The following is a 41613-nucleotide window of genomic DNA, read 5'->3' as shown; positions in this document are numbered from 1 at the left end:
ACCGGCGAAGCCTTCTTCGCGGGTAACCGCTCCTACACTGGCAGCAAAAGATCAGAACACGTTCAGTGGGTAATCGACGATTACCCGCAGTTCATCGTTGTCGCTGTTGCTGTCGATCGACGCATAACCCTGGCTGCCGCGGTGGGTGGCATAGCGTACCAGCACCGACAGGTCCTTGAGGTCACCTTCCTGGAATACGTATTTCACGTCCAGGTCGCGCTCCCAGTGCATGGCGTTCTTGCCATCTTCACGGTAGTAGTCGTAGTGAGTGGTGTCCTGAGTGGCCTTGGTCAGGTCAGCCTCGCCGCGCGAGTAGGACAGCGAGGTGGACAAACCAGGCACGCCGACACCGGCGAAGTCATAGCCGTACTGCAGTTTCCACGAACGCTCGTTCGGCGCGTTGAAGTCCGAGTACATGCGCGAGTTGTCCAGGTACACGCTGTCGCCCAGGTTGATGTAGTCGAATGGCGTGTTGCCGTTCACTCGCTGGTAGGCAGCGGTGACGCTGTGGAAGCCTGCATTGACGGTAAAGTGCACGCTGTAGGTGTTGTTGTCGATCTTGCCTAGCAGGGCCTGGCCGGTGTCCTGGGTGTGATAGAAGTGCACGCCCGGGTTCAGGCTGACCAGGTCATTGACCACATAGGTGTAGTCGAAGTCCGCGTAGTACTGGTTCCAGATGTCCTTCAGCTCGGCGGCGTACAGGTTGGCGGTGATGTGCTCGGTACCGCTCCACGACGCGCCGGCCCAGTTCAGGTGCTTGCTCTTGTCGTGCTCGTCCAGTGACCCGTAGTAGGTGTCGATGCGGCGATGGCCGCTTTGGTTGTACGGGTGGGTGAAGCTGACCTGGCCGCCTTCGAGCAACAGGCCGTCGATGCTGGTGTTGGTCAGGCTTACACCGCGGAAGGTTTGCGGCAACATGCGCGTTTCGCCGCCGGCGATCACTGGGTTGGTGAGGAACAGGTCACCGGCTTTCAGCTCGGTGTCGAAGGCTTTCAGCTTGACCGCAGCACCGGCAGTGGAGAACGAATGCGGGGCAGCGCCCAGCTCGCCGTCGTCCTTGATGTGTTCGGGCAGGATGCTGGTGCCGGCATGGCCGCCACCGCCGTCGAGCTTCAGGCCCAGCATGGCATGAGCATCCAGGCCGAAGCCGACCACACCCGGGGTGTAGCCCGACTCGAAACGCGCTACCGCGCCCTGGCCCCACTCGCGGGTGTCGCGCACGCCGGCGTTGTGGTTGTCGCGGTTGAAGTAGGCATTACGAAAATGCAGGTTGAAGGACGAACCTTCGATGAAGCCATCAGCCTTGTCTTCATCTGCCTGGGCGGCGAAAGGGATCGTTGCAGTCAACGCAATGAAAAGCGGGGTAAAACGAAACGCGGAAGGCACCGGTACTAGCTCCTTGGATCTGACGGTGGGGCAGTTTTTATATTTGAATGTGCGTCTTTTTTTATAGGGACACGTTACAGCCGGGCTGAGCGTTAAAGCACATAAAAAAAGCCGCTGATCGGCAGCGGCTTTAAAAGGCTAACATATCGGCACCGGGGGTGCCCATGGCGTAGCCAAGGGAAAACGGGAGTAACGACAGCGCGTGATCAGCTGTCGGCACTGGTATCGACGCTGACTTTGGAAGCTGTCTGTTTCGCATCTTTTACGGTATCGGCCTTGTTTGCGGCTACAGCGTCACGGGCTTCTTGATGGACAGCCGCGATCTCTGCATTTCGGGCAACGAATGCCGGGGATTCTTCGGCCATGGCCAGGGGCGACAACAACAGGGAAGACAGGACGAAGACGCTGGCAATACCCATACTGTTGGACATTTGAAACTACCTTCTTGCGGTGCAAGTGCTAATGAGGACAGGGGTAAAGTTAGTCCTTTCAGTGCACTCGAAACAGAGCGAAGTGCGATAAGCACTGTTGCGCAAAAGGTAACGATCATTGGGTGGAACAACGGGGCTTTCGGCGAAAGCCCCGTGCTAGGGCGCCTGCACAGGGCGCCGCCTTGGCAGGCTAGAAACCGATAAAGGCGTAATAAACCGGGGTTTCATGGGTTGTGCGCAAACCCAGTGCCTGCAAGCTTGCCGTCAGCGCTTCATCCTGCACATGCAAGGTCCACTGCGCCCCTTCATTCCCCTGTACCTGCGCCAGCGCCGCAGCAAACGCCCCCATATCCGGCAAGTAGGCGGTAAAACCGTTACCCTTGAGCGCACTGGTCGTCATGCCCAATGCCTGGCACACCGCCACCTTGGCGGCAATGTCATCGCGGTCGGCCTGGCGCGAAGCCTGTACCAGCGCCTGCAGTTCCACATCGACCAGTTGCGTGCCGTGAATCAGCTCCGGCCCCTGTTGCCAGGCCTCCGGCGGGCAGTCCTTGCTGTCTGGCCGCAGGGGAATATGCGGGTTGATTTCTACCGGATAGATGCGACAGACCAGTGGGCGCTGCTCATAGATGGTGCAGAGGTCGTTGGCGTCGAGGTTACGGCAACGTCCGGGGTTGAATGCAGCAAAGGTCACCGAGACGCGTGCCTCGCCCTCGCCGCAATGCACCGGGTGGGAGCGTCGCAGCACATGGTCACGCTGATCCAGCGGCATGCCGGGGCCGTCCACGACGAAGGCCTCGATCAGTACCACCACCTGGCCGGCATCGTCCGCCCAGCGACGCGCTTCGGCCAGCGTCAGTGGCACATGGTGGCCGGTACAGCATTTGCCGCAGCCGGTACAGCCGAAACGTAAGCGGTCGGTCACTTGGCTTCCGGGCTCCACTCGCTGACAAAGGCACGCTGGTGCTGGCGATCGTACAGACACAGCTCGGTGCCGGTGCGCTGCTGCATGTGCTTTTGTGGGTAGACGCCTTCGATCAGCAGGGCACTCATGCCTGCCTGGTCATCGAACTCGGCGGGCTTGCCGCGAGCGTGGGCGTTCTTGAACTGGCTTGCGGTCAGGCAGGCCTTGAGCATCTGCTGGCGCTGCTCGTTCCAGGCCTGACTACTGGAGGCCTGGGCAATACCGCTGAAGAGGGCACAGCTGATCAAGATAGAGCTGAGAAGCTTCATACGCGATTCCGGCAATTTTCTTGCGAGGGGCGCGAATTATGCCCGAGTCACCCCCGGCGGCAAGCCGGGGAGTTTGTCGCTGAATATATCAGTGCTCGGCGAACACCACGGTGCGCGCAGCCACCACCAGACAATCGGTCAGCTCTGGCGAGGAGAACTTGGTAAGGATGGCATTGGCCCCGGCCTGGGTCGCCTTTTCACTGCTCATGGCACTGTCCAGTGAGGTGTGCAGCAGCACGTACAGGTGCTGGAAGTCAGGGGTTTCACGCAGCGTGCGGGTGAAGGCGTAGCCGTCCATTTCGCTCATTTCGATGTCGGAGACGATGATGTTGATCTCCTGCGCGGTGCCTTGCAGCTCCAGCAGCACGTTGATGGCGTCTTTGGCGCTGCGCGCGGTGTGGCATTCGATACCGAGGTTGCGCAGGGTGTGCACCGACTGCTGCAAGGCCACCTGGCTGTCGTCCACCACCAGGATATTGGCGGCGGCCAGCAGGCTGGCATCTTCTTCGTTCAAGCTGCTGTGCACTGGCTCGGCGACGGGCGGGGCGATGGCGTGTATGACTTTTTCGATGTCCAGCACCTGCACCAGGGTGTTGTCGACGCGCGTCACACCGGTGATGAACGAGCGGGTGCCCGAGGCGTAGGGCGGCGGTTTGATGTCGGTGCTCAGGCAATGCACGATGCGGCTGACCGCCTGTACATGCAGGCCTTGGCGCGAGCGGCTGATCTCGGTAACGATCAGGCAGCCACCCTGCGGGTCGACCAGTGGCTGTTCGCCAATGGCGCGGGACAGGTCGATGACCGACAGCGAGTGGCCGCGCAGGGTTGCCACACCTTTTACGTGGGGGTGCGACTCAGGCAGCTTGGTCAGCGGCGGGCAGGGGATGATCTCGCTGACCTTGAGCAGGTTGATTGCCATCAGCTTGCCGCTGCGCAGGGTGAACAGCAGCAGGGATAGCGAATCCGCGCGGGCATTTTGCGTGGCCATGGTGACCTTCGGTGAGGAGCAGGGGATAACCGGTTATCGGCCTGTTTGGGTTGGGCTTTAGGCATTTTGCACAGAACCCAGGAATGCCTGGATCAGCGTTCACGCAGGGCCTCCTTGGCCCGGTTCAGCGGCTTGATCAGGTAATCGAGGATGGTTTTCTCGCCCGTTCGGATATCCACCGTGGCAATCATCCCTGGCACGATCGCAAAACGCTTGCCGGCCTTGTTTTGCAAGCTGTCCTGTTCGGTGCGGATGAACACGCGGTAGTAGTAGATTTCCGGTTTGACCTCGTCCTGCAGGGTATCCGGCGAGATGCCTACCACCTTGCCATCCAGCCCGCCGTATACCGAGTAGTCATAGGCACTGATCTTGACCTTGGCCGCCTGGTCGGGGTGAATGAAGGCGATGTCCCGTGGCGCGATGCGGGTTTCGATCAGCAGGCGTTCGTCCATCGGCACGATCTTCATCACCTGGCCACCGGGCTGCACCACGCCACCCAGGGTGTTGACCTCGATGTCCTTCACGATGCCGCGCACCGGCGAGCGCAGGGTCAGGCGGGTGAGCGAGTCGCTGCGTCCGCGGATCACTTCCGACAGGGCGTCCGCTTCGGCGCTGGCCTTGGCCAGTTCTTCCCGGGCGCGCACCAGATAGTCCGAGCGTGCCTCGTTGGCCTTGAGTTCCAACTCGGAACGCTGGCGGTTCAGGCGGATCACTTCAACCCGGCTGGAGGCACCCATCTTTGCCAGGTTCTCGGTGATCTTCAGCTCGCTGCGCACCAGCTGCAACGAGTCCTGAATACCCGCCAGGGTCTGTTCCAGGCCGCGGCGGCGGGTCTGGTACAACGCGGTTTCGGCATCGATCAGGTCAGGAGAGTCGCGCAGGCTCTCCGGGAAGGTCAGTGGCTTGCCGGTCACCTCTGCCTGCAGGCGGGCCTGGCTGGCCCTGGCAGCGCGGTACTTGGCCTCGCTTTCACCCACGCTGGAAGCCGTCTTGGTCGGGTCGAGCTGGGCCAGCACCTGGCCGCGCTCGACCAGGTCACCTTCGGCCACGCTCATCTGCGCGACGATACCGCCCTCGAACGACTGAATGACCTGCTCTCGCGAACTTGGAATGACCTTGCCTGTGCCGGTGGATACCTCGGTCACCTCGAACCAGGCCGCCCAGGCCAGGAACGCCGCCAGCATCAGCGCGCAGAGGGTGATGATGCGGCCGGCGCGGAATACCGCCTGGTCGTCCTGCCCGTCCAGGTAGGAAGCCGGGAGTTCATGGTTGCTCATGCCTGGGCTCCCTGCAGTTTGGCCAGCGCGGCATCGCGCGCGTCATCGATGACGATGCGCCCGGCGTCCAGCACTAGGATGCGGTCGACCCGCTGCAGAACACTCAGGCGATGGGTTGCGATCACCAGTGTACGGCCCTGACAGAAGCGCTCCAGGTTATCCAGCAGCTTGCGCTCGGTCATGTCGTCCAGCGACGCGGTCGGCTCGTCCAGCAACAGCACCTGCGGCTGGCGTACCAGCAGGCGCGACAGCACCAGGGCTTGGCGCTGGCCGCCAGACAAGCCCAGGCCTCCTTCGAGGATCAAGTGGTCCATGCCCTTGGGCAGGCGGCGGACGAAGTCCAGTGCGCCAGTGGCGGCCAGCGCGGCCACCAGTTCCTGGTCGCTGGCCTGGCCGGCACCGAGGGTGAGGTTTTCCCGCAGGGTGCCGTGGAACAGCCTCGCGTACTGCGGCAGCAGGCCGACGTCACGGCGCAGGTCAGCAGGGTCGAGGTGGGCCATGGCGATGCCGTCCAGGCTGATCTCGCCCTGCACCAGATCCATGGCCCCACCCAGCGCCTGCAGCAAGGTTGATTTGCCGGCGCCGTTGCGGCCCAGCACGGCAATGCGCTCGCCCGGCTGGATATCCAGCCGGCCAATGTTCAGCACTGGCGGGTAGTCTTCGCTGTAGCGGAAGTTGGCCTGGCGCAGGCGGTACTCGCCGTGAATGGCCGGCAGGTGCACGCGGGCTTCGCCTTCGGGGTGATCGACCGGCGACTGCATCAGCTTGTCCAGGCCTTGCAGCGCGACCTTGGCCTGCTGCCAGCGGGTCAGCACATGGGTCAGTTGGGCCAACGGCGCCATCATTCGCGATGAAAGCATGGATGCCGCCACCAGGCTACCCGTGGTGAGGTCGCCGGCGATGACCATGGGAGCGCCGATCACGATGACCACGGCAAACACGGCACCCTGCACGTTCTGCGTCCAGGTCACCAGGCCGTTGGTGAGGGTGCGCAGGCGCAGGTTGGTGTGCGCGCAGGCCGCGTTGTACTGGTTCCACTGCCGTTCGAAGCGTGCCTCTGCCTGCAGTGCCTTGATCTCGTCCAGGCCCTGGATACTTTCCACCAGCATGGCGTTGCGCAGCGCCGACTCACGCATCGAGGCATTGGCCAACCGTGCCAGGCGCCTTTGTGCAAGCAACCCGGGCAGCACCATGGCCAGCAGCGCGACCAGCGGGATGAACACCAGTACGCCGCCGATCAGCCAGAACACGAACAGGAACAGCAGGAAGAACGGCAGGTCGGCCAGCACCGTCGCGGTGCTGGACGTGATCAGGTCGCGGATCGACTCCAGCTCGCGCAACTGCGAGATGAACGAGCCGGTGGACTTGGGCCGCACCGAGTTGCGCAGGCGCAGGGCATGGCCGTAGACCAGGTCGCTCACCCGCAGGTCGGCGCGCTTGCCGAGCAGGTCGGTCACCTTTAGCCGCAGCAGGCGCATGCTGAAGTCGAACACCAGTGCCAACACCACACCGCCAAACAGGACGTAGAGAGTGGGCAGGGATTCGGCCGGTATCACTCGGTCGTACACCTGCATCGAGAACAGCACGCCGGCCAGCGCCAGCACGTTGGCCACCAGTGAAGCGATCATCACCTGCCCATAAGGGCGCAAGTCACGCAGTACGATGCGGGCGAACCAGTGGCGGTCGTAAGGCGCGGTGTAGTCGTCGGTGCGCACATCGCGCAGTGGCCGGGCCGGGCGCAGCAGGGCCACGCGGCTGATACGGCCTTTGAGGGTGTCGCGGGGCAGGCGCGAAGTCAGGCCCTGGTCACCGGCGAACACCACTGCCAGGTCGTCCTCTTCGGTCACCGACTCGACCACCGCCAGCTGCCCATCGTCCAGCTCCAGCACCAGCGGCGTGCGCCATTGCCGCAGGCCCTTGGCATCGAAGTGCACGAAGCGCAATGCCAGCCCCGCCTGACGTGCCATGTGGCGGAGGATTTCATTCAACGGGCGGGCATCCTCCGCAGCGGCCAGGCGAATACGCTGGGGTGATACGTCCAGGCGGTAGTGGTGTGCCACCTGCAACATCACCTCAAGCCAGGGGCCAAGGTCTGGCCGGTGGGCGGCGGCCTGCTCCGGCGCGGGCGCCTGGTTGGGCAGGGTCACATCGATCGAATCACTCATGGCTGGATCTCCACACCTTGCAGGTTGCGCCCCTCAAGGCCAAAGGCCGTGCGCAGGGCGCCGGTGTTGTACAGGCAGTCGACATCCAGGCGCAGCAGATCGGAGCGGGTGCCGGCAAGTTCGAAGCGTGACTGGTAGATCTCCTGCTCGGCGTTGAGCAGGTCGAGCAGTGGCCGTGTCCCTAGGTCCAGGTACTGACGCCCGTAGAGCATGCGTGCCTCCTGGATGCTGACCTGGCGGGCTTCCAGCGAAGTCAGCCGGCGGCCCAGCCCGGAGGTTTGCGCCTTGGCCTCCGCCAGGCCCCGACGCGCCTGCAGCCGTGCGGCGTCTTCGGCGGAGTCGGCGGCGGTCAGCGCGTGGCCGGCAGCGCGGGTGCGGGCGCTGATGGAGCCCCCTTGGTAGATGGGAACTTCGACGTTCAGGTAGATGCCCGCCTGGGTGCGGTCCAGCCGTGCGTTATCGCGGTTGTAGTCGTCGTCCAGGTAATGATTGACCTGCGGTTGCAACGACAGGGTAGGGTAGGCCTCCGCCTTGGCCTGGGCCAGCTCGGCCTGGCCCTGTGCGCGCTGGGTCAGGGCCATCAGCACGGCGGGCAGGCGATCATCACCCTGTGCAGGGCGCTTGCAGGCCTGGTCCAGCTCGGCGGGTGAGCCCTCGGCCAGTGCCGGAGGGGTAACGCGACCCATCAGCGCCGCCAGGGTCGAGCGCCAGCGCTCGTACTGCGACTGGTACTCCTCCAGGGTGGCACGGGCGCTTTCCACGCGGGACTCGGCCTGTACCACGTCGGAACGGGTGCTGGCGCCCATGTCGCTGCGCTGGCGGGCCATGCCGGCAATGTCGCCCACGCCGCGAATCTGGTCGCGGGCAATCGTCATCAGTTGCTCGTAGCGGCGGGTCTCGATCCAGGCATAGGCTGTGTCGCGGGCCAGGTCGTCGACCACCAGCAGGATATTGGCCTGGGCCCGGGCGGCGGCAGCCTGGGCCGCGTTGACGGCGCTGTCGACCTTGCCGAAGTCATAGAGCATTTGCTTGAGCGACAGGTTCAGGGCCTGGCTATTGCGGTCGCCGCCATAGCCGGTGTCATAACCGGTGCGGATACCGCCGGAAATCTGTGGGTAATACCCCGCACGGGCGACGTTGATGCCTTCGCCCTGCTTGTAAAGGTTGCCGATGGCCTCAGCGATGCTCGGGTGCCATTGCGCTGCCTGCAGCACCGCGTCGGTAAGGCTCAGCCGTTCGCCACTGGCGACCGGGGCCATGCCGATGGGGGGGCGGGCGGGCACCGCTTCGGGCGCATCGCGTAGCAGCGACGGCCCGATCTGGCGCAGGTGGGGGTCTATATCATCGGCTGCCTGGGCAACCGGGTGGAAGTTCAGGGCCAGGAGCCCGAAGGCTCCCAGCAACAGCGGTGACAGCGGACTGCTTCGCTTCACATAGTTCCCTTACTGCTGGTCGTCCATGCCGCCGGGTATTCACCCGACGGGTTTACAGCGGCCTCAAACCACATGGATACCGTTCTGTACCCACAGGTGATGGCTTGGATCCTCCTGGGCCGTGTACTGGTTATAGTCGATGCCGTCGGCAGTTTGGTTCCCGACCAGCGTCCAGTTGTCCGTCATGTGAACCGAGTCTTTGTCGTCCCCCTTGATGATCAGTGTGTCGGTAGCGGTTTCGGTGATGGCCACCACATCTGCCAGGTTGAGGGTGAGCGCCACCGAACTGGTGTCGTTGAGGTCGAGGATTTCGATGTCGTGTACGCGCCCGGCCAGGTTGCCCAGGTCAATGCTGGCATCACCGCCGCCCCACAGCAGGGTGTCGGTTCCCGAGCCACCGTCGACGCTGGCAAAGTTCTGGTCGACCACCACCAGCGTGTCGTCACCCGCACCACCCTGCAGGGTGATGTGGCCACCCTGGCTGCCATCGAGGTGGTCGTTGCCGTCAGTGCCGGCGATCACATCGGTGGCCGCTGCCAGGCTGGCGAGTGCCGCGGACTCGTCGCCAGTATCGGCCAGCAGCGATGTGGTGGAGGTGAGGCCGGCGGCGCTGTCCACGTTGATGGTGAGGGTTGCGGTGTCGGTCGTGCCGTTCGGGTGGCTTAGCTCGTAGGTGAAGGTGTCGTGCTGGCCCACCACCGCCGAGGTGAGCCCTGCGTTCAGGGTGTAGGTGTAGCTGCCGTCGGCATGCACCAGCAACGTGCCGTATGTGCCGGCCACGCTTACCCCGTTGTAGCCCGGGATGGTGTAGGTGTTGGCCGCTGTCAGCACGCTCAGCACGGTCAAGGCCGAACCGACATTGTCGTCAGCCAGCAGGTTGCCGGTGGCGGCTGTCGCGCCACTGACCACGAACTCGGTCAGGTACGTTGTAGTGGTGTTCAGGCTGGTGGTGATGGAGCTGAGCAAGCCGATGCCGCCGGCGGTGACACGTACGTGGTAGGTACCGGCGCCCTGGTTCTCGAAGGTATACCCGGCGCCGCCGCCCAGTATGCTGACCAGCGAACCACCTGGCACCGACTGCACCAGCACGTACTGGCCGGTGGCCGGGTTGAGCTTGAGCAGCTCGATGGTGGTGCCGTTGAGCAGGCTCAACAGGTTGGTGGAGTTGACCACCACCTGCAGGTCGGCCGTGGTATTGGCGGCAACCGTGGTGGTGTAGGTGGCCTGGCGGGTACCGATCACTGGCAGGTTCAGCGAGCCCAGCGTACTGCTGCTGGAGTCCACGCGGTTGTCCAGGGTGACCTGGCTGGTACCAACGTCGTTGACTGCGTCGACCACCGTGGCCGGTGCACCGTAGTTGGTGTCGCTCCAGACCTCCGTGGCTTGCGGGCTGTCGATGCGCACGTACAGGTTGGCGGCATCGGACAGGCCGTTAGGGTGCACCAGTTGGTAGCTGAACACGTCCACCTTGCCGACACTGTTCGGGCTGCCGTTCGGCGTGTAGGTGTAGCTGCCGTCCGCACGGATCACCAGGGTGCCGTACTGGCCCTGAACCGTCGTGGCGGTCCCGGCCGAGACGTAGCTGCCGTCTTTGAGCACTTGCAGCACGGCGGCGCTGTCCGGGCCACGGGCATCCACTGCGCCATCGGTACCCACGTCGGTAATGACGTTGCCAGAGGTGGCAATGCCGGTGCCGGTGAATTGGGTCAGGCTGGTGGAGACGATGTCCAGCGTGGTGCTCACTTCGGTGATCAGGCCGATGCCGCCACTGCCCACGGTCAGTCGGTAATCACCGGCTTGCAGCACGCCGATGTCCACCTGCAAGCCGATTGGCAGCACGATCAGGTCGAGCAGGCCTTGGGTGTTGCCGGTGGCGATGGTCACCCAGGCGCCGCTGGCGTCTTTCACCTGCAGGGTGAAGCTGGTGTTGTTGAGCAGTGCCAGCACGCTGTTGGTGGTCAGTGTGAGGGTAGGGTCGGCCGTGGTGCCTGCTGCCACCGTCCAGGTGTAGGTCTTGGAGAACCCCGACAGTAGCGTGGTGAAGCTGTCGGTGTAGGTCTTCGTGGCGCTGACCGCTGCCAGGTTGACTGTGGCCGTGGCCAGGTTGTCGCTGGCGATGACCGGCGCGTTGGCATCCACATCCGGTGCAGTGACGTTGACGTTGCCCGACACGTTGCCGCGCGGGTCGCTGAGGGTCACCGAAAGGATCTGGCCGTTGTCCTGAGGCGGGCTCAGGGTCACGGTGAAGGTGCCGTCCGCCTGCACCGTCGCGGTCTGCAGCACGGTACCGCCGGCGCTGCGTACGGTGACGGTGGCACCCACTTCGCCAGTACCGGTGAGGGTACCGCCGTCGGCACTGAACAGCAGGTTGCCGGCAGCCGCAGGCGGGGTCAGGTCCGGTGCGGTCAGCGCAGTGCCTGTGGACACATTACCGGCGCTGTCGGTGAGGGTGACGCTGAGCGCCTGGTTGTCGATCTGCGCCGCAGTCAGGCTGACCACGAACAGGCCGTTGCTGCCCACCGTTGCGGTACCCAGTACGGTACCGGCGCTGTTGCGCACGGTGACCGTGCTGCCGACCTGGCCAGAACCACTGACCGAGGTGCCGTTGGCGTTGATGGTGGCCAGCGGGGCGGCTGGCGGGGTGGTGTCCGGCGCGGTCAGGCTGGTGCTGGCGGACAGGTTGCCGGCAGCATCGGCCTGGCGTACCACCAGCAGTTGCCCGTCGTTCTGTGGCGAGGTCAAGGTAATGCTGAAGGTGCCGTTGGCTTGTACCACACCGGTACCCACCTGGCCGTTCGGGCCTTGGACGGTAATGGTAGCGCCCGCCTCACCGCTACCGGTAAGCACGGTACCGGTGCCGTTGATGGCGACGTTGGTGGGCGCTGCAGGTGGCTGCAGGTCTGCGGCGGTGTAGCTTGTGCTGCCGGACACATTGCCTGCAGTGTCAGCCTGGCTCACGCCCAGTACCTGGCCGTTGAGCTGCGCGGCGTTCAGGTTGACGGTGAACACGCCACCGCCATTCACCACCGCCGTACCGAGCACGTTGTTGCCGGCATCACGTACTGTCACCGTGGCACCGGCTTCACCCGTGCCGGTCAGCACCAGGCCATTGACAGACAGGCTGGTGACCACCGGGTTGGTCGGTGGCGTGATGTCGGCCGCTTGCAGGAAGGTCGGCTGCGATTCGCCGCCTATCAGCGCCACCGCTGTCACCGAAATGTGTTCGCCATTGAGCTGGGCTGCGTCCAGCGTCAGGGTGAAGGAGCCGTTCAGGCTTGCGACCCCTGTACCGATCAGGTTGCCTGCAGCGTCGTACACGCGAATGCCCACACCGCTGGGTGCACTGCCTGTCAGGGTCAGGCCGTCGCTGCCCAAGGTCACGTCGGTTGGCGGCACGGGTGGTGCGATCAACGGTGTGAGGTAGGTCGCGACCGCAGACGTATTGATGCCGTCGGACTGTGTCACTTCCAGAGTGGCGAGCGAGCCCACCGCTGGCACCAGTGTTATTTGGAAGTTGCCAGCGCCATCCACCACGCCGGTACCGATCACGTCTCCGTCGAAGCTGACGGTGACCGTGGCATTGGCTTCGCCCTTGCCAGTCAGCACGTTGAAGGTGTTGTTGATCGCCAGGTTGGTCACCAGGTCGGGTGGCGAGGTGTCGTTGGTCTGGTAAGGGACAGCCACCGAAGCGTTGCCGGCATCATCGGTGGACACCACCGTCAGCAACTGGCCGTTGTTCTGTGCCGGGCTGATCGGCACAGTGAACTGGCCGTTCTCACCCACTTCCACCGTGCCCACGATGTTGTTGTCCGGGCCGCGCACCGTGATGGTGCTGCCGGCTTCGGCCGTACCCGTCATCGACGTCCCGGCTGCGTTGAGCAGCAGGTCGGTCGGCTGCACCGGTGGCGTCAGGTCTGGCGCAGTCACTGCCAGCGGTACCGACGGGTTGCCAGTGGCGTCCTGGGCGATGATGGTCAGCGTTTCGCCGTTGATTTGCGGGAGGTTCAGGTCAAGGACGAAGGTGCCATCCGGCTCCACCGTTACCTGGCCCAGCAGGTCGCCATTGTTGTTGACCACCGTGACGCGGGTGCCGGCTTCGGCAGTACCGATCACCTGGGTACCGCTGTCGTTGATGGTGGCGACCACGGTGGCCGGTGGTGTGGTGTCCACGGCCGTGACCGAACTGATTGGCGAGATGTTGCCGGTTGCATCGGTCAGGGTGACCTGCAGCACCTGGCCATCGAGCTGTGCTGCATCCAGCTCGACGATGAAGGTCCCGTTGGCGCCTACTGTGCCGGTACCGATCTGCGTGGTACCGACGTACACGCGCACGGTGGCGCCCACTTCGCCGACACCGCCCAGCTCGTCACCTGCCGCATTGAGCCGCAGCTCGGTTGCTGCCGCTGGCGGCGTGAGGTCCGGCGCTTGCACGTTGACCGGCAGGCTGACGTTGCCGGGTGGATCGGCCTGCAGTACCGACAGTGTCTGGTTGTTGATTTGTGCGGGTGACAGTTCGACGCTGAAGCTGCCATCAGCCAGTACGATACCCGTGCCCAGTACGGTACCGGCCGCGTTACTGACGATTACCGTGGCGCCGGCCTCGCCCAGGCCGCTGACCACGCTGCCGTCGGCGTTGATCACCACTTGGGTGAGTGGGTCGGGCGGGGTGAAGTCCGGGGTTTGCAGGGTAGCCACTGCCGACACGTTGCCGGCCGCATCGGCCTGGGTGAAGCTGAGCAGCTCGGCGTTGCCCAGTGCCGGGCTCAGCGTGATGGTGAAGTGGCCACTGGCATCGACGGTGGCGCTGCCGATTTCCTCGCCTGCCGGGTTGGTCACGGTAACCCGTGCGCCCACTTCGCCGCGGCCGGTGAGGGTGACACCATCACCGGAAACGGCCAGTTCGCCGGGTGCCGATGGCGGTGTGGTATCGGGTGCGGTGATAGCGCTGGCGGCAGACTGGTTGCCTGCCGCATCGGCCAGCACCACTTGCACCTGTTGGCCGTTGGCCTGAGGCGATACGAGGTTGACCTGGAAGGTGCCGTCGGCGCGCACAGTGGCACTGCCCAGCACCGAACCATCGGCGGCGAGCACACGCACGGCGGCACCTGCTTCGCCGGTACCGTTCAGCAAGCTGCCACCCCCGGCGAAGGCCAGGTTGCCGGCAGCATCCGGCGCGACGCGGTCAGGGGCTGTGAGGCTGACGCTGTTGGACTCGTTGCCGGCCACATCGGACTGGCTGGCGCTGAGCTGTTCGCCGTTGATTTGAGCGACGCTCAGGTCGACGTTGAAGTCGCCATTGGCATCGACCACGGCAGTGCCCAGTTCGATACCGCCTTCGCCAAGCACGGTAACGGTGGCACCTGCTTCACCGCGGCCACTGAGTACCAGGCCGTCGTTGGACAACACCAGGTTGGTCAGTGGTTGCGGTGCCGTGGTGTCCGGTGCCTGTAGGGTAGCGGGCAGCGATACGGTGCCATCGGGGCCCGTTGCGCTGACCTGCAACACTTCGCCATTGGCCTGTGCACTGCCGAGATTGACAGTGAACGTGCCGTCGTTGGTGACCGGGCTGCTGCCCAGCAATACGCCGTTGGGGCCGTACACCTTGATTGTGCTGCCCGCCTCGGCGGTGCCGCTCACCGACAGGCCGTCGGCGGCCAGTATCAGGTTGTCCGGCGTGGCCGGTGCCAGCGCGCCCGGCGCCGTCACGTTTTGCGCAGGGGAGACATTCTGTGCGGCATCGGCCTGGACCACGCTCAGGCTTTCACCCGTGATCGCTGCCGGTGACAGGGACACGCTGAAGTGACCGTCGGCGGCCACTGTAGCGTTGCCCAGCACGGTACCGTCCGGTGCTCGTACGGTCACGGTTGCGCCTGCTTCGCCATCGCCTGTCAGGGTGGCGCCATTGGCGGAGACAGCCAGGTTGGCCACGGCGGCCGGCGGCGTGGTGTCCGCTGCGGTGTAAGGTGCGGCCGGCGACACGTTGCCGGCTGCGTCGGTGGCGGTCACCTGCAGTATCTGGCCATTGGTCTGGGCACTGTTCAAGGTGACCTGGAAGGTGCCGTTGCCACCGGCTACCGCTGTGCCCAGCACGTTGCCGCTGGCATCGCGCACGGTCACGGTGCTGCCGGCTTCGGCGTTACCGGTCAGTTGCAGCCCGGTACCGGACAGCGCGAGTGCTGTCGGTGCCGTAGGCGGGGTGAAGTCCGGCGCGGTGACCGCCACGGCGGTGGAGGTGTTGTTGCCCGCGTCGGTCTGCGTAACGCTCAGGAGCTGGGCGTTGAGCTGGGCGCTGTTCAGGGTGAGGGTAAAGCTGCCATTGGCTGCCACCAGGCCGGTGCCGATGATGGTCCCGTCCGGGCCGTGAACGGTGACCGTGGCACCGGCTTCGCCCAGGCCGGTCAGGGTCAGGCCGTTGTTGTTCAGCACCACGTTGGTCAGCGGTGCGGGTGGGGTCAGGTCCGGGGTTGTCACGTTGATCGCCGGCGAGGTATTGCTGGCGGCATCCATTTGCGTCACGCCGATGACCTGGCCGTTGGCTTGCGGCGTGTCGAAGGTCACCGTGAAGCGACCGTCGGCGCCCACCGTGGCGGTGCCGAGCAAGGCACCGGCGGCGTTGCGTACCTGTACCGTGGCGCCCGCTTCACCGCTGCCGGAAAGCTGCCGGCCGTCCTGGCTCAGCACCGGGTTACTGATGGCCGCTGGCGGCGTGTGGTCTGGCGTGGCCAGGCTGGCCGGGCCGGACACATTGCCCGCGGCATCACTGAGGGTGACCTGTAGCGGGCTACCGGTGACCTGCGCGCTGGGCAGGGTGATCTGGAACTGGCCGCTCTGGTTGACGGTGCCGGTGGCCAGGATGGCGCCGCTGGCGTCGCGCACGGTGACGCTGGCACCGGCTTCGCCCTGGCCGCTGAGCACGGTGGCTGCGCTGTTGAGGCTGAGGTTGCTGGCTGCCAGCGGTGCCTGCAGGTCGGGCGCTTGCAGGGTGGCCGCGAGCGAAACATTGCCTGCAGCATCAGCCTGGGTGACGATCAGGTTTTGCCCATTGGCCACGGCCGGCGAGAAGCTGACACTGAACAGGCCATTGCTGTCGACGGTTGCAGTCCCCAGCAAGGTGCCTTGTAGGTCTGTCACGCGCACGGTTGCACCCACCTCGCCTTGGCCGGTCAGCGTACTACCGGTGGCGTTGAGGTTTACCTGTGTCGGCGCGTCCGGTGCCGTGGTGTCATTGGCCACGATAATGGCCGGCACCGAAGGCTGGCCATCGACGGTAGCCTTGGCACTGACCTGCAAGATCTGGGCGTTGAGCTGGGCGTTCTGGAAGAACACACGGAAGGTGCCGTCGCTGCCGACCGTGGCGCTACCCAGCGTGGTGCCACCGGAGGTCACGGTAATCAGCGAGCCGACCGTACCTTGGCCAGTCAGCAGGAAACCGTCGACGCTGATGGCAAGGGCCGAAGGCGTGGCCACTTCGGTACCGGTCGGGCCAGTCAGTGGTATTTCAGGCGACTCGTTGCCGGCAGGGTCGATCACCACCACATCGACGGTTTCGCCTGATGCCAGCGGTGGGGCGACCGGTATCACGAAGGTGCCGTCCGGCCCTGCAGTTACAGTGCCGCGCACGGTGTCATCCGGGTTGCGGACTTCCACTGTGCTGCCAGGCTCGGCTGTGCCGCCGACCGTGCTGCCATCCGGGCTTACGGTAAGGCCGGTCGCCGGTTCTGGGTTGGTCGTGTCCGGCGCGGTGACAGAGACCGGCGCCGAGTCGTTGCCGGCTGCGTCGGTCACTACCACGGTTACGGTCTGGCCGTTGTTCTGCGGTGTATCCAGCGGCACGCTGAAACTGCCATCCGGGTTGACCGCAACGGTGATCACATTGCCGGCCCCATCGCTCACGGTCACCGAACTGGCGCCAGGTGCATTACCGGTCACAGCCGTGCCATCGCTGCTGACTGCAACGTCGGTGGGCAGTGCCGGTGGCGTGATGTCAGGTGCAAAGATCTGGCTGGGCTGCGAAATGTTGCCGGCCGCATCGGTCAGCGTCACATTCAGAGCCTGGCCGTCCAACTGGGCGGGCGATAGTGGGACCGTGAAGCTGCCGCCTGCGGGCACGACGACGGTGCCTACCAACGTGCCGTCGGCAAGCTTCACTTCCACCGTGGAGCCAGCTTCACCGCTACCCTGGATGGCACTGCCGCCCGGGGTGATCGTGAGGCCGGCAGGCGCAGCTGGCGCGGTGCTGTCGTCAGCGGTGAACGTGGCCGACGGCGAGGCATTGCCGCCGCCATCGATCAGCACCACCGACAGCACTTCGCCGTTGGTCTGGGCCGGGGAGAGTGCCACTTCGAACGTACCGTCTGCATTCACCGGGATGGTGCCTAGCAGGTTGCCTGCGGCATTACGTACCTCTACGGTGCTGCCTGCCTCGCCCTGCCCGCTGAGCAGTGTGCCGGTAGGATCAAGGCCCAGCCCTTGCGCCGGCAGCGGTGCCTCGAAGTCAGGTGCGATCACAGTGCCAGCGGGCGAGCCGTTGCCGCTATTGTCCGCCTGAGTGACAGACAGCGTCTGGCCATTGAGCTGTGGCGGGTCGATTGCCACCTGGAAGGTGCCATCGGGCTGGACCGTTGCGGTGCCCAGTACTGTGCCGCCAGTGCCGGTCACGGTCACCTGCGCACCCGGCTCACCGCTGCCACTCAGGCTGCTGCCGTCGCCAGCCAGGACCAGCCCGGTGGGGCTATCGGGTGCCTGGGTATCCGGTGCCGACAAATCGACCGCCGCCGACAGGTTGCCGGCCGCGTCGCGTTGCTCCACGGTCAGTGCCTGGCCGTTGGTTTGCGGCTCGTCGAGGGTAATTTCGAAAGCGCCACCCGCGCCGACCACCGTGCTGCCCAGCACGCTGCCATCCGGCCCGCGCACGGTCACAGTGGCGCCCGGTTCGCCGTTGCCGGTGATCGTGGTGCCGGTGCCGTCGATGGCTGGGTTGGTGACCACTTGCGGCGGGGTAGAGTCGGGGGCAGTGAAGTCCACCGGCCCTGCGCTATTGCCCAGGTTGTCGGTGGCTTCGACGGTCAGGCTTTCGCCATTGCGCTGTGGCGCGTTGAGGGTGACGTCGAAACGGCCGTCGCCGCCCACGCTGGCAGTGCCCAGCACATTGCCGTCGGCGTCACGCACGGTGACGATGGAGCCGCTTTGACCCTGGCCGGTAAGGTGGATGCCAGCGGTATCGATGGCCAGCCCGGAGGGTTGCAGCGGACCGTCGGTATCGGGCGCGATGATGGTGGCGGTCGAGGTGTTGCCAGCGGGGTCGCGCAGGACCACGTCCAGTTCCTGGCCGTCGGTCTGCGCTGGGTTCAGGACCACGCTGATCACACCGTCGGCACCGACCTGGGCGTTGCCCAGCACAGTGCCGTCGGCGCTGATGACCTGCACGGTGGTGCCCGGTTCGCCGCGACCGGTGAGCAGGCCGCCATCGGCACTCAGTTGCAGTTCGCTGGCTTCATTGGGCGGGGTGATATCGGGGGCGGTGATCTGGGTAGGCAGCGAACTGTTGCCAGCGCCGTCAACCGCCACGACATCCAGGGTCTCGCCGTTGGCCTGGGCCGGGGTCAGGCCGACGGTGAAGCTGCCATCCGGACCGGCCTGGGCGCTGCCCAGGACATTGCCCTGCGCGTCACGCACTTCCACCTGGGTATCTGCCGGTGCGGTACCGGAAACGCTGGAGCCGTCACCGGCCACCACCACGCCGCTCGGGCTTTCGGGCAGCGGTGTATCGGCAACGGTCACGCTGACCCCTGCCGAGGTATTGCCGGCGGCATCGGTCTGCACCAGCACGAGGTTCTCACCTGCGGCCAGCGGTGCCTCCAGGTCAATCACGAAGGTGCCATTTGGCGCCACGGTGCCAGTACCGATGACTGCGCCCTGGGCATCACGCACTTCCACTGTGGCACCGGGCTCGCCACGGCCAGACACGGCCAGGCTGCCATCGCTTGCCACCACGTCGGCGACGATCGCTGGCGCGGTGATGTCCGGGGCCACGTAGCTCAGCGGCACCGAAGTGTTGCCTGCCGCATCGGTCACGGTGATGGACAGGGTCTCGCCATTGGCCTGTGGCGGGTCGAGGGTCAGGCTGAAACTGCCATCCGGCTCGGCAATGGCGCTGCCGATCAGGTTGCCCGAGGCATCTTTGACCTCTACTCGTGCGCCCCCTTCTGCAGTACCGGCCAGGCTGTCGCCATTGCTCAGCACCAGGTCGGTTGGTTGCAGCGGTGCTACCTGGTCGGGCGCCGTCAGCGGGCTAGGTGTAGAGACGTTGCCGGCGGCGTCGGTCAGGGTCACTTGCAGGGACGAGCCATCCACCACCGGAGTCGGCAGTTGCACATTGAAGCTGCCATCGGGCTGAACGGTGCCGCTCACCAGCACTTGCCCCTGATCGTTGCGCACCTCCACGGTGGCACCCGCTTCGCCGCGCCCGGAGACTGTGCGGCCATCGTTACTGATGGCCAGCTCGGTAGCGGGTTCCGGCGGTGTGGTGTCGCCGCCGTTGTCCACGATCGGTGCGGTGACGCTGCCGGCCGTGGAGGCGTTGCCTGCGACATCGGTGGCCGTCACCTGCAACTGCTCGCCTGCCACTTGTGGCGGGGTGAGGCCGATGCTGAAGGCGCCGCTGGCCCCCACCACGACACTGCCCAGTACAGTGGTGCCATCGGCGGCCAGCACACGGACGGTGCTGCCTGCTTCGGCGCGGCCGCTGACGACGGTACCGTCGCCACTGATTGCCAGATCGCTTGGCGCCGCAGGCGCGGTGATGTCTGGTGCGGCGACCTGCACCGGCAACGACGAGGTGCCGTTGTTGTCGATCGCCACCACGTCCAGCAACTCGCCATTGGCCTGGGCCGGTGTAAGCACCACGGTGAAGGCGCCCTCGGCACCCACCACGATGCTACCGACCAGCGTGCCGTTGGCATCATGCACTTCCACGCGGCTACCAGCAGGAGCAGAACCGCTGATGCTGCTGCCATCGGCAGCGACGACCAGTTCGCTCGGGCTGGTCGGCGTGACCACCAGTGGCACGTCGTAGGTCAGCGCTTCAGAGGCGTTGCCGCTCGGGTCGGTCTGTACCAGGCTCAGGCGTTCACCCGGCAGCGCAGCCGGGTCGAGGTCGATCAGGAAAGTACCGTTCGCGGTCACTGTGCCGGTACCGACCAGCGTGCCATTGGCATCGCGCATCTCGACGGTAGCACCGGCTTCGCCGCGACCGCCCAAGGTCAGGCCGTCGGCGCCGACGACAATGCTGCTGACTACGGCAGGCACGGTGATGTCCGGGGCCTCGAATTGCAGGGGTGAAGAGATATTGCCGGCGGCATCGATCAGACGGATGTCGAGGATTTCGCCATTGGCCTGGGCCGGCGACAGGGTGATGCTGAAACTGCCGGTTTCAGTGACCAGGCCAGTGCCGAGCAAGTTGCCCAAGGCATCGCGTACCTGCACGGTCGCGCCTGGCTCGCCGTTGCCGCTCAGGGTCACGCCGTCGGCCAAGGCCACGCCGGTCGGTTGGGCCGGGGCCTGCAAGTCCGGGGTAACCACCGACGCCGGGGCCGAAGCATTGCCGCTGGCATCGGTCAGCACCACTTGCAGGTTGCTGCCATCTTTCACCGGTGGGTCAAGGGTGATCTGGAAGGTGCCGTCCGGGTTGACCGAGCCGTTGGCCAGTACATTGCCCTGGGCATCGCGCACCTGCACGCTGGCCCCGGCTTCGCCGCGGCCATTGAGCTGGGCGCCGGCCAGGCCAACTACCAAGTTGGTTGCGGCATCCGGTGGTGTGGTGTCGCCACCGTCGATGTCCGGCGCGGTGATGTCGCCGGCCGTGGAGGTGTTGCCGGTGGCGTCGGTGGCGGTGACTTGTAGTACCTCTCCACTCACCTGCGGCGGGTCGAGGGTGATGCTGAAACTGCCAGTGGCGTCGACCACCACACTACCCAGCACGGTGGTGCCATCGGCGGCCAGCACACGCACGGTGCTGCCCACTTCGGCGCGGCCGGTGACCTCGCTGCCGTTGGCACTGATCGCTAGCTCGCTCGGGGTGACCGGCGGGGTGATGTCTGGCGCAGCGATTTGCACCGGCAGGGACGAAGCGCCGGTGCCATCGATGGCCACCACGTCCAGCAGTTCGCCGTTGGCCTGGGCCGGGTTGAGGATGACGGTGAAGGTGCCACCGGCACCTACCACCACACTGCCGACCAGTGTGCCGTTGGCATCGTGTACTTCCACACGGCTGCCCGTCGGGGCTGTACCAGTGATGCTGGCGCCGTTCGCAGCCACCACCAGGTCGCTTGGGCTGGCTGGGGTCGTGGTTGCCGGGATTTCATATTGCAGGGCTTCAGAGGCGTTGCCGCTCGCATCGGTCTGCACCAGGCTCAATTGCTCGCCCGGTTGCGCGGCTGGGGTGAGGTCGACCAAGAAGGTTCCGTTGGCGCCGACTGTGGCGGTGCCTATGACAGAGCCGTTGGCATCACGTACCTGTACGGTAGCACCGGCCTCGCCACGGCCACTGAGCACCAGGCCATCGGCGCCCACCACGACGTTGCTGACGGCAGCTGGCGGCGTGACGTCCGGTGCAGTGAACGCCAGCGGCGTTGAACTGTTGCCGGCGGCGTCTACCACGCGAATGTCCAGTGCTTCACCATTGGCCTGGGCGGGGAACAGCGTGACGCTGAAGGTGCCGTCTTCGTTGACCAGGCCTGTGCCGATCAGGCTGCCGGTGGCATCGCGGACCTGTACGGTGGCTCCGGGCTCGCCGCGGCCGGTGAAGGTCACACCATCGATCAAGGCCAGCTCGGTTGGCTGCGTGGGGGCCAGCAGGTCTGGCGTGGCGACCGAGCCGGGTTGCGAGACATTGCCGGCAGCGTCGGTCAGGGTCACTTGCAGGGTACTGCCATCGGTGATGGCCGGGTTCAAGGTGATGGCGAAGGTGCCATCCGGGTTGACCGTGCCTGTGGCAACTACGGTGCCTGCGCCATCGCGCACTTGAACGCTGGTACCGGCTTCACCGCGACCGGTCAGCTGGCTGCCGGCGGGGTTGATCACCAGGTTGGTCGGGGCTTCCGGTGGCGTGGTGTCGCCGCCGTCGATGTCCGGCGCGGTAAGGTTGCTGGCGGTGGAGGCGTTGCCTGCCGCATCGGTGGCCGTGACTTGAAGCACCTCGCCGTCTATCTGTGGCGGGTCGAGGGTGATGCTGAAGCTGCCGGTAGCGCCAACTATCACGCTACCCAGCACAGTGGTGCCGTCGGCGGCCAGCACGCGTACGGTGCTGCCCGGTTCGGCGCGGCCGGTGACCACGCTGCCGTCGGCATTGATCACCAGTTCGGTCGGTGCGGCAGGGGCGGTGATATCCGGTGCGGTGATTTGGGTGGGCAGCGAGGAAACACCGCCGTCATCAATGGCCACCACGTCCAGCAGTTCGCCGTTGGTCTGGGCCGGGTCGAGGGTGACGGTGAAGCTACCGTCGGGGCCCGCCACCACAGTGCCAATCAACGTGCCATTGGCGTCATGCACTTCCACACGGGTGCCGGCAGGTGCGGTACCGCTGATGCTGCTGCCGTCTTCGGCGAATACCAGGTCGCTGGGGCTGGCAGGCGCAGTGGTGACCGGGACTTCGAATTGCAGTGCCGAGGAAGCGTTGCCGCTTGGGTCGGTCTGCACCAGGGTCAACTGCTCGCCCGGCTGCGCGGCTGGGGCGAGGTCGATCAGGAAGGTGCCGTTGGCTCCCACAACACCCGTGCCGATCACGGTGCCACTGGCATCGCGCACCTCAACAGTGGCGCCGGGTTCGCCGCGACCGCTCAGGGCCAGGCCGTCAGCGCCGACGGCAATGTTGCTCACCGCACCGGGCGGGGTAATGTCCGGCGCATCGAATTGCAGCGGCGCAGAGGCGTTGCCGTCAGCATCCACCAAGCGTACGTCGAGGGCTTCGCCGTTGGCCTGGGCCGGCGACAGGGTGAGGCTGAACAGGCCGTCGGCACCGACGACACCAGTACCGATGACAGCACCGCCGGCATCGCGTACCTGCACGGTAGCGCCGGGTTCGCCACGACCGGTGAAGGTGACACCATCGGCTAGGGCCAGGTCAGTCGGTTGTGCGGGCGGCAGCAAGTCGGCCGAGGTGACCGAGCCTGGTTGGGATACGTTGCCGGCAGCGTCGGTGAGGGTGACTTGTAAGGTGCTGCCATCGTTCACGGCGGGGTCCAGGGCGATGACGAAGGTGCCATCTGCAGCGACGGTGCCAGTCGCGAGGATGTTGCCGGCCGCGTCACGTACCTGCACGGTAGAGCCGACTTCGCCTCGACCACTGAGTTGGCTGCCGGCAAGGCCGATCACCAGATTGGTCGGTGCTTCAGGCGGGGTGGTATCGCCGCCGTCAATGTCCGGCGCGGTAAGGTTACTGGCGGTGGAGGCGTTGCCTGCCGCGTCGGTGGCCGTCACCTGCAGCACTTCACCGTCTATCTGTGGCGGGTCGAGGGTGATGCTGAAGCTGCCGGTAGCGCCAACTACCACGCTACCCAGCACAGTGGTGCCGTCGGCGGCCAGCACGCGTACGGTGCTGCCCGGTTCGGCACGGCCGGTGACCACGCTGCCGTCGGCATTGATCACCAGTTCGGTCGGTGCGGCAGGGGCGGTGATATCCGGTGCGGTGATTTGGGTGGGCAGCGAGGAAACACCGCCGTCATCAATGGCCACCACGTCCAGCAGTTCGCCGTTGGCCTGAGGCGGGTCGAGGGTGACGGTGAAGCTGCCGTCGGGGCCAGCCACCACAGTGCCAACCAGCGTGCCGTTGGCGTCATGTACTTCCACACGGGTGCCGGCCGGCGCGGTACCGCTGAGAGTGCTGCCATCAGCATTGATGGCCAGATTGCTCGGGCTATCGGGCGCAGTGGTCAGCGGTACGTCGTACTCAGTAGCCACGGAGGCATTGCCGCTTGCGTCGGTCTGCACCAGGCTCAATTGTTCGCCCGGCTGAGCGGCCGGGGCGAGATCGATCAGGAAGGTGCCGTTGGCACCGACCACACCCGTGCCGATCACGGTGCCATTGGCATCACGCACGTCGACAGTGGCTCCCGGCTCGCCGCGACCACTCAGGGCCGTGCCACCTGGGCCGACCAGGATGTCGGTGACCGCCTCGGGCGGTGTGATATCCGGGGCTGTGAACTCCAGCGGTATCGAACTGTTGCCGGCGGCATCCACCAGACGCACGTCGAGTGCTTCACCATTGGCCTGGGCCGGCGACAGGGTGAGGCTGAACAGGCCGTCGGCACCGACGACGCCGGTGCCAATTAGGTTGCCGGCAGCATCGCGCACTTGCACGGTAGCGCCGGGCTCGCCGCGACCGGTGAAAGTGACGCCATCGGCCAAGGCCAGGTCAGTCGGTTGTGCAGGCGGCAGCAAGTCGGCCGAGGTGACCGAGCCCGGTTGGGATACGTTGCCGGCGGCATCGGTGAGGGTGACTTGCAAGGTGCTGCCGTCGTTCACGGCAGGATTCAGGGTGACGGTGAAGGTGCCATCCGCGGCGACGGTACCGGTCGCGAGGATGTTGCCGGCCGCGTCACGCACCTGCACGGTAGTGCCGGCTTCGCCTCGACCACTGAGCTGGCTGCCGGCAAGGCCGATCACCAGATTGGTCGGTGCTTCAGGCGGGGTGGTATCGCCGCCATCGATGTCCGGCGCGGTGACCGAGCTGGTAACGGAAGTGTTGCCAGCGGCATCGGTCGCGGTGGCTTGCAGCACTTCGCCGTCAACTTGTGGCGGGTTGAGGTTGAGGCTGAACACGCCGGTCGGGCCGACCACGGCAGTGCCCAATTCGGTGCCGTCGGCAGCCACGATGCGCACGGTGCTGCCCGGTTCGGCACGGCCGGTGATAACGCTGCCGTCCGCGCTCACCGCCAGTTCGGTTGGGGCGGCAGGGGCGGTGATGTCGGGTGCGGTGATCTGGGCGGGCAGCGAGGAAACGCCGCCGTCATCGATGGCGACCACGTCCAGCAGTTCGCCGTTGGCTTGTGCGGGATTCAGTTCGATGCTGAAGCTGCCATCGGCGTTGGCAATGGCACTGCCAATCAGCGTGCCGTTGGCGTCATGCACTTCCACACGGGTGCCAGCCGGCGCGGTACCGGTGAGGGTGGTGCCATCAGCATCGATGGCCAGATTGCTCGGGCTGTCGGGCGCGGTGGTCAGTGGTACATCGTACTCGGTAGCCACCGAAGCATTACCGCTTGGGTCGGTCTGCACCAGGCTCAACTGCTCGCCCGGCTGTGCCGCTGGGGCGAGGTCGATCAGGAAGGTGCCGTTGGCACCCACGACACCCGTGCCGATCACAGTGCCATTGGCATCGCGCACTTCGACAGTGGCACCTGGCTCGCCGCGACCGCTCAGGGCCAGGCCGTCAGCACCAACTGTAATATTGGTTACTGCGTCAGGCGGTGTGATGTCCGGCGCATCGAACTGCAATGGGGCAGAGCTGTTACCGGCGGCATCCACCAGACGCACATCGAGTGCTTCACCATTGGCCTGGGCAGGCGACAGGGTGAGGCTGAACAGGCCGTCGGCCCCGACGACACCAGTACCGATGACAGCACCGCCGGCATCGCGTACCTGCACGGTGGCACCGGGCTCGCCGCGACCGGTGAAGGTGACGCCATCGGCCAGGGCCAGGTCAGTCGGTTGCGCGGGCGGCAGCAGGTCGGCCGAGGTGACCGAGCCCGGTTGGGAAACGTTGCCGGCGGCGTCGGTGAGGGTGACTTGCAAGGTGCTGCCGTCGTTGACGGCAGGGTCCAGGGCGATGACGAAGGTGCCATCTGCAGCGACGGTGCCGGTCGCGAGGATGTTGCCGGCCGCGTCACGCACCTGCACGGTGGTGCCCACTTCGCCTCGACCACTGAGCTGGCTGCCGGCGAGGCCGATCACCAAGTTTGTCGGTGCTTCAGGCGGGGTGGTATCGCCGCCGTCGATGTCCGGCGCGGTAAGGTTACTAACGGTGGAGACGTTGCCTGCCGCATCGGTGGCTGTCACTTGCAGCACTTCGCCGTCTACCTGTGGCGGGTCGAGGGTGATGCTGAAGCTGCCGGTAGCGCCAACTACCACGCTACCCAGCAAAGTGGTGCCGTCGGCGGCCAGCACGCGTACGGTGCTGCCCGGTTCGGCACGGCCGGTGACCACGCTGCCGTCGGCATTGATCACCAGCTCGCTCGGTGCGGCAGGGGCGGTGATGTCGGGTGCGGTGATCTGTGCGGGCAGCGAGGAAACGCCGCCGTCATCGATGGCGACCACGTCCAGCAGTTCGCCGTTGGTCTGGGCCGGGTCGAGGGTGACGGTGAAGCTACCGTCGGGGCCCGCCACCACAGTGCCAATCAACGTGCCATTGGCGTCATGCACTTCCACACGAGTGCCGGCAGGTGCGGTACCGCTGATGCTGCTGCCGTCTTCGGCGAATACCAGGTCGCTGGGGCTGGCAGGCGCAGTGGTGACCGGGACTTCGAATTGCAGTGCCGAGGAAGCGTTGCCGCTTGGGTCGGTCTGTACCAGGCTCAATTGCTCGCCCGGCTGAGCGGCCGGGGCGAGGTCGATCAGGAAGGTGCCGTTGGCTCCCACAACACCCGTGCCGATCACGGTGCCACTGGCATCGCGCACCTCAACAGTGGCGCCGGGTTCGCCGCGACCGCTCAGGGCCAGGCCGTCAGCACCAACTGTAATATTGGTTACTGCCTCAGGTGGGGTGATGTCCGGCGCATCGAATTGCAGCGGCGCAGAGGCGTTGCCGTCAGCATCCACCAAGCGTACGTCGAGGGCTTCGCCGTTGGCCTGGGCAGGTGACAGGGTGAGGCTGAACAGGCCGTCGGCACCGACGACACCGGTGCCAATCAGGTTGCCGGCAGCATCGCGCACTTGCACGGTAGCACCAGGCTCGCCGCGACCGGTGAAGGTGACGCCATCGGCCAAGGCCAGGTCAGTCGGTTGCGCGGGCGGCAGCAAGTCGGCCGAGGTGACCGAGCCCGGTTGGGATACGTTGCCGGCAGCGTCGGTGAGGGTGACTTGCAAGGTGCTGCCGTCGTTCACGGCAGGGGCCAGGGTGACGATGAAGGTGCCATCTGCAGCGACAGTGCCGGTCGCGAGGATGTTGCCTGCCGCGTCACGTACCTGCACGGTGGAGCCGGCTTCGCCTCGACCGCTGAGCTGGCTGCCGGCAAGGCCGATCACCAGATTGGTCGGTGCTTCAGGCGGGGTGGTATCGCCGCCATCAATGTCCGGCGCGGTGACCGAGCTGGCAACGGAAGTGTTGCCAGCGGCATCGGTCGCCGTGGCCTGCAGCACTTCGCCGTCAACTTGTGGCGGATTGAGGTTAAGGCTGAACACGCCGGTCGGGCCGACCAAGGCAGTACCCAGTTCGCTACCGTCGGCAGCCACGATGCGCACGGTGCTGCCCGGTTCGGCACGGCCGGTGATAACGCTGCCGTCCGCGCTCACCGCCAGTTCGGTTGGGGCGGCAGGGGCGGTGATGTCGGGGGCGGTGATCTGTGCGGGCAGCGAGGAAACGCCGCCGTCATCGATGGCGACCACGTCCAGCAGTTCGCCGTTGGCTTGTGCGGGATTCAGTTCGATGCTGAAGCTGCCATCGGCGTTGGCAATGGCACTGCCAATCAGCGTGCCGTTGGCGTCATGCACTTCCACACGGGTGCCAGCCGGCGCGGTACCGGTGAGGGTGGTGCCATCAGCATCGATGGCCAGATTGCTCGGGCTGTCGGGCGCGGTGGTCAGTGGTACATCGTACTCGGTAGCCACTGAAGCATTACCGCTTGGGTCGGTCTGCACCAGGCTCAACTGCTCGCCCGGCTGTGCGGCTGGGGCGAGGTCGATCAGGAAGGTGCCGTTGGCACCCACGACACCCGTGCCGATCACAGTGCCATTGGCATCGCGCACTTCGACAGTGGCACCTGGCTCGCCGCGACCGCTCAGGGCCAGGCCGTCAGCACCAACTGTAATATTGGTTACTGCGTCAGGCGGTGTGATGTCCGGCGCATCGAATTGCAATGGGGCAGAGCTGTTGCCGGCGGCATCCACCAGACGCACGTCGAGTGCTTCACCATTGGTCTGGGCCGGCGACAGGGTGAGGCTGAACAGGCCATCGGCACCGACGACACCGGTGCCAATCAGGTTGCCGGCAGCATCGCGCACCTGCACGGTAGCACCAGGCTCACCGCGTCCGGTGAAAGTGACGCCATCGGCCAAGGCCAGGTCGGTCGGTTGTTCAGGGGCTGTGGTATCTGGGGTGTCGACGTCCGGCGCCGTGATGCTGGCAACTGGCGAGATATTGCCAGCCGCGTCTGCGGCGCTGATCTCCAGGGCCTGGCCGTCGATTTGTGGCGGTTGCAGAGTGATGCTGAACTGGCCGTCCGCACCGGCCACCGCAGTGCCCAGCAATACGCCACCAGCGCCTCGCACGGAAACCGTCGAGCCGGGCTCGGCACGACCGGTGAGGGTGTTACCCTGCTCATCGATAGCCAGGTCGGTCGGCGCCAGTGGTGCAGTTGCGTCCGGCGCAGTGACAGTGCCAGGCGCCGAGACATTGCCGGCGGCGTCGGTCAGGGTGACATCAAGGTTTTCGCTGTTGATCTGCGGTGCATTCAACGTCACGTTGAAGTTGCCGTCGGCACCCACTGTGCCGCTGCCGATCAGGTTGCCGGCGGCGTCGCGGATGTTCACCGTGGTGCCTGCTTCGCCACGGCCGGTCAGACGCAAGCCATCCGGCGAAACCAGCAGGTCGATCGGTGTGGCCGGTGCGCTGGTGTCGGGGTCGGAACCGCCGCTGCTGCCCCCGCCTCCATTGTCCGCCGCTGCTGCTGCGCCGCCCACGCCCAGCAGGCTGAGCCCGGCAATCGCCCAAGTTGGCATGGCACTGCCTGCAGTACCGATGCCTGCGACCAGTTCGTCCAGCGAGGCCACTTCTTCGAAGGTGAAACCGGTGAACGCTGCCGCATCGTACTGGGCATGCCACAGGGTGCCGTCTTCGCCGACGAAGACCATATCGCTGCCGACCCCGGCCTGGTCCACGGCGAAGAAGTTACCGATGGTGATCTTTTCCCCCGACTTCAGGGTGACGATCAGGTCCTGCCCGCGCTGGGTGACCGTGGCCACTTTGTCTGGAGAAACCGGTACCTGCACGACGCTTGGTGCGTTTAGATTGATATTGCCCCAGGCGCTCTGAGTGGCGACTTCGGATTGCTTATCGGCGACGACGATGTTGTCCATGGATGCTCCCTGCTGATATCCGGATCCCCCGGCCCGAGTGTTCGGGCCACAACCGACGTAACAGAGCCCTTTCAGGGGTCTTACGCACAGCCTCGACCAGGCAGTCGACAAACGGGTGGTTAGGGAGATATAGCAGCCGGTGGGGAAGCAACCAGATGGCTTTCTGGGTTAATCCTTTGGTAGAAAAGCCTCAGCGAAGCCCTAGCCTGCGGGCCAAACGGCTCAGGTTTGCGCGGTCCAGACCGAGTTCCCGGGCCGCTGCTGCCCAGTTGTCCTGATGCCGCTGCAGGCAGGCTTCGATCACCTGTCGCTGGTAACTATCGACGGCTTCACGCAAGCCGCCTTCAGGCGGTGTGACCACTTGCAGCGGTGCAGCGGGGGAGGGCAGCGTGCCTGGCGTGGTTGCCGACACACGCAGGTCCAGGTCGATGGCTTCGAGGGTGAGGATACGTGGCCGATCAGGGTGCTGGCCCAGCGCCTTGAGTGCCGAGCGGCCGATCAGGTGTTCCAGTTCGCGCACGTTGCCTGGCCAGTCGTAGGCGATCAACGCGGCTTGGGCCTCATGGCTCAGGCGCAGGCTGTTCAGGCCCAGCCGTGAACGGTTCTGTTCGAGGAAGTAGCCCGCCAATAGCAGCACGTCTCGCCCACGTTCGCGCAAAGGTGGCACGTGCAGCGGGTAAACGCTGAGGCGGTGATAGAAGTCGGCGCGAAAGTTGCCCGTACGCACCTCGGCAGCGAGGTCGCGGTTGGTAGCGGCGATCAGGCGCACGTCCACCCGGTGCTCGCGGTCCGAACCCAGGCGCTGCAGCTGGCCGCTTTGCAGCACGCGTAGCAGCTTGGCCTGGACCGTCAGCGGCAGTTCGCCCACTTCGTCGAGGAACAGTGTGCCGCCGTTGGCCAGTTCGAATTTGCCGCGGCGCTCGCCATGCGCGCCGGTGAAGGCGCCGCGCACATGACCGAACAGTTCGCTTTCCACCAAGGTGTCGGGCAGGGCGGCGCAGTTGAGGCTGACCAGCGGCTTGTCCGCGCGGCTACTGGCCCGGTGCAGGGCCTGGGCCACCAGCTCCTTGCCGACCCCGGTTTCGCCGGTGATCAGCACGGTCAGGTCGCTGCTGCCGACCAGACGAATTTCCTCCACCAGGCGTTTGTGCGCGGGGCTCTGGCCAATCAGCTCTCTATCCTGGCCGCTGGCCTGGCGGTAGAGCTCGGCGCGATGGTGTTCGTCTTCGGCGCGCAGGGCCAGGTGCTCGATACGCTCGGCCACGGTAACGGTGGCGGCAGCCAGGCTGGCAAAGGCCTGCAGGGCATCCAGCTCCAGGCTCTGGAACTGCCCGGGGGTGAGGGCGTCGAGGGTGACCAGGCCCCATGGGCGCTCATCGACCATCAACGGGCAGCCCATGCAGTCGTGCACTTCAAGGTCGGCATCGGGGGCATTGACCAAACCATCGTAGGGGTCGGGCAGTTCGGAATCGCTGGCGAATCGGGTGGGTTCCGGGCGGCTGAGCAGTATCTGGAAACGCGGGTGCTCGCTGACCCGAAAGCGCCGGCCGAGGGTGTCGGGGCTAAGGCCATCCACTGCAAGCGGCACCAGCCATTCACCATCCAGTCGCAGCAGTGCTGCAGCATCGCACGGCAGCAGGCCACGCATGGCTTGCAACAGGCGGCGGTAGCGTTCCTGGTCGGGCAAATCGCGGGACAGGTCGCTGACCAGGGGCAGGAGGGTGGTGAGCAGTGGCTGTGTAGTCATATGGACTCCTATGGGTCGATATGACTATACGCAGAGGTGGGTCGTTTTGACATGACCTGCATCAAACCCCTGATTTTGCTGGCGATAAAAGTTGGCACGATTGCTGTAATGGCAGGGGCAGTCATTTGAAGCCACAGGCTCAGGAGTTGTTGCAATGCTCAATGCCGAACAACGTGCAATCATCAAGGCCACTGTACCTCTGCTGGAAAGCGGCGGCGAAGCGCTGACCACCCACTTCTACAAGATGATGCTCAGCGAATACCCCGAGGTACGGCCGCTGTTCAACCAGGCCCACCAGGCCAGTGGCGATCAGCCGCGTGCGCTGGCTAACGGCGTGTTGATGTATGCCCGCCATATCGACCAGCTGGAGCAACTGGGCGGCCTGGTCGGGCAGATCATCAACAAGCATGTTGCCCTGCAGATTCTGCCGGAGCACTACCCGATTGTCGGAAGCTGCCTGCTGCGCGCCATCGAGGAAGTGCTGGGCAAGGACATTGCCACCCCTGCGGTGATCGACGCCTGGGGCGCGGCCTATGGCCAGCTGGCCGACATTCTGATCGGCGCTGAAGAAAACCTCTATAAAGAGAAGGAAGAGGCCGAGGGTGGCTGGCGCGGTACCCGTGAATTCCGCCTGGTACGCCGCGAGCAGGAAAGCAGCGAGATCGTTTCGTTCTACTTCGCCCCGGTGGATGGCATGCCGGTGCTCAAGGCAGAACCTGGCCAGTACATCGGTCTGAAACTGGACATTGACGGTGCCGAGCAGCGCCGCAACTATTCCCTGTCGGCGCTGTGCGACGGTAAGGAATACCGCATCAGCGTCAAGCGCGAGGCGGGCGGCAAGGTCTCCAACTACCTGCACGATGAGCTGAAGGTGGGCGATACCCTGCAACTGTTCCCGCCTGCGGGTGACTTCACCCTGGCAGCCAGCGACAAGCCGCTGGTGCTGATCAGCGGAGGGGTGGGCATTACCCCGACCCTGGCGATGCTGCAGGCAGCACTGCAAACCCGGCGCGAGGTGCATTTCATCCACTGTGCGCGTAACGGCGCGGTGCATGCCTTCCGGGACTGGATCGATGGCCTGGCGGCGCGCCATCCACAGCTCAAGCGCTTCTACTGCTATGCCGAGCCGGAAGGTGGCGCTGCGGCCGACGCCGTGGGTTTGCTCAGTGAAGACCTGCTCGCCGAGTGGCTGCCGCAGGAGCGTGACGTGGATGCCTACTTCCTCGGGCCCAAGGGCTTCATGGCGGCGGTCAAGCGCCAGCTGAAGGGCCTGGGGGTGCCGGAGCAGCAGAGCCGCTACGAGTTCTTCGGGCCGGCGGCAGCGCTGGAGTGATGTAGCGCCTGTGCCGGCCTCTTCGCGGGCACGCCCGCTCCCACAGGTATTGCACCGGTCTTGAATGTGGTGCCGTCTCTGTAGGAGCGGGTTTACCCGCGAAGGGGCCGGTACAGGCTTATAAAGTGCTCGTCCCCCCGCTGCAGCACACCTTTCTGCCTATATATAAAGGAAAGATGAAACCGGGCGCTGCACTTTCATCCTTAATCATCCTTTAATCACGGTATCCTTCACTCCCGGGTGTCGAGGGGCTTGCCCCTGCGCGGCACCTGGGCAGCCGTTTTTTTGCCGCCCGGCGTTGAACCGACGTCGTTGCGGCCGGTCTCAGCCACACTGGATAGCCCTGCGCAGTGCTTCCGCGACGCTCCCTCGGCATGCTCACAGGCCATGCCCAGCGTGTAGACTTGCGCCCAGGCAGGCGGACCACGCTGCCACTATCCATCGAAGGAACCGGCAATGAACGAACAAACATCGCGCCTGAATCGGGAACGGCGCTTTCTGGTGCTGTTGGGGCTGATCTGCCTTTCACTGATCGGCGGCGCCCTCTACATGCAGGTGGTGCTAGGCGAGGCACCGTGCCCGCTGTGCATCCTGCAGCGTTATGCGTTGCTGTTCATTGCCGTGTTTGCCTTCATCGCTGCGGCGATGCCCGGGCGCCGCAGCCTGACCTTCTTCGAGGCGTTGGTGGTGCTCAGTGCCATTGGCGGAATCGTTGCGGCGGGCAACCATGTGTATATACTCGCCAACCCCATGGTCAGTTGCGGTATCGATACCCTGCAGCCGATCGTGGATGACCTGCCACTGGCAAAGCTGTGGCCACTGGCGTTTCAGGTCGACGGCTTCTGCAGCACGCCGTATCCGCCGATCCTCGGCCTGTCGCTGGCGCAATGGGCACTTGTGGCGTTCGTGCTGACCGCCGTCCTGGTCCCGCTCGGTATCTACCGCAATCGACGCCAGGCTTAGACAAAAGTCCCGAATTGCATGGGGTCTTTTGCACCGCATGAGAAGAGGGAAAAGTTGCGTACCGCTTGATCCAGATCAACCCGCAGGCCTTGCAGGATGCGGCTTTGAGGCCTATCAAGCGGGGTGCGACAAACTGTCGCGAAGTTGAATTATCGAGCAGCATTGTTGCGGATTCTGTAAAAGACTGTTGCTCAATAAGTCATAGTCAAGGGTTGGCGACCTATCTACAATCGCCCCCAATTTCCGTTCGGCACTGCTTGCGAGTCGCAGGATTGAAGGAAGCCTCAGCGCTCCTTTTTGCTGACTTCGTCAAGTTTCGCCCAACGGCGATACCGGGCGGACACCCCTCCGCGTTTTCCCGCACCAAATGGACTTGGTCTGAAGTACAGGCCTGTTGCCTACGAAACCATAAGCACCGCTAACCCGCTTGAAGCCAAGGTCCTGCAGTCGGACCCCAGGCAGGAGCGAGTACGGGCGCGAAATGCCTCACTTGGCAGGACGAAGTGTTGGCTACCAAAACACAAATTGCATTGAAGCAAGCTGATCTAGAGGTCGTGAGATGAGTAAAAAGCGTTACCCCAGACTGTTTGGCATATTGCCCTTTTTAGGCATGCTTTTACTCAGTGGGTGCAACTGGACCCTGCTCGACCCGAAGGGCCAGGTCGGCATTGAGCAAAAGAACCTGATCCTGATCGCTACCGGCCTGATGCTGCTGGTGGTAATCCCTGTGATCATCATGACCCTGGCGTTCGCCTGGAAGTACCGTGCTTCCAACAAGGCAGCCACCTACACCCCTGACTGGTCGCACTCGACCAAGATCGAGGCCGCGGTATGGATCATCCCGATCCTGATCATCATCGCCCTGGGTTACGTCACCTACCACTCCACCCACAAGCTGGACCCTTATCGTCCGCTGGATTCGGACGTTAAGCCGATTCAGATCGACGTGGTCGCGCTGGACTGGAAGTGGCTGTTCATCTACCCGGAACAGGGCATTGCCACGGTCAACAAGATCGTCTTCCCGGCTAACACTCCGGTCAACTTCCGCGTCACTTCCGACGCCGTGATGAACTCGTTCTTCATCCCGGGCCTGGGCGGCCAGATCTACGCCATGGCCGGCATGACCACCAAGCTGCACCTGATCGCCAACGAAAATGGCGAATTCGACGGTATCAGCGCCAACTACAGCGGTGCTGGCTTCACCGGCATGAAATTCAAGGCTACTGCCACCTCTCAGGAAGACTTCGACAAGTGGGTCGCTGAAGTCAAGCAGTCGCCGAAGAAGCTGGACAAGGCCGAATACGACGCCTTGGCCAAACCAAGCGAAAACAACCCGGTCGCGCTGTATAGCGAGGCTTCGCCTGAGCAGTTCCAGCTGATCGTCGACAAGTACGAAGGCATGAACCGCGGTCGTAGCCACGAAGAAGCAGGCAGCAAAGATCTGGCCACAACCAAGGGTGTGGAATCGAGTATGCAACCAGCTGCCGGTGCAGAGGAGTAAGAGATGTTCGGTAAATTAAGCCTGGAGGCGATACCCTATCACGAGCCGATAGTCATGGTGACGCTTGCCATGATCGCGCTCGGCGGTATCGCTGTCGTCGGTCTTATCACCTATTTCCGCAAGTGGACCTACTTGTGGAGCGAGTGGCTGACTACTGTCGACCACAAAAAGATCGGCGTGATGTACATCATCGTCGCGATGGTCATGCTGCTGCGCGGCTTTGCCGACGCCATCATGATGCGTACCCAGCTGGCTGCCGCAACCGGCGGCTCCGAAGGCTACCTGCCGCCTGAACACTATGACCAGATCTTCACCGCTCACGGTGTGATCATGATCATCTTCATGGCGATGCCGTTCTTCACCGGCCTGATGAACCTGGCGGTTCCTCTGCAGATCGGTGCACGTGACGTTGCCTTCCCGTTCCTGAACTCCCTGAGCTTCTACCTGCTGCTGGCAGGCGTGCTGCTGGTCAACATCTCGCTGGGCGTTGGTGAATTCGCCAAGACCGGCTGGGTTGCCTATCCGCCGCTCGCGGGCATTCAGTACAGCCCTGGGGTGGGTGTCGACTACTACATCTGGGCGCTACAGCTATCCGGATTGGGTACGACGCTTACCGGCGTGAACTTCCTCGTCACCGTGATGAAGATGCGCGCACCTGGCATGAAACTGATGGACATGCCGATCTTCACCTGGACCTGCACCTGGGCCAACGTGTTGATCGTCGCTTCGTTCCCGATTCTGACTGCTGCACTCGCTCTGCTGACTGTTGACCGTTATCTGGACTTCCACATCTTCACCAACGAGCTTGGTGGGAACCCGATGATGTACGTCAACCTGTTCTGGGCGTGGGGTCACCCTGAGGTTTACATCCTGATCCTGCCGGCCTTCGGCGTGTTCTCGGAAGTAACTTCGACGTTCTCTGGCAAACGCCTGTTCGGCCACCACTCGATGATTTACGCATCGGGCGCGATCGCCATCCTCGGCTTTGCTGTATGGCTGCACCACTTCTTCACCATGGGTGCCGGCGCCAGCGTCAACACCTTCTTCGGCCTGGCGACGATGCTGATCTCCATTCCGACCGGTGTGAAGCTGTTCAACTGGCTGTTCACCATGTACCAAGGCCGTGTGCGCTTCACCGCACCGATGCTCTGGACCCTGGGCTTCATGGTCACCTTCTCCATCGGTGGCATGACCGGCGTACTGCTGGCCGTTCCGGGTGCTGACTTCGTCCTGCACAACAGCCTGTTCGTAATTGCGCACTTCCACAACGTGATCATCGGTGGCGCGGTATTCGGCTACATCGCCGGTTTCGCCTTCTGGTTCCCGAAAGCCTTCGGCTTCACCCTGAACGAGAAGTGGGGCAAAGCTGCCTTCTGGTTCTGGCTGTCGGGCTTCTACGTTGCGTTCATGCCGCTGTACGCCCTGGGCTTCATGGGCATGACCCGTCGTCTGAACCACTCCGACAACCCACTGTGGGAACCCTACCTGTACGTAGCCGTTGTCGGCGCCGTGCTGATCCTGTTCGGTATCGCTTGCCAGCTGATCCAGATCGTCGTTTCGGTCCGCGACCGCAACCAGAACCTGGACGTGACCGGCGACCCATGGGGCGGCCGTACCCTGGAATGGTCGACTTCTTCGCCACCTCCGTTCTACAACTTCGCTCACATGCCTGAGAAAGTTGGCCTGGACTGCTGGCACGAAGCCAAGGAAGCAGGCGTTGCGTACAAGGCTCCGGCCAAGTACGAAGCCATTCACATGCCGAGCAACACCGCTACCGGTCTGTTCATGGGCCTGTTCCTGACCGTCTTCGGCTTCGCCTTCATCTGGCACATCTGGTGGCTGGTTGGCGCGAGCCTGGTTGCAACCATCGCTGTCTTCGTTCGCCACGCTGCACGTGACGACCAGGGCTACATGGTTCCGGCCGAAGAAGTGGCGCGCATCGAAGGCGAGCGTATGAAAGCGCTGGCCAAAGCAGGTGCTCTGCCTGCCGGCGCACGTGTCGAATCGTTTGAGCGGGTGTAATCAATGTCCAGTCAAGTAATGCACGGCGCTGCTCATGGTCACGACCATGGGCACGACGACCACCACCACGACTCGGGCCAGATGACCGTACTGGGCTTCTGGCTGTACCTGATGACCGACTGCATCCTGTTTGCGTCGCTCTTCGCCACCTACGCGGTGCTGTCCGGCAGTTTTGCCGGCGGCCCGTCGGGTCATGACATCTTCCAGCTCGATTTCGTAGCTGTTGAAACGCTGTTCCTGCTGCTGTCCTCGATCACCTTCGGCTTCGCCATGCTGAAGATGTTCGATGGCAAGAAAGCTGGCGTACTGGGCTGGTTGGCTGTGACCTTCCTGTTCGGTGCAGGCTTCATCGCGATGGAAATCTATGAGTTCCATCACCTGATCAGCGAGGGCTTCGGCCCGCAGCGCAGTGGCTTCCTGTCGGGCTTCTTCGCCCTGGTAGGTACCCACGGTCTGCACGTGACTGCTGGTCTGATCTGGATGGCAATCATGATGTACCAGATCAACAAGCACGGCATCACGCCGACCGCCAAGACCCGCATGAGCTGCCTGAGCCTGTTCTGGCACTTCCTGGACGTGGTCTGGATCTGCGTATTCACCGTCGTTTACCTGCTGGGGGTTCTGTAATGGCTAACGCACACGACACTCATCACGAAGGTAATCACGGCAGCGTCAAGTCGTACATGATCGGTTTTGTACTGTCGATCATCCTGACTGCGATCCCGTTCGGCCTGGCCATGACCGCCAGCCTGCCGAAGAACCTGACCGTTCTGATCATTGTTGCCATGGCTGTGATCCAGGTAGTTGTTCACCTGGTTTACTTCCTGCACATGGACCGCTCGAAAGAGCAACGCAACAACGTTTCGACGTTCCTGTTCACCACCCTGGTGATCGCTCTGCTTGTCGGCCTGTCGCTGTGGATCATGTTCAGCATCCACTTCGAAATGTTGGCCAAGTGAGGTAAGACTGCATGTCCGTTAAGCACTTTATCCAAATCACCAAACCGGGGATCATTTTCGGTAACGTGCTTTCCGTGGCAGGCGGTTTCTTCCTTGCCTCGAAGGGCCATGTGGATTTCGCCCTGTTCCTGGCGGTGGTGATCGGTACTTCGCTGGTGGTTGCGTCCGGATGCGTGTTCAACAACTGCATCGACCGTGACATCGACCACAAGATGGAGCGCACCAAGAACCGTGTCATGGTTCAGGGCGGCATGTCGCTGCCCCTCGCGCTGATCTACGCCACCCTGCTCGGGGTGGCGGGTTTCAGCCTGCTGTATGTCCAGGCCAACCCGCTGTCTGCGTTCTGCGCACTGATTGGCTTTGTCGTCTACGTCGGTTTCTACAGCCTGTGGCTGAAGCGTAAATCGGTGCACGGCACCCTGGTCGGCAGCCTGTCGGGTGCCATGCCTCCGGTGATCGGCTACTGTGCCGTGAGCAACAGCTTCGACCTGGCTGCGGTTACCCTGCTGGTGATGTTCAGCCTTTGGCAGATGCCGCACAGCTTTGCCATCGCGATCTTCCGCTTCAAGGATTACAGCGCTGCCAACATTCCGGTTCTGCCGGTGGCACGCGGCATCCTCGCGGCGAAAAAGCAGATCGTGCTGTACGTGCTGGCCTTCGTGCTCGCCACCCTGATGCTTACCCTCGGCGGTTACGCCGGCCTCGGTTACCTGGCCGTGGCTGCTGCCATGGGCCTGTACTGGCTGTACATGGCCTGGGGTGGTTACAAGGCCGAGGACGACAGCAAGTGGGCCCGCAAGGTGTTCGGCTTCTCCATCCTCACCGTCACTGCCCTGAGCGTGATGATGGGTGTGGACAGCCAGACCGCTGCGGACGTGCTGATGACCTACGCACGCTGAAACTGCTGCCTGTTTCACGAAAACCCCGGCCTCTGCGTCGGGGTTTTTTTATGGGTTTTTTCTGTGCCAGTCTCTTCGCGGGCAAGCCCGCTCCCACAGTTATTTCGCAGGTTTTGCATGTGGCGCGGTCCCGGTGGGAGAGGGTTTGCCCGCGAAGATGCCAGCACAGGGAAATATAAATTTCATATTTTCAAATAATAGATCTGAAAAGATCTAATAAAACAGGAAATTATCCTTTACATGTATCCTGTCTCGGGATTATCTTCTGATTCAGGCCGCCACATCGGCCAGCGTCGCTCGGACGGTTCCGGGCGCTTACGTACTCAGAGGAAGCCATGGCCAACCCAGGTTCGCCGCGCCGCTTTGCGCGCATCGATCGTCTCCCCCCCTACGTCTTCAACATCACCGCCGAGCTCAAGATGGCTGCCCGCCGTCGTGGCGAGGACATCATCGACCTGAGCATGGGCAACCCCGATGGCGCCACCCCGCCGCACATCGTCGAGAAGCTGGTACAGGTCGCCCAGCGTGAAGACACCCACGGCTACTCCACCTCGCGCGGCATCCCCCGCCTGCGCCGGGCCATCTCCAACTGGTACAAGGACCGCTACGAGGTCGACATCGACCCGGAAAGCGAAGCCATCGTCACCATCGGCTCGAAAGAGGGCCTGGCCCACCTGATGCTGGCCACCCTCGACCAGGGCGACACGGTGCTGGTGCCCAACCCCAGCTACCCGATCCACATCTACGGCGCAGTGATCGCCGGTGCCCAGGTGCGTTCGGTGCCGCTGGTGCCGGGTGTGGACTTCTTCAACGAGCTTGAGCGGGCCATTCGCGAGTCCATCCCCAAGCCGAAGATGATGATCCTGGGCTTCCCGTCCAACCCGACCGCCCAGTGCGTGGAGCTGGACTTCTTCGAGCGCGTGGTGGCCCTGGCCAAGCAGTACAACGTACTGGTGGTGCATGACCTGGCCTATGCCGATATCGTCTACGACGGCTGGAAAGCCCCATCGATCATGCAGGTGCCGGGTGCCAAGGACATTGCGGTGGAGTTCTTCACCCTGTCCAAGAGCTACAACATGGCAGGCTGGCGCATCGGCTTCATGGTCGGCAACCACGAGTTGGTCAGCGCCCTGGCACGGATCAAGAGCTATCACGACTATGGCACCTTCACCCCGCTACAGGTTGCAGCCATTGCCGCGCTGGAAGGCGACCAACAGTGCGTGCGCGACATTGCCGAGCAGTATCGCCAGCGCCGTAACCTGCTGGTAAAAGGGCTGCACGAACTGGGCTGGATGGTCGAGAACCCCAAGGCGTCGATGTACGTGTGGGCGAAGATCCCGCCGGAGTATGCACACCTGGGTTCGCTGGAGTTCTCCAAGAAGCTGCTGGCTGAGGCCAAGGTCTGCGTGTCGCCGGGGATCGGCTTTGGTGACTATGGGGACGACCATGTTCGCTTTGCGTTGATCGAGAACCAGGACCGTATTCGCCAGGCCATCCGCGGGATCCGGCAAATGTTCCGGGCTGATGGTTTGGCTCGCAAGTAAGCCCATTGGGGCTGCGAAGCAGCCCCAACTGCCTCTTGGGTGAGTTTTCCGCCTGCCTTCTGGTTACCCGTACGCCTACCGTCAGCACTCATTTCTCACCAAAGAGATCTCCCCATGAGTGTCTTCACCGCCTACTTCTGCGGCACTGGCTCGCACCGTTTCGACGACGCCAATCCCAACTTCTGGAATGGCGAGCTGGTCTCGACCCTGGCCAGTAATGACCAGAGCCGGGAATTCGCCCACTGGATCGCCGTCGACGGCCCAGGCAGCGGCAACCTTCAGGATGACAACCTGTTCGTCGAACCCGGCGGCTATTTCAACTGGACCGGCCAGCTGTTTGGCCGCGGCTGGGAGGAGAACGTCAACCATGTGCTGCAGGTCATCAAAGGCGAAAGCAGCTGGCGGCGCACCAAACTCAGTGAGCAAGAATACGAGCGGCTGAAAGCTGCCGGCGTGCCGATTCCGGACGTGTCTTCCTCCGCCTCATGGTTCTGGCGAACCTACGACTACGGCGATCGCCACCCGACCCCGCAGGAACTGCAGGAGCGCATCATCAGCATGTTCCGCAAACCGCGCCTGCCAACCCAGGTCAACCTGGTGGGCTGGAGCAGGGGAGGGATCAGCTGCCACATGCTGGCCAATGCCATGGCGCAAGACCCGGTATTGCGCGGCATACCGGTGAACATATTCGCCATCGACCCGGTGCCTGGCGTCGGTAACCTGCAGGCCGAGCGCGTAACCTTGGCGGACAATGTCAAAGAGTACGTAGGCTTCTACTCAAGGGATGAGCGCTCCAAAGGTTTTGCCTGCGTGATCCCTTCGGTCGCCAAAGGGACACGGATATGCGTTTATCCGATGCCGGGTCGCCATGCCACGCTGGTGGGCAACGCCTCGGCTGATGGCGCAGGCGATGGCAAGGTGCTGGCCGAACCTGGGCTGATCGTTCGCCACTTTGCCGAGGTTTGCCTGACCCGCTGGGGCGTGCACCTGGACAAACGTCTGGCCTTGAGCAGCAGTCAGTTGATGAAGTATCACCAGGTCATGGCGGCCGCCGACAGGCAGTATCAGGCCATGCGCAGTGAGTCCTACACGGTACTCACCGAGGGCGATAAAAATGATCGTCTGGTGCATTGTGGTGAGGTGCATACGCAGTTCAGCAAGGTACAGGGAGGCAACTACAAGCCGAGCGCAGGCCTGGGTTTACAACGCTGGGATGCTGAAGCCTACCAGCCCATCTGCTAGCTGAAAGGGGGCGGCCGGTGAATGCACTGGTCGCCCTTGTTCAGTGGCCGGATCAGCGGCAACTTTTTTTGCATTCCCCCTCTATCCAGCGGCCCCTGGTTGGATTAAAAATGGCGCCGCGGGCCAGCCCCGATAACAACCACCTTCCCTCCGTGACATCATGTCTGAATATAACCCTTGCCTTGACTGCGGCGCCTGCTGCGG

At 64.0% G+C, this 41613-nt stretch carries 20 protein-coding genes (1 of these 20 cut by a window edge); 10 read left to right on the top strand and 10 right to left on the bottom strand.

Translation table 11 applies throughout. From position 1 onward, the window contains the following. Nucleotides 1–51 precede the first annotated feature (51 nt). From ACF8O8_RS27925 to norR, 10 genes are all read right to left on the bottom strand, one after another. A complete protein-coding gene (locus ACF8O8_RS27925) occupies nt 52–1386 on the bottom strand; it encodes an OprD family porin (RefSeq protein ID WP_010952035.1) in 1335 nt (444 codons plus the stop codon). A 206-nt stretch (nt 1387–1592) separates the two neighbouring features. Further along, nucleotides 1593–1817, bottom strand: coding sequence for a hypothetical protein (locus ACF8O8_RS27920; RefSeq protein WP_049586405.1), 225 nt, complete (start codon nt 1815–1817; stop codon nt 1593–1595). 190 nt (nt 1818–2007) lie between these two features. After that, nucleotides 2008–2742: a YkgJ family cysteine cluster protein gene (locus ACF8O8_RS27915; RefSeq protein ID WP_014589717.1), complete on the bottom strand. Its 735-nt coding sequence runs from the start codon at nt 2740–2742 to the stop codon at nt 2008–2010. Beyond that, nucleotides 2739–3050 (bottom strand): hypothetical protein, encoded by a 312-nt coding sequence (locus ACF8O8_RS27910; protein ID WP_021781735.1) that lies wholly within the window; start codon nt 3048–3050, stop codon nt 2739–2741. Before ACF8O8_RS27910 ends, ACF8O8_RS27915 begins: the two co-directional genes overlap by 4 nt. Before the next feature lie 88 nt (nt 3051–3138). Then, the gene (locus tag ACF8O8_RS27905) at nt 3139–4038 is read right to left on the bottom strand and encodes a chemotaxis protein (protein WP_010952038.1); all 900 of its coding nucleotides are present in this window, start codon (nt 4036–4038) and stop codon (nt 3139–3141) included. A 92-nt stretch (nt 4039–4130) separates the two neighbouring features. Further along, the gene (locus ACF8O8_RS27900; protein ID WP_010952039.1) at nt 4131–5315 is read right to left on the bottom strand and encodes an HlyD family type I secretion periplasmic adaptor subunit; all 1185 of its coding nucleotides are present in this window, start codon (nt 5313–5315) and stop codon (nt 4131–4133) included. Then, nucleotides 5312–7480, bottom strand: a complete 2169-nt coding sequence (locus ACF8O8_RS27895; RefSeq protein ID WP_010952040.1) for a type I secretion system permease/ATPase — start codon at nt 7478–7480, stop codon at nt 5312–5314. The genes ACF8O8_RS27900 and ACF8O8_RS27895 overlap by 4 nt, the downstream gene beginning before the upstream one ends. After that, entirely contained in the window at nt 7477–8913 is a 1437-nt protein-coding gene (locus ACF8O8_RS27890; RefSeq protein ID WP_392510954.1) for a TolC family outer membrane protein, read from the bottom strand. Before ACF8O8_RS27890 ends, ACF8O8_RS27895 begins: the two co-directional genes overlap by 4 nt. Nucleotides 8914–8976: 63 nt before the next feature. After that, entirely contained in the window at nt 8977–29199 is a 20223-nt protein-coding gene (locus ACF8O8_RS27885) for a BapA/Bap/LapF family large adhesin (protein ID WP_392510953.1), read from the bottom strand. A gap of 190 nt (nt 29200–29389) precedes the next feature. After that, complete coding sequence (gene norR, locus ACF8O8_RS27880) at nt 29390–30946, bottom strand: nitric oxide reductase transcriptional regulator NorR (protein ID WP_010952043.1); 1557 nt, start codon at nt 30944–30946, stop codon at nt 29390–29392. Between the two features lie 154 nt (nt 30947–31100). On the opposite strand from norR, the gene hmpA reads away from it, so the two are divergent. The 10 genes from hmpA to ACF8O8_RS27830 form a co-directional block, all read left to right on the top strand. Continuing rightward, entirely contained in the window at nt 31101–32279 is a 1179-nt protein-coding gene (gene hmpA / locus ACF8O8_RS27875; RefSeq protein ID WP_010952044.1) for an NO-inducible flavohemoprotein, read from the top strand. A 456-nt stretch (nt 32280–32735) separates the two neighbouring features. Next, on the top strand, nt 32736–33242 hold the full coding sequence (locus ACF8O8_RS27870) for a disulfide bond formation protein B (protein ID WP_003248609.1): 507 nt from the start codon (nt 32736–32738) through the stop codon (nt 33240–33242). Nucleotides 33243–33801: 559 nt separating this feature from the next. Then, nucleotides 33802–34743, top strand: coding sequence for a ubiquinol oxidase subunit II (gene cyoA, locus ACF8O8_RS27865; protein WP_003248605.1), 942 nt, complete (start codon nt 33802–33804; stop codon nt 34741–34743). Nucleotides 34744–34746: 3 nt separating this feature from the next. Further along, nucleotides 34747–36765, top strand: a complete 2019-nt coding sequence (gene cyoB / locus ACF8O8_RS27860; protein WP_010952047.1) for a cytochrome o ubiquinol oxidase subunit I — start codon at nt 34747–34749, stop codon at nt 36763–36765. A 3-nt stretch (nt 36766–36768) separates the two neighbouring features. Beyond that, a complete protein-coding gene (cyoC, locus tag ACF8O8_RS27855) occupies nt 36769–37392 on the top strand; it encodes a cytochrome o ubiquinol oxidase subunit III (protein WP_010952048.1) in 624 nt (207 codons plus the stop codon). Next, nucleotides 37392–37724, top strand: coding sequence for a cytochrome o ubiquinol oxidase subunit IV (gene cyoD, locus ACF8O8_RS27850; protein WP_003248599.1), 333 nt, complete (start codon nt 37392–37394; stop codon nt 37722–37724). Before cyoC ends, cyoD begins: the two co-directional genes overlap by 1 nt. 11 nt (nt 37725–37735) lie before the next feature. Further along, the gene (gene cyoE / locus ACF8O8_RS27845; protein ID WP_003248596.1) at nt 37736–38623 is read left to right on the top strand and encodes a heme o synthase; all 888 of its coding nucleotides are present in this window, start codon (nt 37736–37738) and stop codon (nt 38621–38623) included. A gap of 335 nt (nt 38624–38958) precedes the next feature. Beyond that, a complete protein-coding gene (gene alaC, locus ACF8O8_RS27840) occupies nt 38959–40167 on the top strand; it encodes an alanine transaminase (protein ID WP_012051226.1) in 1209 nt (402 codons plus the stop codon). 114 nt (nt 40168–40281) lie between these two features. After that, nucleotides 40282–41409: a hypothetical protein gene (locus ACF8O8_RS27835; RefSeq protein WP_392510950.1), complete on the top strand. Its 1128-nt coding sequence runs from the start codon at nt 40282–40284 to the stop codon at nt 41407–41409. Between the two features lie 160 nt (nt 41410–41569). Further along, on the top strand, nt 41570–41613 hold the 5' portion of the coding sequence (locus ACF8O8_RS27830) for a YkgJ family cysteine cluster protein (protein ID WP_003248590.1). 340 nt of this gene lie beyond the right edge of the window; only the first 44 of its 384 coding nucleotides appear in the window; the start codon lies at nt 41570–41572; its stop codon lies beyond the right edge, outside the window.

The sequence above is a fragment of the Pseudomonas sp. TYF_14 genome (assembly GCF_043105275.1).
GTDB classification, from domain to species: domain Bacteria; phylum Pseudomonadota; class Gammaproteobacteria; order Pseudomonadales; family Pseudomonadaceae; genus Aquipseudomonas; species Aquipseudomonas alloputida.
This window is presented reverse-complemented; position numbering and strand designations above follow the sequence as displayed.

Excerpts from the sequence above, each read along its gene's own strand:
- ACF8O8_RS27900 (WP_010952039.1), bottom strand. The coding sequence starts at position 5,315 with ATGAGCAACCATGAACTCCCGGCTTCCTACCTGGACGGGCAGGACGAC.
- cyoB (WP_010952047.1), top strand. The coding sequence starts at position 34,747 with ATGTTCGGTAAATTAAGCCTGGAGGCGATACCCTATCACGAGCCGATA.
- ACF8O8_RS27870 (WP_003248609.1), top strand. The coding sequence starts at position 32,736 with ATGAACGAACAAACATCGCGCCTGAATCGGGAACGGCGCTTTCTGGTG.
- ACF8O8_RS27835 (WP_392510950.1), top strand. The coding sequence starts at position 40,282 with ATGAGTGTCTTCACCGCCTACTTCTGCGGCACTGGCTCGCACCGTTTC.
- ACF8O8_RS27910 (WP_021781735.1), bottom strand. The coding sequence starts at position 3,050 with ATGAAGCTTCTCAGCTCTATCTTGATCAGCTGTGCCCTCTTCAGCGGT.
- ACF8O8_RS27905 (WP_010952038.1), bottom strand. The coding sequence starts at position 4,038 with ATGGCCACGCAAAATGCCCGCGCGGATTCGCTATCCCTGCTGCTGTTC.
- alaC (WP_012051226.1), top strand. The coding sequence starts at position 38,959 with ATGGCCAACCCAGGTTCGCCGCGCCGCTTTGCGCGCATCGATCGTCTC.
- cyoE (WP_003248596.1), top strand. The coding sequence starts at position 37,736 with ATGTCCGTTAAGCACTTTATCCAAATCACCAAACCGGGGATCATTTTC.
- hmpA (WP_010952044.1), top strand. The coding sequence starts at position 31,101 with ATGCTCAATGCCGAACAACGTGCAATCATCAAGGCCACTGTACCTCTG.
- cyoD (WP_003248599.1), top strand. The coding sequence starts at position 37,392 with ATGGCTAACGCACACGACACTCATCACGAAGGTAATCACGGCAGCGTC.
- ACF8O8_RS27895 (WP_010952040.1), bottom strand. The coding sequence starts at position 7,480 with ATGAGTGATTCGATCGATGTGACCCTGCCCAACCAGGCGCCCGCGCCG.
- cyoA (WP_003248605.1), top strand. The coding sequence starts at position 33,802 with ATGAGTAAAAAGCGTTACCCCAGACTGTTTGGCATATTGCCCTTTTTA.
- ACF8O8_RS27885 (WP_392510953.1), bottom strand. The coding sequence starts at position 29,199 with ATGGACAACATCGTCGTCGCCGATAAGCAATCCGAAGTCGCCACTCAG.
- norR (WP_010952043.1), bottom strand. The coding sequence starts at position 30,946 with ATGACTACACAGCCACTGCTCACCACCCTCCTGCCCCTGGTCAGCGAC.
- cyoC (WP_010952048.1), top strand. The coding sequence starts at position 36,769 with ATGTCCAGTCAAGTAATGCACGGCGCTGCTCATGGTCACGACCATGGG.
- ACF8O8_RS27920 (WP_049586405.1), bottom strand. The coding sequence starts at position 1,817 with ATGTCCAACAGTATGGGTATTGCCAGCGTCTTCGTCCTGTCTTCCCTG.